Here is a 55,676-nt window from a genome sequence, read left to right as displayed (position 1 = left end):
AGGTGGGCGACGACATGACGGCCCAGGTAGCCGGTACGGCCCAGGACGAGAACGCGCATGTGGGGCTCAGGCCCCCTTGAGCAGCAGGGACCTGCGGCTGGTGAACTCCGCGTTCGCCCGGTCGTAGTCGTCCGGGCGCCCGATGTCCAGCCAGTATCCGTCGAACTCGTAGGCGTGCGGCGGACGTCCGGTGGCGAGGAGATCCAGGACGAGTTCGTCGAAGCCCAGCGGCAGGCCGGGCGTGTAGCCCTCGAGAGTGGAACGGGACAGACCGTAGACGCCCATGGAGACGCGGTAGTCCATGCTCGGCTTCTCGGTGAAGGCGACCACTTCCCCCTTCCGCGTGGTGAGCACGCCGAAGTCGATGTGCACCTTCCGGTGGTAGGTCGCGATGGTCAGCGGGGCACCGGACCGGCTGTGCCGGTTCAGGACGTCGGCGTAGTCCAGGTCGGTCAGGACGTCGCCGTTCATCACCAGGAAGTTCTCGGGCAGTCGCTCGCGCAGCGTGAGCAGGGGACCCATCGTGCCCAGCGGGCTCTCCTCCGTGGCGTAGTCGATGTCCATGCCCCACTGGGAGCCGTCGCCGACGTAGGCCCGGATGATCTCACCGAGGTGGCCGATGGCGATGGTGCAGTGGGTGAAGCCGGCCGCGGCGAGCTGGCGCAGCACGATCTCCAGGATGGCGTGCTGGTCGCCGATGGGGACGAGGGGCTTGGGGAGCGCCGTGGTGTAGGGCCGCAACCGGACGCCCTTGCCTCCTGCCAGTATCACTGCGTGCATGGGCCTTCTCCTTCACATGCTTCGTGTTCCCCGGGGACGTGCCGGACGACGGTCAGATGTTGTAGATGCCGGTCTTGTAGCGGGCCAGGTTGGCCGGGTCGCGGAAGAACGTCACGGTCCGGGCGAGTCCTTCCTCCAGCGTGTGGGCGGGCTGCCAGCCGGTGGCGTCGGCGAGCCGGGAGGCGTCGGCGACCAGCCGCATCACTTCGGAGCCGGCGGGTCGCAGACGCGCGGTGTCCTCGCGTACGTCGAGGGCGGTGTCCATCACCTTGCCGATCAGCGCGACGAGGTCGCCGACCGAGATCTCTCCCCCGGTGCCGGCGTTGAAGGTGCGGCCCACGACCCGGTCGGCGGGCGCGGTGCCGACGGCGAGGAAGGCCCGCGCCGTGTCCCCGACGTAGGTGAAGTCCCGGGTGGGTCGCAGGTCACCGAGGGTGATGGTGCGTTCCCCCGCCGCGACCTGCCCGATGACGGTCGGGATCACCGCGCGCATCGACTGCCGCGGCCCGAAGGTGTTGAACGGCCGCAGCGTCACGACCGGGGTGTCGAAGCTGGCGTGGTAGCTGTCGGCCAGCCGGTCCCCGCCCGCCTTCGAAGCGGCGTACGGGGACTGGGTGTTGATGGGGTGGTCCTCGGTGATCGGCACGGTGCGGGCGGTGCCGTAGGTTTCGCTGGTCGAGGTGTGCACCAGCCGGGGCGTGCCCAGCTGACGTGCGGCCTCCAGCACGTTGAGGGTGCCGGTCACATTGGTGTCCACGTAGCTGTGCGGTGCCCGGTAGGAGTACGGGATCGCGATGAGCGCGGCCAGGTGGTAGGCGCAGTCGGCACCGTCGAGCAGACCGCGCACGGAGCCGGGGTCCCGGACGTCGCCGAGGACGATCTCCACCTGGTCCAGGACGTCCGGCGACAGGGTCTCCAGCCATCCGTAGGAGGAGAAGGAGTTGTACTGGGCCATGGCCCGGACACGGTGCCCGGAGGCGACGAGGGCCTCGGTGAGGTGGGAGCCGATGAATCCTTCGGCCCCGGTGACGGCGGCGAGCGGTGCGGAGGTCAACTCGGTTGTCCTTCCGGTGAGTCGGGCGGCGGTTGCCGTGCGTCGGTGCGGTGGTACCGCGGTGCTGCTCGGTGCGGCGGTTCGAAGTCGTGCTGGTCGTGCCGTGTGCTGCGGCGGTGCGTGGGCCGGTCAGGCGTGTGCGGACGGCCGGCCGAGCAGCCGCAGTGCGCACGCCGACAGACACAGGGCCGCCGCGCCGCAGCACACGGGGAGGACGGCCTGCCCGGGTGGCAGGCGCAGCAGGGTGACCACCGCGGCGCAGCCCGCGGCGGCCAGGCAGATCAGGGCGGAGGGCCAGGCCACGCCGTACGCCTGGAGCAGCAGCGCCGTCCAGAGCGCCGCGGCGAGGAGCAGCAGGGCGGCCGGGTCGGACCCGGTGAGGAGCGCGGCGGGCGTGAGCGGCAGGAGGTAGACGGCCAGACAGAGAGCGAGAAGTCCGGCCGAGCGCAGGAGGAAGGCGGCGGGCGTCGCGGTCGTCCGCAGCGCCGCGACCGACCAGCCCCGGTAGCGGTACAGCAGCCACTCGGCCGGTCCCATGCTCACCGTCAGGGCGATCACGGCGTACGGGTGCCGCAGCCCTTCCAGCAGCACCAGCACCGCCGCCGCCAGGCCGAACAGCCCGTAGGGCAAGGAGGCCGACAGCCGTGGCCGGCGCGCACCGGTGGCGGGCGGCGCGCCCAGCACCTCCCGCAGCGCCCAGCCGGTGACGGCGAGCGTGGCCGCCAGCGCGAGCAGGGGCAGAGCCGCGCGCGGCACGGGGCCGGGCTCGGCCCACGGCAGCACCGCGGCACCGGCGACGAGCGGGGTGAGGGCGGCGAGCAGCAGCCGCTCCCGGGCCAGCACGAGGAGCACCCCTGCGGCGGCGAGGTACACGGACTGCCCGGCGGCGATCGGGACGGCTGCCCCGCCTCCGCTCACCGCGGCGGCGGTCGTGGTGGCCAGGGCCGCGCCGAGGACCCCTCCGCCGAGCAGGGTGCGGCCCGCCTCCCGGCGTCCGGTCGCCAGGCGCAGGTGGGCGCGGTGCCCCAGCGCCTGGCCCCAGGCCCACGAGACGACAGCGGCCGCGACGAGGGCGGGGGCGTGCCGCGCGGCCTGCCACAGCGGTGCGGCGAGCAGGTGGGCGAGACCCGGCAGGGCGAACAGCGCCCCGCGCAGGAGGCAGCGCACGGTGTCGGGACGCCAGGGGTCGGGCGTGGGCGGGGGCTCGGGGTGGACGCGGGGGACGCGCTCGTAGAGGGCGGAGGCGAGGGAGAACAGGTCCGGATGGCCGTACCGGTGCCGGACGACGTCCGCGGAGAGTCCTTCCGACTCCAGCAGCGCGGCCACCTCGTAGGGGTGGACAGCGGGGCCGACGCGGTCGGCCATGGCGGCGGCCAGCCGGTCCACCTCCGCCTGGTCGGGCTCGGGCCCCGGCAGCCGTACGACGAGGGTGGGGTCGTCCGCGGGGCGGTGCGGCGGCAGTCGTGCGGCGCTCGCGGCCAGCCGGAGCGCGAGGGTGTCCTGTTCGGCCCCGCCCGGTTCCAGGGCCATGGGTCCGCTCACAGGGCCACGCTCCTCGTCGCCGTGGGTGCCGGAAGACGCGTGGACCCGTCCTCGGGCGGCACGGCCGCGGCGGCGGCCCCGCCTCGTGGTCGCGCGTGGGCACCGGCGTCGGGCCGTGCCGTGGTCACGGCCGGCTGCCGCCGGGTGCCGGACAGTTCCAGGTAGATGGCACGGAAGGTGTCGACGGTGCGCCGCAGGGTGAACTGTTCGATCACCCGGAGCCGGGCCGCCTCTCCCATGGCCCCGCGCCGTGCGGGGTCACCGAGCAGTTGCAGCGCGGCGGCGGCCATGGCGGCCGGGTCCCGCGGCGGCACGACCAGGCCGGTGTCCCCGACGGCCTCGCGCACTCCGCCGACGTCGGTGGACACCGTGGCCCGGCCGCAGGACATGGCCTCGATCAGGGTGAAGGGGAAGCCCTCGCTGATGCTGGACAGCATCACGACGCTGCCGGCGGCGTAGGCGTCCTTGATGTCGTCGACGCGGCCCTCGAAGGTCACGGCGTCCCCGTGGCCGAGGCCGGCGGCCAGTTCCTCGCAGCGCTCCCGGTAGGCCTCGCCGCCGCGCGGCGTCCCGCCGAAGAGACGCAGCCGTACGTCGGGACGCTCCGCCCTGACCAGGGCGACGGCCCGGATGAGGGTTTCCAGGTCCTTGATCGGGTCGACGCGGCCGGCCCAGCTCAGGGTCGGCCGCTCCGGCTCGGGCCCTGCGGGCGGGAAGGCCTGCGGGTCCACGCCGTTGTAGACGGTGCGGATGGACCCCGGGTCGGCGCCTCCCTGCTCCTCCCACAACCGGTTGTAACGGTTGCCGGGCGTGATCAGGGCGGCCCTGCGGTAGCTCTCCTCGGCCAGCAGCCGGAAGAAGCCCAGGACGACCGCCTTGACCGGCCAGCGGTAGGGGGCGGTGCGGTAACCGAGGTAGCGCTCACGGAGGTAGACGCCGTGCTCGGTGAGCAGCAGGGGGACGCCGTGCCGTTCCAGGGCGGCCAGCCCGGGCAGCGCGGCGACGCCTCCGCTGACCGCGTGGGCGACCCCGTCCTCGGGGAGCGGGGCGGCCAGTGGGCGCAGGGCGTGCTCGAGCAGCCCGGTGGCGGTCACCGCGTCGTGCAGGGTGGGCCGGGCTTCGCGGACCGCCAGGCCCCGGCGGTTCCACACGGCGGTCAGTACGGCGATCGCGCGGTCGCCGCGCAGGAACGGGCTCAGTACGCCGTCGGCGGCGGCCCGCGCCATCGTGTACAGGGCCGGGGCGAAGCCGCTCTCCGCGCACGGGTCGAGCAGTGCCGTCAGGAACTGCTCGTAGGCGCCGGAGAGCCGGTCGCGCCGGCGCCCCCGGGGTGGGCGGCCCTCCGGCGGGGCTCCCCACATCGGGACGGACGTGACCCCCGTGACCTGGGCCGGCAGTTCCCAGGCGAGCGGCTCGCGGCCGGTGCCGGTGACGGCGAGCACGTCGAAGTCGATGTCGGGCATGCCGCGGACCAGTTGGTCGCACCAGACGCTCACACCGCCGTGGCTGTGTGGGTAGGTGCCTTCGGTGAGCAGGGTGACGCGCGCCGTGCGGAGGCGCCGCGCGCCGTGGTGAACGTGCATGGGGTGCTCCACGGCCGGAGTGGGGGGGAGGATCGTGCCGGTCCCGGCCGGAAGCCGACGGCCGGGACGGGGCGGTGCTCGGCTCAGCGGGCGGGTGGGACGTGGTCGCGCACGCCGGAGGGCACCCGGGTGACGGGCGCCGGCGGCGTGGCCGGGAGCGGTCCGTCGCCGGCGGTGCCGGGACCGGCCGCGCGGGACTGCGGCAGTGTGAAGGTCAGCGCCTGGCCCGCCGAGGGTGTCCAGCCGGACGCGCGGCCCGCGTACGCCTCGCCGAACGCCTCGCCCGCGAGGGTGGTGCCGGTGGGCACGGTGACGGTGACGGCCGTGGCGTCCGGCGCCTCGACGACGACCGTGCCGCCGATGCGGTGGGCGGTGACCCGGCCGTCCTCCAGGGCGGCGGTCCAGGCCGCACGGCGCTGGAGCTCGCGTCCGATGTCCTTCATCCGCGGATTGACCACGGGTGTGTTGTCGGCGAACAGGTCCTCGTAGCCGTCGAGGACGCCGTCCAGGACGGGGTAGGCGATGCGGTCCTCGGCGAGGTTGGACTGGTGGATGAAGTGCGGCCTGGGATCGTTGGCGAGGACGTGCCCGAGCGCGATCCGGGTCTCCACGGGGACGATGTGCGCGGTGTATCCGGTCGCGGTGTCCAGCGGAGCCGGCAGGCAGGTCGTGGTGGCCGGGTTGTCCTCGCAGATGCCACTGCCGCCCTGGGCGCGGCTGGTGTAGATCCAGTTGTACTCGTCGACCTGCTCGGCGGCGCGCCCGGCGTTGTAGAAGATGTTCATGGGATAGCGGGAGACGGTGGTGGCCGGACCGACCCGGCGCTGCGCCGGGTCGCGGGAGTTGTCCGAGGCGAGCCAGGCGATGTCGTTGTCGGCGAGCGCGGGCGCCAGGTTCGGGTTGTCGACGGGCTGCTGCGGCAGCACCTTGAGCCCCGAGTGTTCGCCGGTGACCAGCTCGTCGTCGTGCAGGGGCAGTCCGGCGGTCCGCCCCCACACCCGGTTGGTGGCGATCTCGTCGGAGATGGCGGTGCGGGAGACCCACGTGGTGCTGCCGTCGGAGCCGGTGGCGCACCGCCAGGGAACCACCGTGGTGTCCTGTTCGCAGCCGAGGAAGGCGTGCGTGTAGGTGTGGTTGATCCAGCGGAAGCGGGCGCGTTCGGTGATCAGCCGGTCCGCCAGGGCGTCGGCGCCGCCGTTGTCCTCGCGCTGGTCGACGCTGCCGGCCCCGTTGTAGGCGAGGTCGAGGGTGAAGTCCTGTTCGTTCTGCCACGTGGTGGCGTGGTCGACGTCGGCGGGCGTCATGCGGATCGGGTCGGGTGTGCCCTCGCCGTCGGGACAGTCGACGTCGCCCGGCGTGCAGTTCAGCTCCGTGTCCCAGCGGTCGTCGGCGGCGAAGACGTCGTCGACGTGCACGGCGAAGTAGTTGCGGGAGGCGCCCAGATGCGTGCCGCCGGTCATCCAGTCCACGATGCCGCGGGCCAGCAGCCTGAACTGCTGCTGGTACCGGTTGTACACGAAGGTGACGACGAGTTCGCGTCGCCCGTCGTGCCGGTACTCCCCCACCAGCGAGCCCCGGGCGGTTCTCCCCGGGATCGTGGCCTCGACGTACGGGGTGAAGTCCGCGCCGGCCACGGGCGTCGAGAGGTAGGCGTAACTCTCGCCCACGTCCGCCGAGTTGTCCTCGAAGGGCACCGTGCCGTCCAAATAGCCGAAGGGGCCGGACCGGCCGGCGGCGGTCACCTCGGCCCGCGCCCCGTCGATGCTGCCGGCGTAGCCGCCGTACACCGGGTACCGCAGGCCGGCCTCCGGACGCGCGTAGGTGTAGGCGTCGACCTGCGGGATGTCGTAGGTCTGCTCGTAGGAGGCGAGGGCCGCCATCTCGGGTGAGCCGGCCGGGAACGGGTTGTCGTTCGGCAGGACCACCGCCTGGTACCTGGCGCGTGGTCGGCCGTCCACCGTGTCGGCGAGGAACGCGGCGTCGACGGTGGGGCGGTCGGACCGGGTCAGGTCGACCTCCGTGTACGGCGTGCCCGCGGTTCGAAGTTCGGCCGCGATGGCGTCGACGGCCGGGCCGCCGTCGCTCACCACCAGGACGCGCAGATCGACGCGGGGCACGAGGTCGTCGGCGTGGGCGGCCGTGCTCGGCAGGCCGAGGGCGGCGATGAGCGCGCCCGCCGTGAGCGCGGCGGTGCGTGTGATCCGCTTCATGCGGTGAAGTCCCCTCCCGCGGACAGGGGTGGACACCGCCCCGATGGAGCCGACGCACCCCCTTGCGTCGCGCGCCGGCGTCCCCCTCAGAAGCCGGTCGTCGACACATCCGTCGCTTCATATGGTGATGTGCTTGTGTGCAATTTGTGAGTGTGCTGCGAAACCTGACGGAAAGACGCGGGTATCGATCAGGACTCGCGCGGTCCGGAAGTGACCGGTCGACAACGCCGGGTCCCCTGTGAACGGCGGGGCCGTGCGGGACACCGGAGCAGGTCGCGGCCCCGGACGCGGCGCCGACGGGCCCGCTCGGCCCGTCGGCGCGACTGCCGGAGGTCTGGACCTCGTCCCGGGCCGGGAACCGGCACGAATTCGGTCAGCGGCAGTGAGCCGTCCGGTGCGTCAGGCGCAGAGCACCCGGGTCTCGGGCGTGTGGACCGGGCCCCCGCTCGCGCTGGAACTGTCACTGAACTCGGCGTAGTAGTACGAGTAGAAGCCGATGTTGCCGTTGCAGCCGGAGTCGGACGCGATCTGCAGGGTCAGCGTGACGGTCCGGCTCTGCCCGGGCGGGATGGTGGCACCGTAGTTGGCGCCCAGGTCGGCGGGCCCGGTCCCCGAGCAGGAGGTGCTGCCGGCGGCGGTGGCCAGGGTGCAGCCGGTGAAGCTGTACTTCAGGTCGGGACGCTGAGTGGTGAGCCACGTGGGGTCGATCGTCTGGTACACGAACCAGACGTCGTACGTGTGGTTGTTGGTGAGGGTCATCGACAACTGGACCGTTCCACCGGGCGTGGTGGTGGCCGTGTCGGTGGCGAACGTCAGCCCCGCGGGTGCGGGGTCGGCCGCGCTCGCGCCGGGGGCCAGGCCGAACAGGGCGAGGGCGAGGCCGAGAACCGTGGCGAGCCCGAGGCGTCTCAGTGGTGATCGCATGACCCGGGAGGCTAGGCAGACGCCATGTGACCCGTCTCCCCCACGGCGGGCCCCCCGCCCGTCCGCCGACCGAAAGCGCACCCTTCGTGAAGGAGTCGTGGACACCGTGTGATGACCGGCGGTGAGGCGTATCTCCGGGCGTCACGGACGGTCCGGCCCGCCTGCCCGGGGGCCGGCCGCCGCGGTGGTGCCGTACCGCACCGCGCGGAGACTTTGGCGCGTACCCCTGCGGTGGCGGGCCGGGAGGGACGGGCGAGCGGCGGGTCCCCCCGGCCGGAGGAGGGCCGCCCCGGTCGCACCGGACGTCACGGCCCGGGCCCGATGCGCCCGTGCGGCTGCGGCTTCCGGTGCCTCACAGGTCGCCCGGTGCGTCCAGGCCGGTCAGGGCGCCCACGGGGTCCGGGTCGGGGGTCCCGCGGGGCCACCAGTCGTCGTGGTCCGGCTCGGACTCGTACGCGTACCAGAGGTTGTCGCGGCCGAGGCGGAGCTGGACATGGCCCCGGGGGTGGGTGAGCCGGTTGTGCCGGGGGCGGAAGGCGGGGAGGTCGGCGGCGCGGAGGAGGGGACGGGCGCGGTCGAAGCGGCCGGCCGGCGGGTCCCAGGGCTCCTCCAGGACGGCGAGGCCGGCCGGGCCGCCCTGGCGCCAGGCGGCGACCGCGCGCGCCAGCTCGGCGGGGCTGCGGCCGGCGGCCCGGGCGAGGGAGGAGTACAGGGTGCGCGTCGCGGCGGTCAGGCCGGAGCCTGGGCGGGCGGCGGCGAGACGCACCGCGTCCTGCCACAGGGTGAGCCGGCCGACCGGGTCGCGGCCGGTGGTGAGCAGGGCGTGCGCGCGGGCGGCGGCGTCGGTGGCCAGTTGGTCCAGCGCGAACGGGTCCGGCCCGCCGGGGGACGCGGGGTAGACGGGTGGCTGCTCCGGATGGGCGGGCGGGGGCAACGGGGCGGGAAGCGGCGGGAGTTCCCGGCCGCGTCGGGCGACGGCGTCGGCCGCCCGTATGCCGGGCAGGGGCTCGGGCTCCCTCCCCTGGGCGGCACGGGCCGCGCGGGCGGCGCTCAGCCGGGAGAGCGCGTCGATCACCTCCCGCTCACCGCGTCCGCGCAGCAGGAGCAGCACGAACGGGTCGGAGTCGAGCAGCCGGGCGGTCTGGTAGCAGAGGGCCGCGGCGTGCTTGCAGGGGTGACCGGAGTCGGGGCAGCTGCATCGCGGGTCGAGGTCGCCTGAAGCGGGCAGCAGCGGAACGCCGCAGTCGGCGAGGGTCTGGGGCATGTCCCCGTCGAGCAGCGCCGCGATGTGTCCGGGCCGCTCGGCGGCGGCGTCCAGGAACCGCTCCCAGTCGGCGTCCCCGAACGTCCGCAGCCGCACCTGGACGCGGTACGGCCGCGGGCGGCTGCCCCGCACGTACGCGAGGACCAGCCCCGGTGTGACGGTGATGGCGTCGACATGTCCCTGCTCGGCGTAGGCGCGTCCGCGCGCGAGCCGCGCGGGGTCCAGGGCACCGTCCTCCAGCGCGGTGACCCACGCCCTGCCCCACCACGTCCCGGCGAAGCCCTCGCCGCCCGGGGTCCGGGGCGGGAACGCCGGGAAGGTGCGGCGCAGGTCGCCGTCCCGGGCGGGGGCGGCCATGGACCGGGGCGTGGCGGGCACGGGCGGTGCGGTGTCCCGCGGGGTGCGGGACGGGCCTGCGCCGGCGTCCTCCGCGGCCCCGTCCCGGGCCCGGGTGGCCGGCCGGCCACCGGGTGGGCGCGCGTCGTCGCGCGTCGCGGGGGCGCCACCCCGGCCGGGGGCGACGTCGCTCTCCGGGTCGGGTCCGGGCAGGCGGAAGGCGTCCCTGAGCGACTCCCGTACCTCACGGGCACGGGAGTCGGCTGCCCGGTCGCCGTGGGTCGTGCGCGGGACCCGGGGTGACGGGGCGCGCCGTTCAAGGGGCTCGGCGTCCGTCGCGCGGCCGCCGGGAGCCGGGCGCGCCCGCGGCGCCTCCTCACGCGCGGAGCGCAGCGCCTCGCGCGCGATGTCCCCGGGGCGCCGGGGCGCGTGGTGTCCGGCAGCACCACCGGCAGGGGCCTCCGTGTCCCCGGACACCGACGGGCCGGCAGGGGGCGGAGCGTCGCCGTGGGGCCCCTCCTCGGAGGGTGCCCCTCCCTCCGTCGCCGGTGCGCCGGTGTCCTCGCGGTCCGGTTCCGCGGCATCGCCGGGCCCTTCCGTACCGCGCCGGGCCCGCACCGCCTGCCGCAGCGCCTCGCGGGCCGCGTCGCCCGGGCGGTGGCCGGGGCCGGGGCGACCGGTGCCGTCGGGCCGTCCGGGGGCCGGGGCAGCCGGCTGGTCCGGAGCGGGCCGGTGCTCCGGCGTGTCCGTGGCCGCCGGTTCGCGGGTCGTCCGTGCGCGTGCCGCGCGCAGGGCCTCGCGCGCCTCGTCGGACGGGCGGGGGGTCACGCCGGCCTCCGCAGGGACACGAGGGCGGACAGGTCGCGGTCGGACAGTTCCGTGAGTGCCGACTCGCCGGAGCCGAGGATCGCGTCGGCCAGGGCCCGCTTGGACTCCAGCATCTCGGCGATACGGTCCTCGACGGTGCCCTCGGTGACGAGGCGGTGGACCTGGACGGGCTGGGTCTGGCCGATGCGGTACGCGCGGTCGGTGGCCTGCTCCTCGACCGCGGGGTTCCACCAGCGGTCGAAGTGCACGACATGGCCCGCGCGCGTGAGGTTCAGGCCGGTGCCGGCGGCCTTCAGGGACAGGACGAGCACCGGGGTGTGTCCGCTCTGGAAGCGGTCCACCATGCGTTCCCGCTCGGGCACCGGCGTTCCGCCGTGGAGGAGGTCGACGGGGACCGCGCGCTCGGCGAGGTGTGCGGTGATCAGGCGGGCCATCCCCACGTACTGCGTGAACACGAGCGCCGAGCCGTCCTCGGCGAGCAGGGTGTCCAACAGCTCGTCGAGCAGCGCGAGTTTGCCGGAGCGGGCCACGAGCCGGTCGCCTCCGGCGTGCGCGTGCTCCTCCTTCAGATACAGCGCCGGATGGTCGCAGATCTGCTTCAGCGAGGTCAGCAGCTTCAGCACCAGGCCGCGGCGGCCCATGCCCCGCGCGGTCTCGATGGCGGTCATCGACTCGCGCACCACCGCCTCGTACAGCGCGGCCTGTTCGCGGGTGAGCGGCACGGGGTGGTCCGTCTCGGTCTTCGGCGGCAGCTCGGGGACGATGCCGGGGTCGGACTTCCTGCGCCGCAGGAGGAAGGGGCGCACCAGGCGGGCGAGGCGCCCGGCCGCCTCCTCGTCCTCGCCGGTCTCCACCGCGCGTGCGTGCCGCGCCCGGAAGGACTTCAGCGGACCGAGGAGTCCCGGGGTCGTCCAGTCGAGGAGGGCCCACAGCTCGGAGAGGTTGTTCTCCACGGGTGTGCCGGTGAGGGCCACCCGCGCGGGGGCCGGGATCGTGCGCAGTGCCTTCGCCGTCGCGGAGTGGGGGTTCTTGACGTGCTGCGCCTCGTCGGCGACGACCATGCCCCAGCGGTGTGCGGCCAGGGCCGGCGCGGCGGACCGCATGGTGCCGTAGGTGGTGAGGACGAAGCCGCCGTCCGCCTCGTCCAGGGCGCGGTCGGCGCCGTGGAAGCGGCGCACGGGGACGCCGGGCGCGAACCGGGTGATCTCCCGCTGCCAGTTGCCGAGCAGCGAGGCGGGGCAGACCACCAGGGTGGGCTCGCGGCGGGCCCGTTTAAGGTGCAGCGCGATGAGGGTGACGGTCTTGCCGAGGCCCATGTCGTCCGCGAGGCAGCCGCCGAGACCGAGGGAGGTCATGAGGTCGAGCCAGGCCAGGCCCCGGAGCTGGTAGTCGCGCAGGGTGGCGTCCAGACCCGGCGGTGGCGCGGCGGGCCGCACGCCCGCGGTCAGGCGGTCGCGGAGGGCGGCCAGGGCCCCGGCGGGGACCGCCTCGACGGTCTCCCCGTCGATCTCCGCGCTGCCGGTGAGGGCCACGGACAGCGCGTCGACGGGGTCGAGCAGGCCCAGGTCGCGTTTGCGGGCCTTGCGGACGAGGGCGGGGTCGACCAGCACCCACTGGTCGCGCAGCCGGACGACGGGGCGGTGCGCCTCGGCCAGGGCGTCCATCTCGGCCTCGGTGAGCGGGTCGCCGCCGAGGGCGAGCAGCCAGCCGAACCGCAGGAGGTCCTCGCTCTCGAAGAAGCCGCTGCCGTCGGTGGCCGAGCCGGGTGCCGGTCGGACCACCGCCGTGGCGGTCAGGTCCTGGGCGAGGTCGCGGGGCCAGTGCACGGCGACGCCGGCCGCCGCGAGCCGGGTGGCCGCGACGCCGAGCAGGTCGCCCAGCTCGTCCTCGGACAGGGCCAGCACGTCGGGCGCGTCCTGGTCGGAGAGCCGGTCCAGCGGCGGCCAGACGCGCGCCGCGCGGCGCACCGCGAGGGCGGCGTCCACGCGCGCGCGGGGGCCGAAGGCGGTGTCCGCCTCGCCCGCCCACAGGGCGGCCGCGTCGGCCACCAGGGTCGGGTCGGCGAGGCTGTGCACCTGCACGATCGCCGCGCCCGCACCGCGCGCACCGCTCCCGTCCCCGTCGGCGCCAGCACCCCCGTCGAAGAGGTCGTGGGCGGAGAGGTCCAGGCGGAGGGAGACGCGCACCCCGGCGTCCATGCCGGCGGCGACCTCGGCGGCCCAGTCGTGGGCGTCGGGCAGACGCTGGGCCTTGCGGGCGGCGAACGGCGCTCCCGAGGCGTACGGCGCGGCCGGCGTGCGGGGCAGGGTGTCGGCGACCGCGTCCAGGAAGGCGCGCACGAGTGCCTCCGGCCGGGGCAGCCGGATCGGGCCGGGACCGGGCAGCGGGACGGCGTGGCCCTCGTAGGGCAGGGCGGCGGCCACCGCGCGCAGGTGCGCCACGTCGTCCGGTTCGAGCGGGCCCGCGCGCCAGGCGTCGTACCCGGTGGGGGTCAGGCCGGGGAGCAGCCGCCCGCGGGCCGTGAGGCGCAGCGCGTGCAGGGCGGCGGCGCCCCAGCACGCGGTGGCGGGGTGGGCCGCCGGATCGTGCCGGGCGCGGACCAGCAGCGGCAGTGCCTCGTCGACGGGCAGCGAGAGGGCCGGGACCGTCCGCCGCCGTACACCGGTGCCGTGCGGGCGGACGACGGTGAGGTCGGTGGGGAGCGCGGGACCGGAGGCGTCCGGTCCGTGGTCGTGGGGTCCGGGGAGCCCTTCGCCGTCCGGGACGCCCTCGGGGTCGTAGAAGGCGACGCGTCCGTCGCGCGGGAGAGGCGCGGGCAGGAAGACGGCCGCGAGCCCGGCGGGGACGTCGGTGGCGTGCGCGCCGGCCGGTGTGGCCGCGGGCCGCTCGGCCGTCACGGCTCGCTCACTCATACGCCCTGTCACCTTCTCGCCCGCGTGTCGCACCAGTCGTCTTCGACTCTACGGGCGGGGTCCGACAATCGGCCCCGCGGCCGGTGCGGCGCCGGGCCGGAGTCAGGGCACGGTGCGGGAGACGACGTACACCCTCGGGTAGCCCGGCTTGTCGTGGTGGACGACGACGTCGTGCGTGGGCGCCGGGTTCTCCTGCTCGTGGACCAGTCCCGACCAGGTGCCGGGTCCGTCGAACGTCCAGCCGGTGATCTCCCGGTCGCGCCCGCTGATGGTGAGGTCGCCCCGCTTCAGCTCGCTCTCCTGTACGCCCATGCCGGCGAGGAACGCGCTCAGGCCCGCGTCGGTGGTCTCGAACTCGACGTACAGGCGGCTGGTCTTCCAGTTGTTGGTCTCGTACGAGGCCACCCACCAGGCCGGGTGCGGAATGGGCACCTGGTAGATGCGGCGCTGGAGCTTGGACGGCCAGCCCTCGGTGAGGCCGGTCGCGGAGTACTTGGCCTCCTTGTCCTTGCCGCTGGCCCGGCTCTGGTTGGCCGAGATGACCAGGTAGCCGGCGGGGATGCCGATGAGCAGGACGATGATCAGCAGGGTGAGGGCCCTGCGGCGGATCATGTGCCGCCGGTCCTCCGCCGGGCGGGGCTCGTCCGGCACGGCCGGCTGCTGGGGGAACTCGCCGGTCACAGCGACTCCCGGGTGGTGCGGCGGGCCTCCGCGTACCGCTCGTAGCGCTCGTACCGCTCGACCCGGCGCCGCTTGGCCCGGCGGAAGCGGCGGGCGACCAGACGGGCGAGGTCGGCGGCGCCGACCATGCCGGCCTCGGGGCCGAGCTGGGCGCGGACGATGCGGGCCTCGGGCCGGTATCCGCGGCCGGTGAGGTGGCGCCTGAAGGCGTCCCGCGCGGGGCCGATCAGCAGGTCGTCGGCGGCGGAGACGCCGCCGCCGATGACGAAGCAGGAGGGGTCGAGGGCGGCGGCGAGGTTGGCGATGCCGACGCCGAGCCACTGGCCGATGTCCTGGAGCAGTTCGACGCACATGGCGTCGCCTTCACGGGCCAGCTCGGTGATCATCGGGCCGCTGATGTCGGCGATGTTGCCCTTGACGTGCTCGATGATCCCGTACGCGACCGGCGAGTCGGCGGCGGCCATCTCGCGCGCCTCGCGGACCAGCGCGTTGCCGGAGCTGTACTGCTCCCAGCAGCCGCGGTTGCCGCAGGGGCAGCGGTGGCCGCCGGGGACGACCTGCATGTGGCCGAACTCGCCGGCCACTCCGTACTTGCCGCGCTTGACCTGGCCGTCCTCCAGGATCGCGCCGCCGATGCCGGTGCCCAGCGTGATCATCACCAGGTGGTCCTCGCCCCGCCCGGCGCCGAAGCGCCACTCGGCCCAGGCGGCGGAGTTGGCGTCGTTGTCGACCAGGACCGGAACGGCCAGGCGGTCGGCGAGGCGGTCCCGCAGCGGCTCGTTGCGCCAGGACAGGTGGGGGGCGAACAGCACGCGGTTGCGGTCGGCGTCGACCCAGCCGGCCGCGCCGATGCCGACCGCGTGCACGTCGTGCCGGTCGGACAGGTCCAGCACCAGTTCGACGATGGTGTCCTCGACGACCTTCGGGCTCTTGGACTTGTCCGGGGTCTCCGTGCGGAGCCGCTCCAGGATGTTGCCGTCGGCGTCCACGACGCCCGCCATGACCTTGGTGCCGCCGATGTCGATGCCCACCGTCGGGACGCGGGGCGCCGTCAGGTGCGAGCGGCGCTCCCGGGTGCCGACGGTTCTCAGGACCGGGGCGCGGCGGGAGCCGATGGGGGCGGTGAAGTCGCGGTAGGTGCTCATCGAGTGCGATTCTGCCGCACCGGTGCGCCGACCGCGGTAAGGGGCAGGTGGGGGGCGGTACGGCTCACAGCCGGGTGCCGGTGGCTCGTGGTTGCTCGCGCGGTTACCCGCGCCCCTCAGGGCGCTCCACTCGACCACCGTTCGCATTGTCCGGACATTGCGACCAGCGTGGTGCGGGTGGCGCCGCGCGCTCAGGACCGTACGAGGAGCTGGAACTCGAAGGAGTAGCGGGAGGGCCGGTAGGTGTGCGTGCCGAACTCCACCGCGCGTCCGGTGTCGTCGAAGGTGACGCGCTGCATGGTGAGCAGCGGGGCGCCGGTCTGCTCGCCCAGCCGTTCGGCCTCGGCGGCGACGGCGGCCCGGGCGCCGATGGTCTGGCGGGCGCTGTGCAGGGTGATCCCGGCGGCCCGCATCAGCCGGTACAGGCCGGTGGCCTCGAGCTGCCCGGTGTCCAGGTCGAGCAGCCCGGGCGGCAGGTAGTTGCACAGGTACGCCATGGGCTCGCCGTGGGCGAGGCGCAGCCGCTCGATCCGGTGCACCTCGCTGCCCTCGCTCACGCCGAGCGCGGCCGCGACCTCGGCGGACGCGGCGACGACGGTGTTGACCAGCACCTTCGTGGCGGGACGCTGCCCGGCCGACTCCAGGTCGTCGTAGAGGCTGCTGAGCTCCAGCGGGCGCTTGACCTGGCTGTGCACCACCTGGGTACCGACCCCCCGGCGGCGTACGAGCAGGCCCTTGTCGACGAGCGACTGGATGGCCTGGCGGACCGTCGGCCGGGACAGACCGAGCCGGCCGGCGAGCTCGATCTCGTTGCCCAGCAGGGTGCCGGGGGTCAGCACGCCGTTCTCGATGGCGGACTCCAGCTGCTGGGACAGCTGGAAGTACAACGGCACGGGGGAGCCGCGGTCGACGCTCAGCTCCAGTTGTACGGGCGGGTCCACTTCTGGTTTCGGCACGGCCCGAGCGTAGCCCCGAGCGCTGTTGACGGGAAGTCGTGTAGTTCGGTTGTCCGGACATACACATTGACAGGGAGCGGCGCGGGGCCCACTTTGTTTCCATGCGCATCGGGGTCATCGGTACGGGCCGTATCGGCACCATTCACGCCCATACACTCAGCAGGCACCGCGACGTCGGGTCCTTGATCCTCACGGACGTGGATCCCGCGCGGGCCCAGGCCCTCGCACACCGGCTCGGCGAGACGGCGGCACCCGGGGTGGACGAGATCTACACCTGGGGAGTGGACGCCGTGGTGATCACGGCGGCGACGTCCGCCCACGCCGACCTGATCGGCCGGGCGGCACGGGCGGGGCTGCCGGTGTTCTGCGAGAAGCCCGTCGCCCTGGACCTCGCGGGCACGTTACAGGCGATCACGGAGGTCGAGACCGCCGGGACCGTGCTGCAGATGGGCTTCCAGCGCCGGTTCGACGCCGGTTACACGGGCGCGCGGGAGGCGGTGCGCTCGGGCAGGCTCGGACGGCTGCACACGGTACGGGCGATGACCAGCGACGCGGAGCCGCCGCCGGCCGGGTACCTGGCGCAGTCCGGCGGGCTGTACCGGGACACCCTGATCCACGACTTCGACATCCTGCGCTGGGTGACCGGCCGGGAGATCACGGAGGTCTACGCGGCCGGGTCCGACGCCGGTCCCGCGATGTTCCGCGACGCGGGCGACGTCGACACCGGCGCGGCGCTCCTCACCCTCGACGACGGCACCCTCGCCACGCTCACCGCGACCCGGCTGAACGGCGCGGGCTACGACGTCCGCATGGAACTCGCCGGGGAGCGGGACCAGATCGCCGTCGGCCTGGACGACCGTACGCCGATCGCGTCCACCGAGCCGACCGGGCCACCGGCCGCCGACAAGCCGTGGCGGGGGTTCCTGGATCGGTTCGGGCCCGCGTACGAGGCCGAGCTGATCGCCTTCGTCGAGGTGGTGCGGGGCGAGCGGGCCAACCCGTGCGACGGGCGTGAGGCGCTCCAAGCGCTGCTGATCGCGGAGGCGTGCGAGCTGTCCCGGCGGGAGCGCAGGCCGGTCAGGCCGACGGAGCTGCTGAGCGGGTCGGCGGCGGCGCCGGCCTGACGCGGGCGGCGGTCAGGGCGCCTGGACCGGCAGGACGGTGCCCTGGGCGACCGCGCACAGCGTTTCCGCGCCGTCCTCGCCGAGGGTGAGCAGATTGCAGCGGACGACGGCCTGGCGCCGGCCGGCGTGCACCACCTCGGCGCGGGCGCGCAGGGTGCGGCCGGTGGCCGGGCGCAGGTACTGGACGGAGAAGCCGCCGGTGAGGACGTACGGGCCGAGGACGGCACCGGCGGCGAAGGTGAGGGCGTTGTCGGCGGCGTAGGCGAGGACGCCGCCGTGCAGGAAGCCGTTCTGCTGGTGGAGTTCCTCACGGATGTCGACCTCCAGCGTCGCCCCGCCGTCCCCGAAGGAGGTCAGCCGGGCGCCGAGGAGCTTGCTGAAGGGCTGGCTGTCCAGGGTCTGCCGTGCGGTGGCGAGGTCGAGTGCGGGCGACGGTTCCATGGGTCGGGTCTCCTCGGTCGGGCGGGCGGGTGACGGGCGGTCAGGGCCTGTCGGTCTCCTCCAGGAGGCCGGCGTCGTGGGCGAGCAGGGCGATCTGCACACGGTTGTTGAGGTCCAGCTTGGCCAGGATCCGGGAGACGTGGGTCTTCACGGTGGCCACGCTCATGTAGAGCTCCGCGGCGATCTCGGCGTTGGCCAGGCCCCGGCCGACCGCGACGGCGACCTCGCGCTCGCGGTCGCCCAGGCCGGCGAGGCGCGCGCGTGCGCGTGTGCGCCGCGTGCCGGTCGGGGTACCGGCCGCGTGGGCCATGAGCTGCCGGGTGACCGCGGGCGACAGCACCGGGTCACCGGCCGCGACCCTGCGCACCGCGGCGAGGATCTCCGCGGGCGGGGTGTCCTTGAGGACGAACCCGGCGGCGCCCGCGCGCAGCGCCCGCAGCACCTGTTCGTCCGCGTGGAAGGTGGTGAGCACCACGACCTGCGGGGCGTCCTCCCGGCCGCGCAGCGACTCGGTCGCGGTGAGGCCGTCGACCGTCGGCATCCGGATGTCCATGAGGACGACGTCCGGGCGGGTGCGGTCGACGAGCGCCCCGACCTCGCCGCCGTCGGCGGCCTCCCCGACGATCTCGATGTCGTCCGCGCCGCCCATCATGAAGGACAGCCCGGCCCGCACCAGCGGGTCGTCGTCGACGAGGAGCACTCTGATCGCAGTCATGGGCGGTACGTAACCACGGCAGGGCGGGACGGGGACACACGGACGGAGCGGTTCCGCCGGGCCGACGGAGCCCTGCCCCCGCGCCGGTCCCGGTTCACCCCCACGGCAGCCGGGCCCGTACCCGGAAGCCGCCGTCGGAGGCGGGCCCGTGCTCCAGGGTGCCGCCCGCCAGGGTGGCGCGCTCGGTGAGCCCGATCAGGCCCTGTCCGGCGCCCGGCACGTGCGGTATGTCACCCTCCGGCGCGGGATTGCGGACGGTCACGGTGAGGCCCTCCCCCGGTCCGCCGGTGACCGCCACGGTGACCTCCGTGCCGGGGGCGTGCTTGCGGGCGTTGGTCAGGCACTCCTGCGCGATCCGGTAGGCGGTGCGGCCGACGGAGGCGGGGACGGCGGCCGGGTCGCCGACCCGCTGGTCCAGGACCACCTTCGTGCCGGCCTGCCGGGACTCGGCGACCAGGGTCTCGAGGGCCGCGAGCGTCGGCTGCGGCCGGCCCGCGTCGTCGGACTCGCCGGCCCGCAGCACACCGATGATCTCCCGCAGGTCCTGCAGCGCCTCGTGCGCGCTCTCCCGGATCACCCCGGCCGCCCGCGCGACCTCCTCGCGCGGGGCGTCGGGCCGGAACTCCAGCGCGCCGGCGTGCACGCTCAGCAGCGTCAGCCGGTGCGCGAGCACGTCGTGCATCTCCCGCGCGATGGCCTCCCGCGCGAGCCGCTGCGCCTGCTCGGCCCGCAGCCGTGCCTCCGTCTCCGCCCGCCGTGCCCGGTCCCTGAGGCTCAGCATGAGCTGCCGCTTGGACCGCACGAACATGCCCCAGCCGACGACCGCGACCGTCAGCACCAGCAGCAGGACGATCGCCGCGGGATACGGCAGGTCCGGGTCGGGGCGCCACCAGAAGTACAGCGGGACGAGCGCCAGTTGGGTGGCGGCCACCCAGGCCACGTACCGGAACGGCCGGTGCACGGCGAGCGTGAACAGGGCGATCATCGCCACCCCGCCGGAGGTTTCCGAGACGAAGCCGACCGGGACCATGGCGGCGGCCAGTCCGAGCGGCAGGCGCCGGCGCAGCCACACCGCGCCGCAGGCCAGCGCGCCGAGCACCTGGTCGGCGGCGACCAGCGCAGGGGGGATGTCGCGGTTGTCGCTGAGTGTCTCCGCGCCCAGCAGGCCCACCAGGACGGCCAGCAGGAAGCAGGCGAAGTCGACGGCCCAGTCCCGCGCGGTGCGCCGGGGCCGCCGCCCGGAGCGGCTCGCGTCGGGGTCGAGTTCATGGATGAGGGCGGACGGGAAGAACCACCGGCGCCCCGTGAACTCCCAGGCGTTCTGCGCCGCCTTGTCACCAGTCACGGTCGGTCAATCTACGCAGGGGCCGTCCGGGGCACCGCGTCGCGGGACGGATCGTCCACCAAAGTCGCGTCACCGCCTACTTTCGTCGCTCCGCCCGGCCCCGGTCTCCGTCTTCCGTCGGGGCGGTACCGCCCCGCGGACGACGCGGGCGGGTGGTCCGGGGGGCGAGAGTCGGTGGCATGAAGCAGATGCTGGAGGTGCTGGGGTTCCTCGCCGTGGTGCAGGGGATCATGGGTCTGGTGAGCGAGTTCGCGGACTGGGACTGGGGACTCGTCCACAGGTTCGCGGTCTTCGAGGGCTACGAGCTGTACGCGAGCATCGCCCTGCTGGTGCTGGGCGGCGCGCTGTTCGCCGCCGCGGAGAGCCAGAAGGCCGGCTGACCGCCGGCCTTCCTCTCCCGTCCGGCGTCCTCAGTCCCGCTCGCCGGCTCCCCGCACCACCGCGACCGGGCAGTGCGCGTGGTGCAGCAGGGCCTGGCTGACCGACCCCAGCAGCAGTCCGGTGAAACCGCCGCGCCCGCGCGCTCCGACCACGACGAGCTGCGCGGACCGGCTCGCCTCGATCAGCGCCTCGCGGGCGCCGCCGTGCACCGTCCTGTGCTCGACCACCACGTCCGGGTAGCGGTCCTGGTGGCCGGCGAGCGCCTCGGCGAGCAGCCGCTCCTCCTCCTCGGCCAGGGCACCGGGCGGGTTCGCGTACGGCGCCGACTCGCCCTTCGGCGCGGGCAGGGGCGCGTTCCAGGTGGTCCAGGTGTGCAGCGCCAGCAGGGGCGCCTTGCGCAGGGCGGCCTCGGCGAACGCGAACTCCACGGCCTTCTCCCCGGCGGCCGAGCCGTCCACACCCAGCACGACCGGGCCGTCCCCCTGCGGCTCCTCGCGCACCACCAGGACCGGGCAGCGGCCGTGCGCCGCCAGGTGCACCGCCGTCGAACCCACCAGGAGCCCGACGAACCCGCCCATGCCCCGGGACCCGACCACCACCAGCTCGGCGCCGCGCGACTGCGCCTCCAGAACCGTCAGGGGCTCACCGGTCACCACCACGTGGTCGACGGCGACCTCGGGTGCCGCCGCCCGCGCCCGCTCGACGGCCTCGGCCACGAGGCGGTCGACCATGTTGCGCAGACCGCCCTCCGGCGGTCCCATCGGCGACGGCCCCATGGGCACGTGCAGCGCCGGCCAGAGGCACGCGTGCACCACCCGCAGTCCCGCGCCGCGCAACGCCGCCTCGCGCGCGGCGACTTCCACCGCCGCGAGACCTGACGTCGAACCGTCCACGCCCACCACCACGAGACCGCTCACCATGCCTCCACATCCATCTGTTCCGGGGCTGTCACGCCCCAGCATCACACCGCGCCCCGCGGTTGTCTTGGGCCGTTCGGCACCGGTGGGGGCCGAACGGCGTCGTCCGGCGCCCGAAGGTGTCAGGCGTTCTCCGGGAGCGTGTACTCGCCGTACTCGGGGCGGCCCGCGACGTCGTAGGTCTGGATGGACACGCCCGCGGCGGTGATCCGTCCTCCGGTGTGCCGGAAGGCGGTGGGCACCGAGCCCTCCGGGAACAGCCGGCGTCCGGCGCCCAGGACGACCGGGAAGGTCAGCAGGTGGAGGGTGTCCACGAGGTCCAGGGCGAACAGGGACCGGGCGAGGGCGCCGCTGCCGTGCACCTGGAGCTCGCCGTCGGTGCGCTCCTTCAGGGCGGTGACCTCCTTGGCCAGGTCGCCGCGGATCACCGTGGTGCCGGCCCAGCCGGGGTCGCCGAGCGTGCTGGAGGCCACGTACTTCGGCAGCGTGTTCAGCCTGCCGGCGACCGGGTCGGCGGGGTCGGTCACCTTCGGCCAGTACGAGGCGAAGATGTCGTAGGTGCGGCGGCCGAGGAGGAAGGCGCCCACGCGGGAGAAGACCTCGTCGACGAACCGGCCGAAGTCCTCGTCGCCGTAGGGGACGCTCCAGCCTCCCTGGCCGAAGCCGTCCCTGGTGTCCTCCCGGGGGCCGCCGGGGGCCTGGTGGACGCCGTCGAGGGTGACGAACGTGGTGACTACGAGCTTGCCCATGAGGGGTGCCTGCCTTCCGGTGCCGGGGGGGACGTGACGTCATCAGTGCAGACCGCGGTGGGTCCCGCAACTCATCGGTGCCGCGTCAGGACGACGTCCGTTCGCCGCCAGCGGCCGGCCGGCGGGGGCGCTGGGATGGACGCATGACGACACACACATCCGTGAGGACCACGGAGGAGAACCTGCTCGGCAAGGCGGCCCTGATCACCGGCGGCAGCCGCGGGATCGGCGCGGCGACGGCGCTGCGGCTCGCGCGGGAGGGCGCGGACGTCGCGGTGACGTATGTGAACGGCAAGGAGGCGGCCGGGGACCTCGTACGGGCCGTGGAGGGGCTGGGGCGCCGCGCGGTGGCCCTGCGCGCGGACGCCGGTGACCCCGAGGACGCGGCCGGGGCGGTGACCGCCGCCGCGCGGGAGCTGGGCCGGCTCGACGTCCTGGTGAACAACGCGGGCGTCGGCGTGCTCGGCCCGGTGGAGACGCTGTCCCTCGCGGATGTCGACCGGGTGCTCGCGGTGAACGTGCGCGGGGTGTTCCTGGCCTCCCGCGCGGCGGTCGCCGTCATGCCGCGCGGAGGGCGGATCATCACCGTCGGTACGTGCATGACGCAGCGCGTACCGGGGCCCGGGGGGACGCTCTACGCGATGAGCAAGTCGGCGCTGGTGGGGCTGACCAAGGCGCTGGCGCGTGAGCTGGGCGAGCGCGGGATCACGGCGAACATCGTCCATCCGGGGCCGATCGACACGGACATGAACCCGGCGGGCGGGCCGCATGCGGCCGGTCAGACGGCGTTGACGGCGCTGGGGCGGTTCGGGACGGCGGAGGAGGTCGCGGAGACGATCGCCCATCTGGCAGGGGCGGCCTACGTCACCGGCGCGGAGTTCGCGGTGGACGGGGGGCATGCGGCGTGACGTCTGCGGTACGGCGGCCGGGGTGACGGCCGCCGTACCGGGTCTGCTCCACCGGCGATTGCCGGGTGCCGCCGCGGCGGCACCCGGCAATCGGCCTACGCGCGGGGCAGGGTGGCTGATCCCTGGTCCGTCAGTGAGCCGAAGAGGCGGAGGCGGGAGATGCCGCCGTCCGGGTGGATGTCCACGCGGGCGTGGGTGCCGACCGCCGGTTCCGGGAGGACGAAGCGGTGGTTGGTGTCGGGCTGGAGACGGGTCCGGGGCAGGATCTCCTGCCAGTCGCCGGCGTCGCCGTCCCGCACGGACACCGACGCCCAGCCGGCGCTGTTGCCCTTCAGGTACGCCGTGTCGATCTCCAGGGCCCGGATCCGCGCCTGGGCCACCAGCCGGTAGCGGATCCAGTCGTGGCCCTCGTCGCGGCGGCGCCGGGTCTCCCAGCCGTCGTCCATCTTGTGCGAACGTCCGGGCCGGATGGTGTTGTCGGCCGGCGAGTAGAACAGGTCCGACGCGTCCTCGACCCGGCCGCCGTTCTCCAGGGCGACGACGTCGAACGTGCCGAGCGCCGCCAGCCACGCCGGATCCGGGACGACCTCGCCGTGGACGCGCAGGCGGGCGATGCCGCCGTCGGGGTGCTGCTTGAGGCGCAGGTGGGTGAAGCGCTGTCCGGCGGACACCGCGAAGCCGTTGGCCGCGTGGCCGCCGACCGGGGTGCGCGGGACCAGCGTCGTCCACGTCACGTCGTCCGAGAGCAGTTCGGCGGGGGACGGTGAGCCCGCCACCGAGGTGCCCTCGACGGACACGGCCTGCGGGTGGTTGCCGCGGAAGTGGGCGGTGTCCACGACGATGCCGCGGACGATCCCGGGCGCGCCGAGCCGGATCAGCGCCCAGTCGTGGTCCTCGGCCGCCGGCCAGGGGTGCTCGGCGGAGGTGCCGCGCCGGCGCCGGGTCTCCCAGCCGTCCATGATCTTGCCCTTGTGCCCGAAGTGCTCGGGGTCGAACTCGGCGCGCCCGGGCAGCAGGAGGTTCTCCCGCTGGGCGAAGAACTCGTCGTTGGCGGCGATGACCCCGGCGCCGAGCCGGCGGTCGGCGAGGTCGGCGAGGTGGCTGAAGGGGAAGTCGGCGGTGCGGTAGTCCGCGTACGGGTCGCCGCCGCTGTAGGGGTGTGCGTCGCCGGTGAAGTTCTCGATCGCCGTCACGGTGGTCCGGTCCTGCCTTTCGGGAGTCGGTGTCAGTGGGAGCGGGTGAGCAGGAGGCCCTTCGGTTCGGTGAACTCGCCGTCGGCCACGACGCGCCGGCCGCGCAGCCAGGTGGACCTGACGACGCCGTGCAGGGTCTTGCCCGCGTACGCCGTCACGCGGTTGCGGTGCTGGAGCGCCGCCGGGTCGACGGTGAAGGTCTCGTCGGGGGCGAGGACGGCGAAGTCGGCGTCGCGGCCGGGCGCGATGGCGCCCTTGCGCGCGTCGAGACCGGCCAGCCGGGCCGTCCGCTCCGACATCCAGCGGACCACGTCCTCCAGGCCGTGGCCACGCCGGCGGGCCTCGGTCCAGACGGCGGACAGGCTGAGCTGGAGGCCGGAGATGCCGCCCCAGGCGGTCGAGAAGTCGTCCGTCTTGAGGTCGGCGGTGGACGGGGAGTGGTCGGTGACGACGCAGTCGATGGTGCCGTCCGCCAGGGCCTGCCAGAGCAGGTCCTGGTTGGCGGCCTCGCGGATGGGCGGGCAGCACTTGAACTCGCTGGCCCCGTCCGGGACTTCCTCCGCGGTGAGGGTGAGGTAGTGGGGGCAGGTCTCGACGGTGACCCGTACGCCGTCCGCCTTGGCCGCGGCGATCACGGGGAGCGCGTCGCTGGAGGAGAGGTGCAGCACGTGCACCCGCGCGCCCAGCCGTTTCGCCTGCTCGACGAGGTGGGCGACGGCGGTGTCCTCGGCGTCGCGCGGGCGGGAGGCGAGGAAGTCGGCGTATCTCGGGCCGCCGTGCTGCGGGGCGGCGGCGAGGTGGTGCGGGTCCTCGGCGTGCACGATCAGCAGACCGTCGAAGGCGGCGATCTCGGCGAGGGAGCGGGCCAGCCGCTCCTGGTCCAGGTGCGGGAACTCGTCCACGCCGGAGGGCGACAGGAAGGCCTTGAAGCCGAAGACGCCGGCCTCGTGCAGCGGGCGCAGGTCCTTGACGTTGTCCGGCAGGGCGCCGCCCCAGAATCCGACGTCGACGTGCGCCTTGCCCGCGGCCGCGCGCCGCTTGGTGCGCAGGTGGTCGACGGTGGTGGTCGGCGGGAGGGAGTTGAGCGGCATGTCGACCAGGGTGGTGATGCCGCCGGCCGCCGCCGCGCGGGTGGCGGTCCAGAAGCCCTCCCACTCGGTGCGGCCCGGGTCGTTGACGTGCACGTGGGTGTCGACCAGGCCGGGCAGCAGGACGTCGTCCCCGAGGTCCTCCAGGCGGGCGCCCTCGGGCACGGGTGCGTCGTGGGGCAGTACGGCCGTGATCGTGCCGTCGGTGACCACGACGGACGCGGCGCGCGTCGCCTCGGGAGTGATGACGCGCGTGGAGCGCAGCACCAGTTCGGCGTCGGACACCCGGATCCTCCTGACCTTCCACCTGGCGGAATTCAACGTTCTGTTGAAGGAGTCTTCACCTCGGCCCCGGCCCCGTCAAGGGCACGCCTCCCGTGCGGCCGGGCCGACGACCCCGCTCTGGATCTTTCCATAAAGCGGAATTACACTTTCGGAAAGCAAGAACGCAGCTACGCACAAGCGGGCGGTCGAGCGGCCGCCGGGTAGGCTTCTGCCCTCCCCGCCAGCCCCGAAAGGAACGCGCCGTGCCGACGTCAAGCGCCAGCACCACCGACTCCGCCCGGTCCGCCGCCAGTGGCGGCGTGCAGTCCCTCGAGCGCGCCTTCGACCTGCTCGAACGGATGGCGGACGCGGGGGGCGAGGTCGGCCTGAGCGAGTTGTCCGCGAGCAGCGGGCTGCCCCTGCCGACGATCCACCGCCTGATGCGCACCCTGGTCGCCTGCGGTTACGTGCGCCAGCAGCCCAACCGCCGGTACGCGCTCGGCCCGCGCCTGATCCGGCTCGGCGAGTCCGCCTCCCGGCTGCTGGGCACCTGGGCGCGCCCGTATCTGGCCCGGCTGGTGGAGGAGACCGGCGAGACGGCGAACATGGCGCTGCTCGACGGGGACGAGATCGTGTACGTGGCACAGGTGCCGTCCAAGCACTCCATGCGGATGTTCACCGAGGTCGGACGGCGCGTCCTGCCGCACTCCACCGGCGTGGGCAAGGCCCTGCTGTCCGGCTTCCCGCCGGAGGAGGTGCGGGCCCTGCTCGGCCGTACCGGCATGCCCGCCGCGACGGACAGGACCATCACCACCCCGGAGGGCTTCCTCGCCGCCCTGGAGGACGCACGCCGCCAGGGCTACGCGATCGACGACAACGAGCAGGAGATCGGCGTCCGCTGCCTCGCGGTCCCGGTGCCCGACTCGCCGACGGCTGCGGCGATCTCGATCTCGGGGCCCGCGGGCCGGGTCACGGAGGCGGCGACCGAGAGGATCGTCCCGGTGCTCCAGCAGGTCGCGGCGGAACTCTCGGAGGCGCTCACCACGCCGGGCACCGCGCCGACCGCCTGACGAACCGGAGCCGGGTGCGTACGTGCGGGCGTCAACCGCGTGGTGACCGGCCGAACAGGTCGACCGCCTCGCGCAGTTCGCGCACGCCCTGCGCCAGGGCGCTGACCGAGCCGATGGCACCGGCGACCAGCAGCAGGGAGCGGCGCAGCCGGGCAACCTCGGGAGCGTCGGCGGCGGCCAGGCCGGCCAGCGCGGCGAGTTCCTCCTCCGCGATGCCCCGGTCCCGGAACTCCACCGGATGGGCGGCGAGTCGGCGGCGTAACCGGGACACGGCGGAGCGCAGCTCCGTCACCCGTGGGTCCACCTGACCGCCGGACACGCGCCTGTGCTCCACGCTCCGCAACACAGTCCTCCCCCTGACACGTCGTCGTGCGCCGCCCCTTCCGGCCCCGGCCCCCGCCGGTCGGTGCGCGCCAGTAAACGCCACCTCGGGGCCTTCGCGCCAGTCCGCTGCGTCATCGACTTGTTCCGCAGCGTGACATCGTGGCCCTGGGCACCCGTGTCCCGCGCCGCCCCGGCAACGCGCGGCCGGTGCGGTATGCAGGACTCATGACGGACGACGAAGACCGGGTCGTGGGACTGCTGCTGGCGGCCGGCGGCGGACGGCGGCTCGGCGGACGCCCCAAGGCGCTGCTCACGCACCGGGGACGGCCGCTCGTGGAACACGCGGTGGCGGCCCTGCGGGCCGGCGGCTGCGCGCGCGTGCACGTGGTGCTCGGTGCGCGCGCGGACGACGTGCGCGCCCGCGCCTCGCTGCCGGACTGCGCACTCGTCGACAACCCGGCGTGGGAGCGGGGCATGGGCACCTCCCTGCGGGCCGGTCTCGACTCCCTGGCCGGCACGGGCGCGCGGGCCGCGCTGGTGTCCCTGGTCGACCAGCCCGGGATCGGGCCGGAAGCGGTCGCCCGGGTGCTCGGCGCGTACGACTCCCCCGAGTCCCTGGTGTCCGCCGCCTATGCCGGCGTACGCGGCCATCCCGTTCTGTTCGGCGCCGCGCACTGGGCAGGGATCGCCGCGACTGCGACCGGCGACCGGGGGGCACGCGCCTACCTGAGGGAGCACGCGGACCGGGTCGCGCTCGTCGAGTGCGGTGACGTGGCCGAGCCGTACGACATCGACACCGAGGCCGATCTGGCGCACCTCGAATGAGCCGGGGGCGGCAACCGGTGAGCGGGGTGGCACCGGGCGCCACGTTCCCTCGGCCCGGAGAATCTCGACATCAACAAAACATTGAACTTCCACCATGAGGAAACTACTATCCACTGGTCAGAAGCGCCCGACGTCCGTACGGGCGTCCGCAGCCGTACCCGGGCCGACCGGCACCCGGTGCCACGCACGCGAAGGAAGTGACAGCTGATGTCCGCACCAGCGCCGTCCCCGCTGGCCGTCGTCGACGCCGAGCCCCTGCCCCGGCAGGAGGAGGTGCTCACCGAGCCTGCGCTCGCCTTCGTGGCCGCGCTGCACCGGCGGTTCACACCCCGGCGCGACGAACTCCTCGCCCGCCGCGCGGAACGCCGCGCCGAGATCGCCCGCACCTGCACGCTCGACTTCCTCCCGGAGACGGCCGCGATCCGCGCGGACGACTCCTGGAAGGTGGCCCCCGCCCCCGAGGCCCTCGACGACCGCCGCGTCGAGATCACCGGCCCCACCGACCGCAAGATGACCATCAACGCCCTCAACTCCGGCGCGAGGGTCTGGCTCGCGGACTTCGAGGACGCGTCCGCGCCCACCTGGGAAAACGTGGTCACCGGCCAGCTCAACCTGATCGACGCCTACACGCGGAACATCGACTTCACCGACCCGGGCACCGGCAAGTCCTACGCCCTGCGCCCGAACGGGGAACTGGCGACGGTCGTCATGCGCCCGCGCGGCTGGCACCTCGACGAGCGTCACCTCACCGACCCCGACGGCACCCCGGTGCCCGGCGCGCTCGTCGACTTCGGTCTGTACTTCTTCCACAACGCCAAGCGGCTGATCGACCTCGGCAAGGGCCCGTACTTCTACCTCCCCAAGACGGAGTCCCACCTGGAGGCCCGGCTGTGGAACGAGGTGTTCGTCTTCGCGCAGGACTACCTGGGCGTTCCCCGGGGCACCGTGCGCGCCACCGTCCTGATCGAGACGATCACGGCCGCGTACGAGATGGAGGAGATCCTGTACGAGCTGCGCGACCACGCCTCCGGTCTGAACGCCGGCCGCTGGGACTACCTCTTCTCCATCGTCAAGAACTTCCGTGACGGCGGGGCCCGGTTCGTCCTGCCGGACCGCAACGCGGTCACCATGACCGCCCCGTTCATGCGCGCGTACACCGAACTCCTCGTGCGCACCTGCCACAAGCGCGGCGCGCACGCGATCGGCGGCATGGCGGCGTTCATTCCCTCCCGCCGGGACGCGGAGGTCAACAGGACGGCCTTCGAGAAGGTCCGCGCCGACAAGGACCGGGAGGCGAACGACGGCTTCGACGGCTCCTGGGTCGCCCACCCCGACCTGGTCCCGATCGCCATGGAGTCCTTCGACCGGGTGCTCGGCGACAGGCCGAACCAGAAGGACCGCCTCCGCGAGGACGTCGAGGTCCACGCCTCGGACCTCATCGCCATCGACTCCCTGGACGCCAGGCCGACGTACGCCGGCCTGGTCAACGCCGTACAGGTCGGCATCCGCTACATCGAGGCGTGGCTGCGCGGTCTCGGCGCGGTCGCGATCTTCAACCTGATGGAGGACGCGGCCACCGCCGAGATCTCCCGCTCCCAGATCTGGCAGTGGATCAACGCGGAGGTCGTCCTCGACAACGGCGAGCAGGTCACCGCCGAGCTGGCCCGCAAGGTCGCCGCCGGGGAACTGGCGGACATCCGCGCGGAAATCGGTGAGGAGGCCTTCGCGGCGGGCAACTGGCAGCAGGCCCACGACCTGCTGCTGAAGGTCTCCCTCGACGAGGAGTACGTCGACTTCCTCACCCTGCCGGCGTACCAGCAGCTCAAGGGCTGAGCCGGAGCGGGTGTCCCGAGCGGTGCGGGCCGCCCGGGACACCCGCGTCCGCCGTCACCCCAGGTGCACCGACCAGTCCTGCTCCGCCGCCGGTTTGCCGTGCAGGTCCGGAACGCGCTTCAGCCAGTCGGGCCGCCCCTGCCGGGTCCGCGCCGCACGCCGGGCGTTCTCCTCGGCCAGCTGCCGCGCGGTGGGGAAGTCGGTGGGCAGCCAGTCCCGCGACGACCGCACGCGCGCGTGGAGGTACGCCACGTACGCCTCCCGGACCTCGTCGGGCGTGGCGAACCGGGAGTCGCCCGCCAGCCAGTCGTCGGGAACCTCCGCGGCGATGGACCGCAACAGCTCCTCGGTCACCTTAGGCGCCAGCTCGGCGTCCGCCGCGCGGACGTCGGGTCCGTAATGACCGAGGGCGTGGTGCCGGAAGTCGTACGCCTTGGCGGGGTCGGAGCCCTCCCAGCGGTGGTGGAAGACGAGCGCGGCCCCGTGGTCGATCAGCCACAGCCGCGGGGGTGCGACGCCGAGCGTCGGCCAGACCACCAGGTTGGAACTGTGCACGGTCCGGTCCACGTTCACCGTCAGGGCGTCGAGCCAGACGACGCGCCCGGCCTCCAGCGGATCGACGGGAAAGACCTCGGCGATCTCCGGGGTGAAGTCCCGGGCGCCCGGCAGATGGTCCATGCCGAGATTGATCCCGGCGCTGGCGGCGTGCAGGTCCCGCACCTCCTGGTGCGGCTCGCTGTCCGCCACCGCCGGATCGAAGTGCACCAGCACCAGCTCGGGGAACCGCAGCCCGAGCGCCCGCGCCAGCTCCCCCACGATCACCTCGGCGACCAGCGCCTTGCGCCCCTGCGCGGATCCGGTGAACTTCACGACGTAGGTACCGAGGTCGTCGGCCTCGACGACGGCGGGGACGGAGCCGCCGGACCGCAGCGGTGTGACGTAGCGGGCCGCGGTGACCTCTCTCAGCATTGTGCGTGCGCCCCCTGCTCCGGGCCTCGGCATGAAAGGGGCATGGTAACCCGGCACGGCAGCCGGGGAAGAGCGCGCCGGCGGCCCGGGGGCGTCCGGCGGCGGACGGCCGTTCCTGCCCGGATCCGCTGACGGAGCCGGCGCCCGACCGCGCACGTCGCCGCGGACGGACGCGGACGGACGCGGACGCGACCCTGCCCGCCCCGGCAGTATGCTCCCGGCCATGAGCGCAGCAGTCCCGTCCCCGCTCGTGCTGCCGCCGCGGCCCCGCCGTCCCGCCACGGCGCGGACGGATCGGCCAGGACCGGCCGGGGGATCCCGGGCATGCGCGAGCGCTGCCGGCTCCTCGGCGGAGACCTCACCGCCGGGCCGACCGCGGGCGGGGGGTTCGAGGTCACCGCGCGGCTGCCGCTCGCACCGACCGAGTCGCGCCTGTGACCGCACCGACGCCGGCGCCGGCTCTCACCCGCCCGTCAGCGGGCTGGGCAGGGGCAGATAGCGGGCGTCCGCGCCGTCCGCCGCGGTCCAGCGCAGGAGGAGGTTGGTCTTGGCCGGGAGGGTGGGGGCGGTGAGGAGGGCGGGGATCTCGGGCAGGTCGTGGCGGGCCAGTTCGCGGCGGACGGCGGGCCAGGGGTCGAGGCCGGGGTGGCGGTCGGCCAGGGCGGCGGCGATCTCCATCAGGTGGTTGACGACCAGGCAGTACACCAGACGTTCCCAGCCGGCCTCCCGGGACACCGTGGGCGCGGGTGCCCCGCCGGCCGCCCGCGGGAGGAGCTTCACGCCCTCGGCGTCCCGGAACAGTGCCTGGACGGGCATACCGTCACCGTCCACGGCGATCAGCGTGTTCTGCAGGTGGGCCTCCAGGACGACGCCGTGCCCGGCGAAGGCCGTCAGGACCGGGGGCACCACGCGGGACAGGTACGCCTCCCACCACGCGTGAGGGCGGGACGTGCCGGCGAGGGGGTCGCCGGCGAAGCCCTCGGCCAGCGCGGCCGCCAGGCAGCACGTGGCGCCGGGCGCCAGGTGCCCACGCAGTCCGTCGCGCACGACGACGGCCAGCTGCTCGAAGGCGAAGTCCGCGGTGCGGTGGCCTCGGTCGCTCAGCCAGGCCGGGGCCGCCGGGCCGCCGTACCCGGCGAAGGCGGACCGCGCGGCCGTGTCCGTCGCGCGCAGTCTCAGCAGGTCGTGACGCCACAGCCGGCGGATGTCGTTGGTGATGCGCACGTCCAGGCTGAACTTCAGGAACAGGTCGTCGCCGGGGGCGTACACGGTGCGGATCGCCGCGGTGGGCCACACCGGGAAGGCGGTCGTGCCCAGCCGGACCAGGCGGCCGTCGGCGAAGGCGGGGGCGAGGTCGCGGGCCGCGAGGTCCAGTTGCCAGGGGTGGGCGGGCAGCAGACGGTAGCCGGGCGGAGCGGTGCCCAGGCGGTCCAGGGCCGCGGTGTCGCCCTCCTCCACCACCGTGTCCTGGCGCACGCCCAGCAGCGTCAGCGGGAAACGGGCGTACGCCTCGGGGGCGTACGGCAGCCAGGCGGCCGCGGGGCCGCCGCCCCTCGCCTTGGGGGCGGGGTGGTGGGTGTGGCCGGTGAGCAGGGACTGCTCGGAGCGCAGATAGGGGTCCTCGGGCGGTGCGGCCCGCTCGCGGGCGTCGAGCAGGGCGGCCACGGCGTCCCTGCTGTCGAGCATCTCCGCGGGCAGTTCATGGTTGGACAGGCCGGTGCTCCGGCGCAGTTCCTCGGCGACGAGTTTCACCAGCTCCGTGTGGCCCACGCGGTGCCATGCGCCCGCCGTGCGCACCTCGGGGCCGGCGGGGCGGCGGGTGCCGCGCACCCGCAGCAGCCGGTTCACCCCGGGGAGCCGGTACGTCCGGTGGGTGTCGCCGTCCGGTGCGGGTTCCGGGCCGGGCAGGGGCCGGGCCACCTCGCGCAGCAGGCAGTTGAGCAGCGGCACGGCCGCGTACGCGTCGGCACGTCCGGCGAGGGCGGCGCGGTTCGCCGCGTCGCCGTCCGCGGGCGGAGGGGTGAGGTCCACGCGTTCTGGTTCCCTACGGTCTGTGCGGCGGAGACGATCAGTATGTCTGTCGTCGTCCCCCGGACGTTCCACCCCGTGCGTACCCCGAGGAGTCCGCCCGTGCACCGTTCCCCCACCGCCGAGGCCGAGATCGCCGACGAGCTGACCGCCGTACGGCCCGGTCTCGTGCCCGGTTACACGGGCGAGCTGCCCGGTGCCCGCGCGGCCGTGCTGACCCGGCTGTGGCGTGGTCTCGCGCACGAGCCGCTGCCGTGGATCGTCCGGCGGGACGCGGGGGGCGGCGGGCTCACCCTACGGCTGGCGGACGGGCGGCGGCTGCGCGGCCCGCGGGCCGATCCGTACGCGACGGGCGCGTACGTCACGGAGGTGCGGCTGGACGGGACGGCCTACGACGACCCGGTGCGGCTGATGACGGATCTCGCCGTGCCGCACTCGGCCCTCCTCGCCGCCGAACTCGGGCACAGTGCGGCGTCGTTGGCGCTGTCGCGGGCGGGGCGGCGGGTTCACCCGCAGGAGTGGCCGACGCGGGACTGGGAGTGGGAGCAGCGGGTGGTCGACGGGCATCCGTTCCACCCCGGCTGCCGTTCCCGGCCGGGGTTCTCGGTGGCCGAGCAACTGGCCTACGGGCCCGAGCACGGGCCCCTGGTGGAGCTGGTGCTGGTACCGGTGCCGGACGGGGAGTGCCTGGTGACGGGGGTGTGGCCGGCGTGGCTGCGGGAGGCGGGGCGGGTGGTGATCCCGGTGCATCCCTGGCAGGCGGCGCACGTGCTCAAGCGGACGGGCGGGCGGCGGCTCGCGGCGCATCCGCTGATGGCGCTGCGCACGCTGGCGCTGCCGGACGGGCCGCACGTCAAGACGGCGCTGAGCGCGAGGCTGACGTCCTCGGTGCGGGACATCTCGCTCGGGTCGGTCGCCGCGTCCGCCGCGCTGTCGGACTTCGGGGAGGCGGTGGCGGCACGGACGGACGGGCTGCTGCACGTCACCCGCACGCTGGGCGCGGTCGCGGCGGGGTCCCCCGATCTCGCGGCGGTGCTGCGCGAGTCGCCCGAGGAGTACGCCGGGCCCGGGGAGCGGGTCGTCCCGGTGGCGGCGCTGGCGACCACCGGGCCGGCCCGCTCCGGGGAGTGGCTGGGCCGGTTCGCGGGGCTCGCCCTGACCGTCGGGCTGCGGCTGCTGGAGATGGGGGTGGCGCTGGAGGCGCACGGCCAGAACCTGCTGGTGGTGCTGTCGCCGGACGGGGATCCGGTGCGGCTGGTGTATCGCGATCTGGCCGATCTGCGGGTCGGGCCGGCCCGGCTGGCCCGGCACGGCGTGCCGCTGCCCGAGCTGCCCGCCCGCATGGTCACGGACGACGAACGCACGCTGCGCCGCAAGCTGTTCGGCTCCCTCGTCGCGGGCGCGCTGGCGGGTACGGCGGGTTCCGGCCCCGTCCTGCGCGCGGCTCTGGAGAGTGCCGTACGGGATCTGCCGCGCACCCCGGACGTGGCCGCGCTGCTGCACGAACCGCTGCCCGCGAAGGCCCTGACGCTGATGCGGCTGTCACCGCGGACGGCCGGGGACCAGTGGGCCGAGCTGCCCAACCCTCTTCACGCCTGACGCGGCGTTCCTATCGGACGACCGCCGGTGCGTCGGCGGGGGCGCGGAGCAGCGCCTCCGGCAGGTATCCGGATCGCACGCGCAGGTCCCAGCCGTGCACCTGGACGGCCAGGGCGGCCAGGGCGATGGTCCTGTGGGGCAGCAGGCTGCGGGGCGGCGCGTCGGCGGGTGTGCTCTCCCGGTGCCGGACCAGGCGGTCCGCCAGGGCCCGTTCGAAGGCCGGCTGGTTGTCCTCCAGAAGCACACGCAGCAGGCGCTGATCGGGCGTCAGCGCGCCGAGCCCGCCGAGTAGCAGCGCCCCGTCGAGTCGCTCGTCGACCTCCGGCATGCACAGCGGCACCGCCGGCCAGTCCCGGGGCAGGTGACCACTCGCCCGGGCCAGGTAACAGGCGAGGGTCTCCATCTCCGCCAGTTCGCCGGGGTCCGACACGGAGCGCAGTTTCGAGTGCGGCAGCCCGTCGCGGATCGCGGAGGCGTGGTCACTGCGCAGCATCAGCCCGATGACGCGGCCCTGTTCCCACATCAGGCCGCTGATCAGGCACAACGCGAAGGCGTCGAGCCAGTCCCCCGCGGTGGCCGCGTGCTCGACGACGGCCTCGAAGTCGGTGTCCTCGCTGCTGATGCTCTCCCCGATCAGCGGAAACCGGATCTCCTGGTCGCCGCCCGGAAAGCATCCGAGGTCCAGGCGTCCCAGGGCGCACTCCGCCGCGGTGTCCAGGACGACGGACGGTGCGGCGCCGAGGTGGGGGTCCGCCACGCTGCGGGCGGCCACGTGGTCGAGGAGGTCGTCGCGCATGGCCTGCAACCGCGCGTCGGAGTAGCAGTCGTACTGCAGCGTGTGCCAGTGGCCGAAGGTGCGTCGCTCGATGTCCGTCAGGGCCTGCTCGGCACTCCGCCCACCGATCTCGTGCCGGGCCACATGCATGATGGTCATAAGAGTCATCCTGGCAGCCGCCACCGACACGGGGGTGCCGGACCTGACGTGGCGCCGGCAGCCCGGCTCCCTAAGGTTTTTTGTCACCGGACCCCCTGGTCAATAGGATCCGCCGATGATCAGAAGAAAACGGCCGGTGGCAGGCGTCTGCGCCCTGCTCGCCGCACTGACGGCCGGGCTCGTCCTCCCGGCCGGGGCGGCCGCCGATGAACCCACGGGCCAGGACGCGCCCAAGGTCAACCTGCTCCTCGACGTGAGCGGCTCCATGCGGGCCAAGGACATCGACGGCCAGTCCCGGATGGCGGCGGCGAAGCAGGCGTTCAACGAGGTGCTGGACGCCACTCCGGAGGAGGTCGAGCTCGGCATCCGCACCCTGGGCGCGAACTACGCCGGCGACGACCGCAAGGAGGGCTGCAAGGACACCGCGCAGCTCTACCCGGTCGGCCCGCTGGACCGCACCGAGGCCAAGACGGCGGTCGCCACGCTCGTCCCGACCGGCTGGACCCCGATCGGCCCCGCCCTGCTGAAGGCGGCCGACGACCTCGAGGGCGGCGACGGCTCCAAGCGCATCGTACTGATCAGTGACGGCGAGGACACCTGCGCGCCGCTCGACCCGTGCGAGGTGGCCCGGGAGATCGCGGCCAAGGGCATCGGCCTGACCATCGACACCCTGGGCCTGGTGCCGAACGCCAAGCTCAGCCGGCAGCTCAGCTGCATCGCCGAGGCGACCGGCGGTACCTACACCTCCGTCGAGCACCAGGACGAACTCACCGACCGCGTCAACGAGTTGGTGGACCGTGCGGCCGAACCGGTGGTGACGCCGGTGGCCACGCAGGGCGCCGGCACGTGCGCGAAGGCCCCGACGCTGCGGTCCGGTCTCTACACCGACCGCGAGGAGTTCGGGCAGCAGCGCTGGTACCGCGTGGAGGTTCTGCCGGGGCAGGAGCTGCGCGCCTCGGTGAGCGTGGCGGCGGACCGGGCCGTGCGCCCGGACCACGGCGTGCTGCTGCGGGCCGTCACGGTGCACGGCCGGGAGATCGTGCGCGGCGAGGCCGCGGGCACCGGCCGCACCGATGTCCTCTCCACCGGTCTGCGCTACCCGAAGCCCGAGCGGGACGACGACGACAGCGGCAAGCCGGCCGCCGAGGTCGTGTGCCTGGCGGTCACCCACTCCTTCTCGGCGGACTCCGGGGTGAAGACCACACCCGGCCTTCCGCTGGAGCTGACCGTCGACGTCGTGGACGGTCCGGACGGGGCGGACGACGTGGCCTCCTTCGGTCTGGGCCGGGGCTGGTGGCTGCTCGGCGCGCTGATACTCACCGGCTTCGTCGCCGGCCTTCTCTGGGGCTGGCTGTCCCGCTGGCGGTTCGCTGTCTGGAGGACCCACTGATGCGCGCCATACGTGTACTGGGCGTCGCCCTGCTGACCCTCGGACTGGCCGCCGCCCCCGCCGCGGCCGACGGCTCGCCGTCCCCGGAGGCGTCCGGGGACGGTGGGGGACCCACCCGCGCGGGCACCTCGTTCCGCACCGCGACGGAGGTCGAGCAGGGGCAGACCGCCACCGCGCGCGCCTCCACGGGCGACTACCTGTACTGGTCGTTCCCGGCCGACGCCGGGCAGCGCCCCACCGTGAGGGCGACGGTGAAGCTGCCCGAGAGCCACGCGGCCGAGACCTGGCAGATCGACGTGTACGACGGTCTGCGCCGCCGCCAGGCCTGCCAGTACGGCGCGCAGACCCGCACGGCCGGGGCGGACGCGGCCTCCGTGGAACTGGAGTGCGTGCTGCGCACCGTCCGTGCCTGGTCGGAGCCGTGGGCCGACGACCCGCTGCCGGGCACGTACTACGTCCGCCTCACGGCGCTGCGGCTGTCCACGGCCGACCTGGGCCAGCCGGTGGAGGCCGAACTGCGGGTCGGGTCCAGGGACATGGGCGGCGCGGCGGCGGTGGACGGCGCGCTGTCCGAGCCGCTGGTACCGGGCATCGCCACACGTTCCGGGCCGGACGGTGAGGACGACGACCCGGCCGTGCTGGCCGGCCTGGAGCCCGAGGACGGCTGGACCTCCGGCTGGTGGTCCGACCGCTGGATCTGGACCGCGGTGGGCGGCGCGCTTGCCGCCCTGGCGGGCGTCGCCGGCTACCGCCTGACCCGCGGCTCCGGCCGCCCGCCCGGGGTACCGCCGACCGCGTGACGCACTCCCGGAAGGCCCGCCGCGCGCGGGCCTTCCGTCGTTCCGCTCACGCCTCCCGCAGGGCCTCGGCGAGGGTGCCGTCGCCCTTCACCTCGACCCGTCCCGCGCGGATCGCGTCGGTCAGGGGCAGTTCGCCGCGGCTGATGGCCGTGCAGGTGGCGGTGTCCAGGGAGAGAAGGGCGTCGGGCTCCGCCGGGGCGGGGCCGTCGCCGTAGACGGGGCCGGTCCCCGCACCGGCGTGCAGATGGAACCGCCCCTCCTCCAGGTGGACTTCGACCAGGCCCGTCCCGCCGTCCAGGGCACGCAGCAGAGGCAGGGCGAACCAGTGGGCCCGTACCGCGTCCGTGGGGCGCCGCTCGCCCAGTTCGGTCTCCCCCCAGGCGCCGAGGGCCTGGAGAACGGGCAGCAACGCACCGCCCCGCGGGGTGAGTTCGTAGACGTAGGCCGCGCCGGGCGGGGGGAGCCTGCGGCGGGTGGTGAGGCCGTCGCGCTCCATGTCCCTCAGCCGTGAGGCCAGTACGTCCGTGCTCACGCCCGGCAGGTCCGCGTGCAGGTCGGTGTAGCGCCGCGGTCCGGCGAGGAGTTCCCGGACGATCAGCAAGGTCCAGCGGTCGCCGACGGTGTCGAGCGCGCGGGCTGCGGAGCAGTACTGGTCGTAGCTTCGGCGTGGTGACATGCGACGCAGTCTAGACATGTTGTTGGACTTTCCAAGCTCCTACTTGGTAAAACCAAGCAACACCAGAATCCGGAGGGGCGCATGGAGTTCCGGCAGTCGAGCAAGCTCAGCGAGGTCTGTTACGAGATCCGCGGTCCGGTGATCGAGCACGCCAACGCGCTGGAGGAGGCGGGGCACAGCGTGCTGCGCCTGAACACCGGCAATCCGGCCCTGTTCGGGTTCGAGGCGCCGGAGGAGATCCTCCAGGACATGATCCGGATGCTCCCCCGGGCGCACGGCTACACCGACTCGCGCGGCATCCTCTCCGCCCGCCGCGCGGTCGCCCAGCGCTACCAGACCCTCGGCCTCGAGGTCGACGTGGACGACGTCTTCCTCGGCAACGGCGTGTCCGAGCTGGTGTCGATGGCCGTACAGGCGCTGCTGGAGGACGGCGACGAGATCCTGATCCCCGCCCCCGACTTCCCCCTGTGGACGGCGGTGACCAACCTCGCCGGAGGCAAGGCCGTGCACTACCTGTGCGACGAGCAGGCCGACTGGTACCCGGACCTGGACGACATGGCCGCGAAGATCACGGACCGCACGAAGGCCGTGGTCATCATCAACCCCAACAACCCCACGGGCGCGGTGTACCCGAAGGAGGTCGTCGAGGGCATCCTCGACCTCGCCCGCCGGCACGGACTGATGGTGTTCGCCGACGAGATCTACGACCAGATCCTCTACGACGGCGCCGTGCACCACTCGGCCGCCGCGCTCGCCCCCGACCTGGTCGTCCTCACCTTCTGCGGCCTGTCCAAGACCTACCGCGTGGCGGGCTTCCGCTCCGGCTGGCTGGTCGTCACCGGCCCGAAGCAGCACGCGAGGGACTACCTCGAGGGCCTGACCATGCTGGCGTCCATGCGGCTGTGCGCCAACGCGCCCGCGCAGTACGCCATCCAGGCCGCGCTGGGCGGCCGGCAGTCCATCCGCGAGCTGACCGCGCCGGGCGGACGCCTGCGCGAACAGCGGGACACGGCCTGGGAGAAGCTGAACGAGATCCCCGGCGTGAGCTGCGTGAAGCCGAAGGGGGCGCTGTACGCGTTCCCGCGCATCGATCCCAAGGTGCACCGCATCCACGACGACGAGAAGTTCGTCCTCGACCTGCTGCTCCGGGAGAAGATCCAGGTCGTCCAGGGAACCGGCTTCAACTGGCCCTCCCCCGACCACTTCCGCATCCTCACCCTCCCCCACGCGGACGTCCTGGAGACGGCGATCGGCCGGATCGGCCGGTTCCTCGGCGGGTACCGGCAGTAGGCGGGGCCGCTCACCCCAGGACGACCTCGCACCACACCGTCTTGGTGTACACGTCCCCCGCGGTCGTTCCCCAGTGGGACGCCAGCGCCTCGACGAGGAGGAGGCCGCGACCGGACTCCGTGTCGGGTCCGGCGGGGGTCAGCGTGCCGGGTGTCGGTGGGCGCCGCTCCGGCCGGGCGTCCGTGAGCTCGATGCGGAGCGTGGCGTCCTGCGGGTGGAGCGTCAGGCGGAGCCGGAAGTCGCGGCCGCGCACGTGCCCGTGCACCGCCGCGTTCGCGGCCAGTTCGCCCACCAGCAGGGACGCCGTGCGATTCGCCTCGCTGTCGTACGGCCAGCCCCATGAGGCGAGCTGCTCGGCCGACAGGTGCCGGGCGAGGCGTGCGCCCCGGGCGGTGGCCGAGAGCCGGATGGTGAAGTGACGTGCGGGGCCGGTGTGTTCGGCGGTCGGGGCAATGTCGACGTTCATGTCACTCAGCGTCGTCGGCGGACTCCGCCCTGAACAGCCACGACGCCGGTACGCACGGCCACGGTACGGGAGCTGTCCGGCTCTGTCCGGGCCGCGACGCGTGACCCCGCGCACCGGTGGCGGGTTGAGCACGGGCGGCACTGGGAGGTGTGGGGACGTGAGTGTGGAACCTTACGGCGCGGACGAGGAGTCGGCGGCCGTTCTGCGGACCGTCGGGCGGGTCATCAAGATGTGCAGGGAGCGGGAGGGCATGACCCAGGCCGGTCTCGGAACGGCCATCGGATACAGCGAGGAGCAGGTGTCGTCCGTGGAGCGCGGGCGCAGGGCCCCGATGGAGGAGTTCCTCGACGCGGCGGACCGCGTACTCGAAGCGGGCGGCCTGATCTCGGGCCTGAAAAAGGATGTGACCAACGCCCGGTTCCCGAAGAAGGTGCGGGACCACGCGAAGTTGGAGGCAGAGGCTTTCGAGCTGTGCGCCTACGCCAACTCCGTCGTGCACGGCCTGCTCCAGACCGAGGAGTACGCCAGAGCCCTCTACGGCATGCGGCGGCCTCCCTTCTCCGAAGATCAGGTGAGCGAGCTCGTCGAGGGACGCCTGGCACGCCAGAAGATCTTCAACGGGCAGCCCGCACCGGTCTTCAATTTCGTCCAGGAAGAGGTCACACTGCGCCGCCCGCTCGGGGGCAGAATGGTCATGCGCAAGCAGCTCGAACACCTGTTGGAGGTCGGTCGGCGGCGGAACGTGGAGATCCAGGTGATGCCCACCGACCGTGAGGATCACGCCGGTATCGACGGATCGTTCCAACTCCTGCGACTCAAGGAGGGAGTTACGGTGGCTCACAACGAAGTGCAGCTCACGAGTCGGCTGATCTCGCACGTCAAGGAGATCCAGATCTGCGAGGTCCGTTACGGCGTCATCCGGGCCCAGGCCCTCACCCCTCGTGAGTCGCTCGCCTTCATCGAGAAAGTGTTGGGAGAGACATGATGACCAGCCCCTCCACGGAGCACGGTTCCGCACTGGAGTGGTTCAGGAGCAGCTACAGCACCGCCGACGGCCCCGAGTGCGTAGAGGTCGCCGTCGCCCCCCGAACCATCCACGTCCGGGACTCCAAGCACATACACGGCCCCCGCCTGACCTTCGCCCCCGAGCAGTGGGCCGCGTTCCTCCCGTACGCCTCCGGACGCCGATGACCCGACCGCTCACCGCCGCGCAGCGCCGCATCGTCGACGCCGCCGATCCCGGCACCGGGCGGCTGACGGGTACGCCGGCACAGCTCGCCGCGCTGGTGAAGCGCGGGCTCGCCTTCCGGCATCCGAGACCGCCGCACGATCACTTCCTCACCCCGGCGGGTCACCGGACACGGGAGGCGGAGCCCGAACCCGGGCCGGTGGAGCGGCCGGCCGCGGCCGGCGGGTTCGCGGCGCGGGCGGGCGGCGAGGAATCACCTCCCGGAGACGGCGCCGCCCGGCTCCGGGAGGTGCGGAGCGCCTGGCAGGGCATGCTGGAGCTGCGCCGGATGACCAATCCCGACGGTGCGACGGACCGGCCCTGCGGATGGGAACGCTCGCACCTGGTGCGGGCCGCCGCGCTCGCCCTGGAGGCCGCCGGACACCGCCCGGCGGGTGCGGACCCGGAAGAGGGCGGCTACCGGGTACGGGAGACTCCGCAGCCGGAGGCGGTCGCCGTGTACGAGCCGGACGGCGAGGCGCTGCGGGCCTGCGCGGTCACTCTGGAGCGGGCCGGCTGGCAGGCCGGGGAGTACACGGAGCCGAGGACGCGGGCGCGCTATCTCCTGGCCTCCCCGCGCCGGGTCTGAGCGGCATGCCAAGATCGGTGGGTCGGGCAGCCAGCCGAACAGGCGTGAAAGGGACAGACGCAGTGAGCGAGCCGTTCTCCGTCCGGGTGACCGTGCGCGGATACGAGACCGACGTACAGGGCCACCTCAACCAGGCCGTGTACCTCAACTACGCGGAGCACGCGCGCTGGTCGCTGCTCCAGGCGGCGGGGATCACCCAGTCCCGCCTGATAGCGCAGGGCGTGGGACCGGTCGCCCTGGAGACCACCATCCGCTACAAGCGGGAACTGCTCGCCGGTGACGAGGCCGACGTGAGCTGCGCCTTCGTCTGGAGCGGCGGCAAGATCTTCACCATCGAGCAGACGATCACCAGGGCCGACGGCACGGTGGCGGCCGAGCTCACCGGCGTCGGCGGGCTGATGGACCTGAAGCAGCGCAAGCTCCTGCCGCGTCCGCAGGACGTCTTCCGGGACCTGGCGAAGGACCCCGGCCTGTTCGGACTGTAGCCGGGGTTTCACGCGCTGAAAGTTTCCGCCGCCGGGTTCCCAAGTTTCCAGGCCATCCGCTCCTACAGTGGACCAGACCACCAGAGAGGAACGAAGGCTCTTTACAGGCCTGGAATCTACGTGCGTAACTAATGACGCGCGCACGTCAAAAAGCACGGATCTGCCCAGGTGGCAGCGGCCGACGTCACCTCCTTCGCTCATCCCCACGTGTGTCAGGAGGCAGTCCCCCATGTTCTCTCTCCCCAGACCCTTCATCGGCCCCCGCAGACGGATCGCCACGGCGCTCGGCGTCCTCGGCGCCGCCCTCTCGCTGACGGCGACCGCCGCCGGCGGCGCGACCGCCGCACCCCAGCCCGACCGGGACCGCGTCAACGTCAAGCCCGGCGAGGCGTACATGGGTGTGGGCACCCGCATCCACGAGGGCGTTCCCGCCGGTGAGCCGTCGATGGGCGTCATGGCCCCGACCGACGGCGTCCAGGGCATCGACGTCTCGCACTGGCAGGGCGCCATCAACTGGACCTCGGTACGCAACTCCGGGATCCAGTTCGCCTGGATGAAGGCGACCGAGGGCACCACGTACAAGGACCCGAGCTTCAACACGAACTACCCCGCCGCCTACCGCGCCGGCGTGATCCGCGGGGCGTACCACTTCGCGCGTCCCAACGTCTCCAGCGGCGCCACCCAGGCGAACTACTTCGTCAACAACGGCGGCGGCTGGTCGCGCGACAACCTGACCCTGCCGGGCGTCCTGGACATCGAGCACAACCCGTACGGGGCGATGTGCTACGGCCTGTCCACCACGCAGATGCGCACCTGGATCAACGACTTCTACGCCACCTACAAGTCGCGCACCGGCCGTGACGTGGTCATCTACACGACGGCGGGCTGGTGGAACACCTGCACCGGCAACTGGACCGGCATGTACAGCAAGAGCCCGCTGTGGGTGGCGCACTGGACCACCGCGTCGTCCCCGACCATCCCCAGCGGATTCCCCACCTGGACGGTGTGGCAGTACACCAGCACCGGTTCGGTCAGCGGTGTCTCCGGCAACGTGGACCGCAACCAGTTCAACGGCTCCCGCGACCGGCTCCTGGCGCTCGCCAACAACACGTGACCGTGTAGTCCCCGGCACGTGAGCGATCACGCGGTGGAGCCGGCGGCCGTCGGTCGCCGGCTCCGCCCGCTCCCCCACCCCCTCCCTCCACGAGGAGTGATCGTGCATCCCGAGAACGCCCTCCGGCGCCGCCTCCTGCTCTCCGGCGCGGCCGGTCTGGCCGCCGCCGCGGCCCTGCCGGGCACCGCGCACGCGCGGGACGCCGAGGTCATCGAGCCGGACATCGACAGCACCGCGGACTGGGACGCCCGGTCCCCGCAGGGGAACATCAGCGTCCTGCAGTACCGGCCGAGCAGGATCGTCATCCACCACACGGTGAGCACCAACACCTCGGACTTCTCCCGCGCCCAGGCGCACGCCCACGCCCACTGGGTCCAGGACCTGCACCTGGACAAGAACGGCTGGGCCGACACCGGCTACCACTTCCTGGTCAGCCGGGGCGGCTGGATCACCGAGGGCCGGCACGGCAGCCTCCAGGCCCTCACCGGCGGGCGGACCTTCGTGCTCGGCTCCCACACCTCCGGGCAGAACAACCAGGCCATCGGCATCGCGTGCGAGGGCGCCTACCACGCGGGCGCGGTGCCGCCCGGCGCCCAGTGGGAGGTCCTGGTGACCCTGTGCGCGTACGTGTGCACGCGGTACGGCATCCCCTCCGCACAGCTCTACGGCCACAAGGACTACGGCGACACCCTCTGCCCGGGCGTGTACCACGACATGCTCCCCCGCCTGCGCCAGGAAGTGGCGGCGGCCCGGGCGTCCTAGCGGGTGTGCGGCGCGCGACGCCGGCCGGCGGTCAGGCCGAGGCGCCCTGCTCGCGGTGTGCGGCGTCCAGGCGGGTGCGGAGGGTGGCGGCGAAGTCTTCGGCGCGGACCAGCTGGACGCGCAGTTCCTCGATCTTGCGGCGGGCGTCCTGTTCGTAGGTCCGCACCCGCTCCAGGAGTGCCTCGCGCTCGGCGCCGTCGGCCGTCCCGGCACGGTCGAGGCGGTCGGTGGCGTCGAGGAGGTCCCGCATCTGCTCCAGGGTGAAGCCCAGCGGCTTCATGCGGCGGATGACCATGAGCCGCTGCACATCGGACTCCGTGTAGAGGCGGAATCCGCCCTGGGAGCGGGCGGAGGGGATGACCAGGCCGGTCTCCTCATAGTGCCGGATGGTGCGCAGGGACAGCTCCGTCCGCGCGGCGACCTCGCCGATCTGCATGTGCTTGCCGTCCACGCCGTCCCCGGCCCTTCTCCTCGTGGCGGGCCGCGTCCCGTGCGACCCTGCCGGCCCCTACTCTAACGTTAGGGTAGAGTTATCGGTGGTGAGGGCGGCCCGGCTGCCCCGCTGCTGCCGTTCCGGGGCCGATGTCGCCCCCGGCGAGGATCCGATGTCTGCGGGAGAGAGCGTGCGCGAGCCCATGACGCCCATCGCCGCCGCCTGCCCGCCGTGACCCTTCGCACCCGGATGTGAGCCGCCCGGCCGCCCGTGCGCGCCGCCCCGCCTCGCGTCCCCCCTCTCGACTTCCGGCCCGCTCCGTGGGCCGCCCGCGTGGTGCCGGCCCGGCCCTCGCTCGTCCTTCCCGCACGCCCCCGGCCTGACGTAGGGGTGTGCCCGAGCACGACAGGTACGCATCCTCTTGTCTTCTGCTGCAGTGACTCCCGCCGTGCGGCTGCGCGGTCTCAAGCCGGACTGGCTGAACAACCCGAAGGTCTGGCGCACGGAGGTTCTGGCCGGCCTGGTCGTCGCCCTCGCGCTGATTCCCGAGGCGATCTCGTTCTCGATCATCGCCGGTGTCGACCCCGCGATCGGCCTGTTCGCCTCGTTCACCATGGCCGTGGTCATCTCGGTCGTCGGCGGCCGACGGGCGATGATCTCCGCCGCCACCGGCGCCGTCGCCCTCGTGATCGCCCCGCTGAACCAGGAGTACGGCCTGGGATACCTGGTCGCCGCCGTCATCCTCGCCGGTGTCATGCAGGTCGTGCTCGGCGCACTCGGGGTGGCGAAGCTGATGCGCTTCGTGCCGCGCTCGGTGATGGTCGGCTTCGTCAACGCCCTGGCGATCCTGATCTTCATGGCCCAGGTGCCCGAGATGCACGACGTGCCGTGGCCGGTGTACCCGCTGATCATCGGCGGTCTCGCGCTGATGGTGTTCTTCCCGAGGGTAACCACCGTCATCCCGGCCCCGCTCGTGTCGATCGTCATCCTCACCGTCATCACGGTCGCGGCCGGCATCGCGGTGCCGACCGTGGGCGACAAGGGGGCCCTGCCGTCCTCCCTGCCGGTACCCGGCCTGCCGGACGTGCCGTTCACCCTGGACACCCTGACGACGATCGCCCCGTACGCGTTCGCGATGGCGCTGGTCGGCCTGATGGAGTCCCTGATGACCGCCAAGCTGGTCGACGACATCACCGACACCCACTCCTCCAAGACCCGCGAGTCCATCGGCCAGGGCGTCGCCAACATCGTCACCGGGTTCTTCGGCGGCATGGGCGGCTGCGCCATGATCGGCCAGACGATGATCAACGTGAAGGTGTCCGGCGCCCGGACCCGCCTGTCCACCTTCCTCGCCGGCTCCTTCCTCATGGTGCTGTGCATCGTGTTCGGCCCGGTCGTCTCCGACATCCCCATGGCCGCCCTGGTCGCCGTCATGGTCATGGTCTCCTTCGCGACCTTCGACTGGCACTCCGTCGCACCCGTGACCCTCAAGCGGATGCCCGCCGGTGAGATCGCCGTCATGGCCGTCACCGTGACCGCGGTGGTCACCACCCACAACCTCGCCATCGGCGTCGTCATCGGCACGGTCACCGCCATGGTCGTCTTCGCCAAGCGGGTCGCCCACCTCGCCCACGTCACCGCCGTCACCGACCCCGACGGCAGCACGGTCGTCTACCGGGTCACCGGCGAGCTGTTCTTCGCCTCCTCCAACGACCTCGTCGGCCAGTTCGACTACGCCGGCGACCCGGCAAGGGTCGTCATCGACCTCTCCGCCGCCCACATCTGGGACGCCTCATCCGTCGCCGCCCTCGACGCGATCGAGACGAAGTACGAGCAGCGCGGCAAGACGGTGGAGATCACCGGCCTGAACAACCCCAGCGCCGACCTCCACGGCAAGCTCACCGGCGAACTCGCCGGCAGCCACTGACCCCGCGCCGCACGGACACAGCGGAGGACCCCGGCCCAACAGGCCGGGGTCCTCCCGTTCCGTCAGCTGCCCTGGAGGACGGTCCGCAAGCGGTCGGCGAAGGCCTCCGGGGAGTCGACGAAGCCGGTGTGGTCACCGGGGAACGCCGTCGGTTCCGTGTCCAGTGCCTGCGCGAGTGCGCGGGAGGTGCGGTCACACAGCTGACCGGCGGAGTCCTCACCGATGCCGACCACGATGCGGCACGGCGCGGAGCGCAACCGGGTGATGTCGGGCGACCAGTACGTGGTGGCACGCAACTCGTGCGCGAACCAGCGACGTTCGTCCGCCACCTGCCGTGCGTCGCGGTCCCCGCCGAACATCTGCTCCACCACTGGCTCCGGGACGGCGATGCCCGCCTGGGCGAAGAACCGCGTCCACGCCCCGATCACGTCGCCACTGAGATAGGCGGCGACCATCTGCTCGGTTCCGGCGCGCAGCGGCGCATGGTCCTCCAGCAGTCCGATCAGGGGAGGCTCGTGGGCAACGACCGTGCGCACCTGCTCGGGGTGCTGCTGGGTGAGCGCCAGGGCACTGACCGCTCCGCCGCTGGAGCCCACCACCACCGCCGGACCCGCGTCGATGTGGGTGATCAGCCGGGACAGATCCGCGGCCCGCAGCTGCGGCGTCGAGTCCTGCTCCGGGTCGTCGAGCCGGCTCCGGTTGATGCCACGCGGATCGGTGGTGAGCACCGTGTGATCCGCGGCGAGCAGGTCTGCCAGCGGAGCGAAGGCACCCGCGTCCATGGGCGCGCCGACCAGCACGAGGAGCGGGCCCTTCCCGCGCACCTCATAGTGCAGGCGGGCACCGAGGACCTCCAGGCTGCGGGCGGGGGCGGGGCCAGGCGTGTGGGTGAGCATGCGTCCTCCGGGAGGCGTCGTCGGCTGTCGACAGCTCATGACTTCGCGGCGTACGCGAACTCATCGGTCCTGGAGAAAGCAGCCGGTGAGGCGCCCTCCGCAGTCAGCCCAGCCGGCTCCCGCACGGGACCGGCTCCGGGGCGCGCGTCCACGCGTGCCCCGGAGACGGTCGCCGCGGGCCCCGGGAAACGGGGTCCGCGGTCTCCGGCCGGGAGCCGTCCCTCCCGGCCGGAGACATCGGTGGGGCTCAGCCCCGCGCGGCGATCCGGGCCAGCCGCCGCGCCTCGGCGCGGGTGGAGCGGGCGATCGCGTCCTCGTCCGCGGTGAGCAGCCGGCCGTCCTCGACGATCTGCCGGCCGTTCACGAACGACGCGGTGACCGGGGCCGCCGCACCGAGGACGAGCGCGGCCACCGGGTCGGCGATGGAGGCGTGGGCGAGGGTGTCCATCCGCCACAGCACCACGTCGGCGAGCTTGCCCGGCTCCAGGGAGCCGATCTCGCCGGCCCGGCCGAGGACCCGGGCACCGCCGTGGGTGCCGAGGCGCAGCGCCTGCCGGGCGTTCAGGGCGGCCTCGCGGTGGGCGCCGAGGCGGTTGACGAGCAGGGCGTTGCGCAGTTCGGTGTGCAGTTCGCCGGACTCGTTGGAGGCGGTGCCGTCCACGCCGAGGCCGACCGGGACGCCGGCCGCGAGCATGTCGGGGACGCGGGCGATACCGGCCGCGAGCCGGGCGTTGGAGGACGGGCAGTGGGCGACGCCGGTCCCCGTACGGGCGAAGGCGGCGATGTCGGAGTCGTTCATGTGGACGCAGTGCGCCATCCACACGTCCTCGCCGAGCCAGCCGGTGGACTCGAAGTAGTCGGTCGGGCCCATGCCGAACAGTTCGTGGCAGAACTTCTCCTCCTCCACGGTCTCCGAACCGTGGGTGTGCAGGCGCACACCGAGCCGGCGGGCCGACTCTGCTCCCTGCCGCAGGAGTTCGGTGGAGACGGAGAAGGGCGAGCAGGGAGCGACGGCGATCTGCGTCATGGCGTCGAAGGAGGCGTCGTGGTAGCGGCGCACCGTCTCCTCGGTGGCGGCGAGCGCGTCGTCGAGGGTCTCCACGGCGAAGTCCGGGGGCAGTCCGCCGTCCTTCTCGCTGCGGTCCATGGAGCCGCGGGCGAGGGTGAAGCGGACGCCCATGTCCTGGGCGGCGCTGATGATGGCGCCGGACAGGTCGCCGGAGTCCCGCGGGAAGACGTAGTGGTGGTCCATGGCGGTGGTGACGCCGCCGCGGGCCATCATCGCCAGCGAGCCCTGGGCCGCCGCCCGCACCATCGGCTCGTCGATGCGGGCCCAGGTCGGGTAGAGGGCGACGAGCCAGTCGAACAGGTTGTGGTCGGTGGCCAGGCCCCGGGTGATCCACTGGTAGAAGTGGTGGTGGGTGTTGACCAGGCCGGGAGTCGCCAGATGCCCGCTCGCGTCGATCCGGCGTACGACGTTCTCCAGGCCTTCGGGGGCCGTGCCCGCGCCGAGCGACTCGATGCGGTTGCCGGCGAGGACGAGGTACCCGGAGGCGTACTCGGTGTCCTTCGCGTCGACGGTCGCGATCGCGCAGTTCTCGATGACGATGCGCCGGTCTGCTGCCATGGTGCGTCCTTTTCGCGTACGGGGAGAGGGCACGGCAGGACCCAGGGGGTTCGAGTGCCGTGGCCGGGACGGGGGCCCGTGCGGTTCGCGTGTCCTCCCCGCGTTCCCCGGCCACGGGTGCCGAAATGTGGTGCGGTCAGAGGTTGGTGAGGTCCACCGGTATCCGCGCCTCGCAGCCGTCCCGCAGCACGGTGCCCTCGATCAGGCCGTAGGGGCGGTCGGCGGCGAAGTACACCGCTCCGTCGGCGCTGTCGTTCTTCAGCCCGAACGGCTCCAGGTCCACCAGGAAGTGGTGGCTGTTGGGGAGGGAGAAGCGGATCTCGTCTATCTCGCCGCGGTGTTCGATGACCCGCGCGCCCATCTGGTACAGCGTCTGCTGCAGCGAGAGGGAGTAGGTCTCGGCGAAGGCCTGGAGCATGTGCCTTCTGACCTGCTCGTAGGAGGTGTCCCAGTCGGGCATCGGCTGCTCGTCGCCGGTCCAGTTGAACCGCCAGCGGCCGGAGACCGAGGTGGCGAGGATACGGTCGTAGGCCTCCTTGAGCGTCGTGTACGTGTCCTTGAGGTAGCCCCAGAACTCGGAGTCGGTGGAGTTCAGCACCGTGAGGTCCTTCAGGCCCGAGACGACCTCCCAGGTGTCACCGTCGTAGGTGATCTGTGCCAGCCGGGTCTCCTGGCCCTTGCGGACGAAGGAGTGCTCGGCCTCGCCGGAGACCTCGATGCGCTCCCAGGCGTACTCCTCGATGCGGACGCGCGCCCGGCGGATGGGCTCCTGCGAGGTGACGAAGTGCCGGGCGAGGTGGATGCCGAACTGTTCGGCCGATTCGATGCCGTGCTCCTTGGCGAAGGCGAACACGGTGTTCTTGGTGGTGTCGGTCGGCAGGACGTTCGCGTTCGATCCGGAGTAGTGGACCTCCTCCATGTCGCCGGACAGGGCGACGGAGACGTTCAGGTCCTTGATGTGGTGGGTGGCGCCGTCCCGCGTGATCTTTACGACTCGGTTCTCGGCCTTGCCGTACTGGTTCTGTCCCAGGATCGTGGGCATGGTGTGCTAGCTCCCTCGGTAAACGGAGTAGCCGAACGGGTTGAGCAGCAGCGGCACGTGGTAGTGCTCGCCCGGTACGACGGCGAAGGTGATCGCCACCTCGGGGAAGAACACTCCGGCGCCGCCGTCCCGGTTCGCGGGGGCGTCCTGCTGCGCATCGGCTTGCCTCTTCGCGTCTTTCTCCTCGAAGTACGGCTCCACGGCGAAGTCGAGCCGTACGTGGGTGGTTCCCTCCGGCAGGGCCGGCAGGTCCTTGCACCGCCCGTCCGCGTCGGTCGCGCCGCCGCCGAGCGCCTGCCAGTCGGCCCGGCGGCCGGGGCGGGCGGAGAGGTGGACGGCGACGCCCTCGGCGGGGCGGCCGGCGCTGGTGTCCAGGATGTGCGTGGACACGGAGGCGGTGGTGTCGGTGCTCATGTGCGTCAGTCCCCTTCGACGTCGGCGAGACGGGCCAGCCGGATGCGGTTGATCTTCCCCAGTTCGGTGCGGACGATCTCGCGCTCCCGCTCCGGCGCGTTGCCGAGGCGTTCCCTGACGGCGTCGCGCATCTGCTCGCCGGTCCGGCCGGTGGCGCAGATGAGGAACACGTGGCCGAACTTCTCCTGGTAGGCCAGGTTCAGTTCGAGCATCTCGGCCTTGAGCGCGTCCGGGGCGCCGGTCATCCCGCTCTGCTCCCGCGCGGAGGCCGGGTCGCCGGGCCTGGGGCGGCCGATCGGCGGGTGCCCCGCCATCGCCTCGTCCAGGTCCGTCGCGGTCAGCTCCGCCGTGGCGGCGTCACTGGCGGCGTACAGGGCGTCGGCGGTGGCGTAGGGGCGGCCGGCGAGCAGGCGCCGGGCCCAGGTGGTGGAGGCGCAGGCCTCGTGGAGTGCGGCGAGCGCCGCGTGCTCGTCCAGGGCGTTGAAACGGGCCAGGCCCGGGGGCGTGGGTGTCGACGTCACGGGAGCCTCCGTGGCCGCGAACGGCCTAGTGCTGCGAACGGGCGTGCCGACAGTGAACGCCGCCACGGACCCTACGTCAACAGTTTGTTGAAAATTTGGGCGACCGAAGGGGAGCACCCGTCACGCGGAGCGTCAGGCGCCCTTATCGCGGTTCAGGTAGTTGTAGACGGTGAAGCGGCTGACCCCGAGCGCGCTCGCCACGGTCTCCACCCCGTGCCGCACGGCGAAGGCGCCGCGCGCCTCCAGACCGCGTACGATCTCTTGCTTCGCCCTGCGGTCCAGGTCCGCGAGCGGCATGCCCTTCCGGCGCTCCAGGGCCGCGAGGATGTGGTCGAGGGAGTCGGCGAGCTGCGGCAGGCGTACGGCGACGGCGGCCGCGCCCTCCCAGGAGAGCACGACGTCGTCGGCCCCCGCCTCGTCCGGCGGGACCATCTCGCCGCCCATGGCGTCGACCAGCGGCTTCACCGCCGCGATGAAGGCGTCCTCGCCGGCACCGGTCACCGGTCGCCCCCCTCGACCACGTTGATCTGGAGCGAGACACGGGTGGCGCCGGCCGTCAGGGTGCGGCGCAGCAGCGCGTCCACGGCGGCGAGCACCGCTTCGGCGCCGCCCTCGGCGGTGTTGCCGAACGGGCCGACGTCCACCGCGTCGAGCTCGGCCGCCTCGACGACCTCCCGCGCGACCACGGCGTGCGCGGGCGCCTCGTCGAGGTCGAAGGGCTCGGTCGTGAACTCCACTCTCAATCGCACGAGGCCCAACCTAGCCGCTGCGGGACGGCGGCGGGAGCCACGTCCGCCGCCGGTCGCGGCCCCCGCCCGGGACGGTGCCCGCGCCGGGGTTCGGCCCGCTTCCTCTTGACAGCCGCCACCCGCCCTGGGCAACCTTCCAACAGACAGAAAATAACTTCCACTATACGGAATTAGAGGGAGGAGTGTGCCGATGGGATTCGCGGAGCAGCGCTTCAGCGTCAACCTGTCGATCCTCTTCACGGAACTCCCGCTCCTCGAGCGCCCCGCGGCCGCCGCCTCGGCCGGCTTCACCGCGGTCGAGCTGTGGTGGCCCTGGCCGGGCTCCCCCACCCCCCGGCGGTCCGAGCTGGACGCGCTGCGGAGAGCGGTCCAGGACGCGGGCGTACGGCTCACGGGCCTGAACCTCTACGCCGGGCGGCTGCCCGGCCCCGACCGCGGCGCCCTGTCCGTCCCCGGCGAGGAGTCGGAGCGGTTCCGCGCCAACGTCGACGTGGCCGCCGGTTTCGCCGAGTCCCTCGGCTGTACGGCCCTGAACGCGCTGTACGGCAACCGGGTCGACGGCGTGGACCCGGCCGAGCAGGACGCGCTCGCGCTGGAGAACCTGTCCCTCGCGGCCCGGGCCGCCGGCCGGATCGGCGCGGTCCTGCTGATCGAGGCGCTGAACGCGCCCGAGTCGCCGCTGTACCCGCTGGTGTCGGCGCCGGCCGCGGTGGACGTCGTCGACCGGGTCAACGCGGCCACGGGACGGGACAACGCCCGGTTCCTGATGGACCTGTACCACCTGGCGATGAACGGCGAGGACCTGCCGTCGGTGATCGACCGCTACGCCGGGCGGACCGGCCACGTGCAGATCGCCGACAGCCCCGGGCGCGGCGCCCCGGGCACCGGCTCGCTCCCGCTGGAGGACCTGCTGGACCGGCTGCGCGAGGCCGGCTACGACGGCCGGGTCGGCCTGGAGTACAAGCCCGGCGACCGGCCGAGCGACCGGGCCTTCGACTGGCTGCCCCGCGAGGCCCGCTGACCACCCTTCCTTCACCGAGAGGCACCCATGAGCACTCTTCCCAAGGTTTCCTGGATCGGGCTCGGCATCATGGGCTCCCCCATGTCCGAGAATCTGATCAAGGCGGGCTACGACGTCACCGGCTACACCCTCGAGCGGGAGAAGCTGGACCGGCTGGCCGCCGCCGGCGGCACCCCGGCCTCCTCGGTCGCCGAAGCGGTCCGGGACGCGGACGTGATCGTCACGATGGTTCCCGCATCCCCGCAGGTCGAGGCCATCGCGTACGGCCCCGACGGCATCCTGGAGAACGCGCGGACCGGCGCGCTGCTGATCGACATGTCCTCGATCACCCCGCAGACCTCGGTCGACCTGGCGGCCGCCGCGAAGGACAAGGGCATCCGGGTGCTGGACGCCCCGGTGTCCGGCGGTGAGGCGGGCGCCGTCGAGGCGGTGCTGTCCGTCATGGCCGGCGGCGAGCAGGCCGACTTCGACGAGGCGAAGCCGCTCTTGGAGGTGCTGGGGAAGACGATCGTGCTGTGCGGCCCGCACGGCTCCGGACAGACCGTCAAGGCGGCCAACCAGCTGATCGTCGCCGTGAACATCCAGGCGTGCGCCGAGGCCGTGGTCTTCCTGGAGAAGTCCGGCGTGGACCTGACGGCGGCGCTCGACGTCCTGAACGGCGGACTGGCCGGCTCGACCGTGCTGACCCGCAAGAAGGACAACTTCCTGAACCGTGACTTCGAGCCGGGCTTCCGGATCGATCTGCACCACAAGGACATGGGCATCGTCCTCGACGCCGCCCGCACCGTCGGGGCGGCCCTGCCCGCCGGCGCCGTGGTGGCCCAGCTCGTGGCGGCCCTGCGCGCCCAGGGCGACGGCGGCCTCGACCACTCCGCGCTGCTGCGCGCGGTCGAGCGGCTGTCCGGCGCGCGGATCTGACGCCCTCCGGATCTCCGGGCGGCGCCGCCGTCGACACCTGTTCTGTCGCGCCCAAGGCGGCTGCGCCGCCCGGATCCCACCCTGCCCATCCGTTCGACAAGGGCACCGCGGCGGTGTGCGAGCCAGTGCGGTGGTGAAGGCCGCGGGACTCCTCCTTCGACCTGGGGGAGGGGCCCGGGAGCCGTCGCCGCCGCCGCGGTCCCCGGCGCCTGCTCCTCCTCCGGGGCGCCCGGACGCGGAAGGTCCCGCGTCCGGGCGCCCCGCGGCGTGCGGGGGTGCGGATCCGTCCGGCGCGCAGCAGCCTGGGGGCATGGCACATCCAACGGAGCATCCGCACATCGTGGTGCACTCCCCGGCCCTGGACGGGTCCCGGCGGGTCACCTCGGGCGACGAGACGCTGGGCATCGCCACGCACGTCGACGACGTGGGCGAGATCCTGCGGCTGGCCGACCTGTACGTCACCGACGTCGAGGAGACCGACCTCATCGAGTGGGAGGGCGGCGGCCCCGACGACTGGCCGGGACTGTCGGAGCACCACGAGCCGTGAGCGCCGGTACGGCATCGGCCGTAGCCCGGCTACGGAACCCTCAAATGAAGCTCTGAAGGCGGCCCCGGGGGGCTTCGGCCGGCCCCGGGCGTGGGCACACTGCCGGCACACGGGGCCCGCCGGCACGGGGGCGGCGGGCCCCGGCCCGGGGAGGGGTGCCATGCCATGAGCGGCAGCACGGGCGTCCGGGGGACGCCGCACGAGATCGCCCTGCTGGCCGACGGCCCGCGCGCCGCGGTCGTCGTCGCCGTCGTCGCCCTGCATCTGCGGGGGGCCGTCGAGGCGGGCGCGCCCGGCACGATCCGGGCGGTCGACGGGGAGGCGGGGCGCGCCCTGCCCCCGCTGCCGCCGCCCGGGCCGTTCCTGGAGCAAGGGGAGCCCGTCCCGGCGGGCATGCGGGCGCTGTACCTGGAGAGCGCGGTGTACCACTGCCTGGAGGAACCCTCCGGCCTACGGGAGCTGCTGCGGCACCCGGACGTCCGCTGGGCGGTGGCCGGGGTACGGGTCGGGCTCGCGGAGGCGGGGATGCTGCGGTACCCGGTGCTGCTCGGGCCGACCACGGCGGCCCGCCGGCGGTTGAGGGTGCTGCGCACGGCGTTTCCGCTGCCGGCGAGCCGGCGCGGCCTGCCGGACGACGACAAGCTCCTCGCCGTCGCCCTGCACGGCGAGGCCGCCCTGCGGGTCCTCGTACCGCGCTTCGCCCTCCGGGCGGGGCTGACCGAGCGGGTGAGCCTGAGGGACAAGCGCCTGCTCCGCCACTCGCCGCGCGGCAGCACCTACGGCGGCAGCGGCGGTCATCTCTACTGCGGGGGCGGTGGCGGAGGCGGGGGCGGCTCGGACTGAGCCCTCCCCCGCGGGGGGCGTGGGCGGTCAGGTGGCCAGGGGGATCACCGACGTCGGGGCGTGTCCCGGCTCCGTCGCGAGGTCCTCGAACTCGACGACGGCGCCGATGTCGTTGGTCGTCGACATGGAGATGTCGGTGACGCGTTCCAGGATCGCCTCGACGACGACCGGCACCCGGAACTCGGCCGCCAGCTTCTTGGCCTGCTCCAGCGCGGTGCCCAGTTCGTTCGGGTCGGTGACCCGGATCGCCCTGCAGCCCAGGCCCTCGGCGACCTTGACGTGGTCGACGCCGTAGACGCCCAGCTCCGGGGTGTTGATGTTCTCGAACTCCAGCTTGACCTGGAAGTCGATGTCGAACGCCCGCTGCGCCTGCCGGATCAGCCCCAGGTAGGCGTTGTTGACCAGGACATGGACGTACGGGATCCGGTGCTGCGCCCCGACCGCCAGTTCCTCGATCATGAACTGGAAGTCGTAGTCGCCTGACAGGGCGACGACCTGCGCCTGCGGGTCGGCCTTCGCCACCCCGAGCGCGGCGGGGACGGTCCAGCCGAGCGGTCCCGCCTGGCCGCAGTTGATCCAGTGCCGCGGCCGGTACACGTGCAGCATCTGCGCGCCCGCGATCTGGGACAGGCCGATGGTGGAGACGTACCGCGTCCCGGGTCCGAAGGCCCTGTTCATCTCTTCGTAGACGCGCTGCGGCTTGATGGGGACGTCGTCGAAGTGCGTACGGCGCTGGAGCGTGGCGCGCCTGTGCCGCGCGGCGGCCGCCCAGGCGGAGCGGTCGGGCAGCCCGCCCCCGGCCTTCAGTTCCCCGGCCGCCTCGACGAACAGCTCCAGCGCGGCACGCGCGTCGGAGGCGATGCCGTAGTCCGGGGCGAAGATCCTGCCGATCTGCGTGGGTTCGATGTCGACGTGGACGAAGGTGCGGCCGGCCGTGTAGACGTCGAGCCTCCCGGTGTGGCGGTTGGCCCACCGGTTGCCGATGCCGAGGACGAAGTCGGACTCCAGGAACGTCG

General features: G+C 73.5%; 55 protein-coding genes and 1 pseudogene (2 of these 56 running past the window's edge). 22 read left to right on the top strand and 34 right to left on the bottom strand.

The genetic code is table 11. From position 1 onward, the window contains the following. The 12 genes from F1615_RS02525 to F1615_RS02470 all read right to left on the bottom strand — a co-directional run. Positions 1-59: the start of an NAD-dependent epimerase/dehydratase family protein gene (locus F1615_RS02525; protein ID WP_149547169.1), read on the bottom strand. Its footprint begins 865 nt before the window's first position; 59 of the gene's 924 nt are visible here — the first part of the coding sequence; the start codon lies at positions 57-59; the stop codon falls past the left edge of the window. A gap of 7 nt (positions 60-66) precedes the next feature. Then, positions 67-780 (bottom strand): sugar phosphate nucleotidyltransferase, encoded by a 714-nt coding sequence (locus F1615_RS02520; protein WP_149547168.1) that lies wholly within the window; start codon positions 778-780, stop codon positions 67-69. A gap of 52 nt (positions 781-832) precedes the next feature. Then, positions 833-1,834 carry a GDP-mannose 4,6-dehydratase gene (locus tag F1615_RS02515; RefSeq protein ID WP_149547167.1) on the bottom strand — a complete coding sequence of 334 codons (1,002 nt, stop codon included), beginning with the start codon at positions 1,832-1,834 and terminating at the stop codon, positions 833-835. A 129-nt stretch (positions 1,835-1,963) separates the two neighbouring features. Continuing rightward, positions 1,964-3,376, bottom strand: a complete 1,413-nt coding sequence (locus F1615_RS02510) for a hypothetical protein (RefSeq protein WP_149547166.1) — start codon at positions 3,374-3,376, stop codon at positions 1,964-1,966. After that, positions 3,373-4,959, bottom strand: coding sequence for a GT4 family glycosyltransferase PelF (pelF, locus tag F1615_RS02505; protein WP_149547165.1), 1,587 nt, complete (start codon positions 4,957-4,959; stop codon positions 3,373-3,375). Before pelF ends, F1615_RS02510 begins: the two co-directional genes overlap by 4 nt. Positions 4,960-5,042: 83 nt before the next feature. After that, a complete protein-coding gene (locus F1615_RS02500; RefSeq protein WP_149547164.1) occupies positions 5,043-7,169 on the bottom strand; it encodes a hypothetical protein in 2,127 nt (708 codons plus the stop codon). 399 nt (positions 7,170-7,568) lie between these two features. After that, a complete protein-coding gene (locus F1615_RS02495) occupies positions 7,569-8,093 on the bottom strand; it encodes a hypothetical protein (RefSeq protein WP_149547163.1) in 525 nt (174 codons plus the stop codon). A 352-nt stretch (positions 8,094-8,445) separates the two neighbouring features. After that, the gene (locus tag F1615_RS02490) at positions 8,446-10,521 is read right to left on the bottom strand and encodes an SWIM zinc finger family protein (RefSeq protein ID WP_149547162.1); all 2,076 of its coding nucleotides are present in this window, start codon (positions 10,519-10,521) and stop codon (positions 8,446-8,448) included. Beyond that, positions 10,518-13,433, bottom strand: a complete 2,916-nt coding sequence (locus F1615_RS02485) for a DEAD/DEAH box helicase (RefSeq protein WP_167533629.1) — start codon at positions 13,431-13,433, stop codon at positions 10,518-10,520. Before F1615_RS02485 ends, F1615_RS02490 begins: the two co-directional genes overlap by 4 nt. A gap of 102 nt (positions 13,434-13,535) precedes the next feature. Beyond that, the gene (locus tag F1615_RS02480) at positions 13,536-14,114 is read right to left on the bottom strand and encodes a sugar kinase (RefSeq protein ID WP_149547161.1); all 579 of its coding nucleotides are present in this window, start codon (positions 14,112-14,114) and stop codon (positions 13,536-13,538) included. Next, entirely contained in the window at positions 14,111-15,259 is a 1,149-nt protein-coding gene (locus F1615_RS02475) for an ROK family glucokinase (protein WP_149547160.1), read from the bottom strand. The genes F1615_RS02480 and F1615_RS02475 overlap by 4 nt, the downstream gene beginning before the upstream one ends. 191 nt (positions 15,260-15,450) lie before the next feature. Next, the gene (locus tag F1615_RS02470; RefSeq protein WP_149547244.1) at positions 15,451-16,200 is read right to left on the bottom strand and encodes a GntR family transcriptional regulator; all 750 of its coding nucleotides are present in this window, start codon (positions 16,198-16,200) and stop codon (positions 15,451-15,453) included. Positions 16,201-16,316: 116 nt separating this feature from the next. Here F1615_RS02470 and F1615_RS02465 point away from each other — a divergent pair, with 116 nt between their 5' ends. After that, positions 16,317-17,339: a Gfo/Idh/MocA family protein gene (locus tag F1615_RS02465; RefSeq protein WP_149547159.1), complete on the top strand. Its 1,023-nt coding sequence runs from the start codon at positions 16,317-16,319 to the stop codon at positions 17,337-17,339. Positions 17,340-17,351: 12 nt separating this feature from the next. Here the strand turns inward: F1615_RS02465 and F1615_RS02460 are convergent, their stop codons facing one another. From F1615_RS02460 to F1615_RS02450, 3 genes are all read right to left on the bottom strand, one after another. Beyond that, positions 17,352-17,780: a PaaI family thioesterase gene (locus tag F1615_RS02460; protein WP_149547158.1), complete on the bottom strand. Its 429-nt coding sequence runs from the start codon at positions 17,778-17,780 to the stop codon at positions 17,352-17,354. Between the two features lie 40 nt (positions 17,781-17,820). Next, entirely contained in the window at positions 17,821-18,495 is a 675-nt protein-coding gene (locus F1615_RS02455; RefSeq protein WP_149547157.1) for a response regulator transcription factor, read from the bottom strand. Between the two features lie 94 nt (positions 18,496-18,589). Then, on the bottom strand, positions 18,590-19,840 hold the full coding sequence (locus F1615_RS02450) for a sensor histidine kinase (protein WP_149547156.1): 1,251 nt from the start codon (positions 19,838-19,840) through the stop codon (positions 18,590-18,592). A 179-nt stretch (positions 19,841-20,019) separates the two neighbouring features. Here F1615_RS02450 and F1615_RS02445 point away from each other — a divergent pair, with 179 nt between their 5' ends. Next, positions 20,020-20,220, top strand: coding sequence for a hypothetical protein (locus tag F1615_RS02445; protein ID WP_149547155.1), 201 nt, complete (start codon positions 20,020-20,022; stop codon positions 20,218-20,220). A 30-nt stretch (positions 20,221-20,250) separates the two neighbouring features. On the opposite strand, the gene F1615_RS02440 is transcribed toward F1615_RS02445, so the two are convergent. Both F1615_RS02440 and F1615_RS02435 read right to left on the bottom strand, forming a co-directional pair. Further along, positions 20,251-21,141 carry a universal stress protein gene (locus F1615_RS02440; protein ID WP_167533628.1) on the bottom strand — a complete coding sequence of 297 codons (891 nt, stop codon included), beginning with the start codon at positions 21,139-21,141 and terminating at the stop codon, positions 20,251-20,253. Between the two features lie 119 nt (positions 21,142-21,260). After that, entirely contained in the window at positions 21,261-21,887 is a 627-nt protein-coding gene (locus tag F1615_RS02435; protein WP_149547154.1) for a dihydrofolate reductase family protein, read from the bottom strand. A 143-nt stretch (positions 21,888-22,030) separates the two neighbouring features. On the opposite strand from F1615_RS02435, the gene F1615_RS02430 reads away from it, so the two are divergent. Next, the gene (locus tag F1615_RS02430; protein WP_208818229.1) at positions 22,031-22,795 is read left to right on the top strand and encodes an SDR family oxidoreductase; all 765 of its coding nucleotides are present in this window, start codon (positions 22,031-22,033) and stop codon (positions 22,793-22,795) included. A gap of 95 nt (positions 22,796-22,890) precedes the next feature. Here the strand turns inward: F1615_RS02430 and alc are convergent, their stop codons facing one another. After that, on the bottom strand, positions 22,891-23,988 hold the full coding sequence (gene alc, locus F1615_RS02425; protein ID WP_149547153.1) for an allantoicase: 1,098 nt from the start codon (positions 23,986-23,988) through the stop codon (positions 22,891-22,893). Positions 23,989-24,020: 32 nt separating this feature from the next. Beyond that, the gene (allB, locus tag F1615_RS02420) at positions 24,021-25,361 is read right to left on the bottom strand and encodes an allantoinase AllB (RefSeq protein WP_149547152.1); all 1,341 of its coding nucleotides are present in this window, start codon (positions 25,359-25,361) and stop codon (positions 24,021-24,023) included. A 242-nt stretch (positions 25,362-25,603) separates the two neighbouring features. Here allB and allR point away from each other — a divergent pair, with 242 nt between their 5' ends. Next, a complete protein-coding gene (gene allR, locus F1615_RS02415) occupies positions 25,604-26,410 on the top strand; it encodes an allantoin degradation transcriptional regulator AllR (protein ID WP_149547151.1) in 807 nt (268 codons plus the stop codon). A gap of 31 nt (positions 26,411-26,441) precedes the next feature. Here the strand turns inward: allR and F1615_RS02410 are convergent, their stop codons facing one another. Beyond that, on the bottom strand, positions 26,442-26,756 hold the full coding sequence (locus tag F1615_RS02410) for a DUF5955 family protein (protein ID WP_149547150.1): 315 nt from the start codon (positions 26,754-26,756) through the stop codon (positions 26,442-26,444). A gap of 203 nt (positions 26,757-26,959) precedes the next feature. Between F1615_RS02410 and F1615_RS02405 the strand changes: the two genes are divergently transcribed. Together F1615_RS02405 and aceB are read left to right on the top strand one after the other, a co-directional pair. After that, the gene (locus tag F1615_RS02405; protein WP_149547149.1) at positions 26,960-27,559 is read left to right on the top strand and encodes a nucleotidyltransferase family protein; all 600 of its coding nucleotides are present in this window, start codon (positions 26,960-26,962) and stop codon (positions 27,557-27,559) included. A 207-nt stretch (positions 27,560-27,766) separates the two neighbouring features. Next, complete coding sequence (aceB, locus tag F1615_RS02400) at positions 27,767-29,392, top strand: malate synthase A (protein ID WP_149547148.1); 1,626 nt, start codon at positions 27,767-27,769, stop codon at positions 29,390-29,392. A 54-nt stretch (positions 29,393-29,446) separates the two neighbouring features. Here aceB and F1615_RS02395 read toward each other — a convergent pair whose 3' ends face one another. Further along, positions 29,447-30,361, bottom strand: a complete 915-nt coding sequence (locus F1615_RS02395; protein WP_149547147.1) for a HipA family kinase — start codon at positions 30,359-30,361, stop codon at positions 29,447-29,449. 261 nt (positions 30,362-30,622) lie between these two features. Here F1615_RS02395 and F1615_RS02390 point away from each other — a divergent pair. After that, a pseudogene (locus F1615_RS02390) lies at positions 30,623-30,799 on the top strand (sensor histidine kinase); the annotation flags it as partial. A gap of 24 nt (positions 30,800-30,823) precedes the next feature. Here the strand turns inward: F1615_RS02390 and F1615_RS02385 are convergent. Further along, the gene (locus F1615_RS02385) at positions 30,824-32,392 is read right to left on the bottom strand and encodes an IucA/IucC family protein (protein ID WP_149547146.1); all 1,569 of its coding nucleotides are present in this window, start codon (positions 32,390-32,392) and stop codon (positions 30,824-30,826) included. A gap of 99 nt (positions 32,393-32,491) precedes the next feature. Here F1615_RS02385 and F1615_RS02380 point away from each other — a divergent pair, with 99 nt between their 5' ends. Beyond that, positions 32,492-33,988: an IucA/IucC family protein gene (locus F1615_RS02380; RefSeq protein WP_149547145.1), complete on the top strand. Its 1,497-nt coding sequence runs from the start codon at positions 32,492-32,494 to the stop codon at positions 33,986-33,988. Between the two features lie 10 nt (positions 33,989-33,998). Here F1615_RS02380 and F1615_RS02375 read toward each other — a convergent pair whose 3' ends face one another. Next, positions 33,999-34,922: an immunity 49 family protein gene (locus tag F1615_RS02375; RefSeq protein ID WP_244328611.1), complete on the bottom strand. Its 924-nt coding sequence runs from the start codon at positions 34,920-34,922 to the stop codon at positions 33,999-34,001. A 115-nt stretch (positions 34,923-35,037) separates the two neighbouring features. Between F1615_RS02375 and F1615_RS02370 the strand changes: the two genes are divergently transcribed. Together F1615_RS02370 and F1615_RS02365 are read left to right on the top strand one after the other, a co-directional pair. Further along, the gene (locus F1615_RS02370) at positions 35,038-36,312 is read left to right on the top strand and encodes a VWA domain-containing protein (RefSeq protein ID WP_149547144.1); all 1,275 of its coding nucleotides are present in this window, start codon (positions 35,038-35,040) and stop codon (positions 36,310-36,312) included. Continuing rightward, on the top strand, positions 36,312-37,112 hold the full coding sequence (locus tag F1615_RS02365) for a hypothetical protein (protein WP_149547143.1): 801 nt from the start codon (positions 36,312-36,314) through the stop codon (positions 37,110-37,112). Before F1615_RS02370 ends, F1615_RS02365 begins: the two co-directional genes overlap by 1 nt. 46 nt (positions 37,113-37,158) lie before the next feature. Here the strand turns inward: F1615_RS02365 and F1615_RS02360 are convergent, their stop codons facing one another. Next, a complete protein-coding gene (locus F1615_RS02360) occupies positions 37,159-37,788 on the bottom strand; it encodes a winged helix-turn-helix transcriptional regulator (protein ID WP_149547142.1) in 630 nt (209 codons plus the stop codon). Positions 37,789-37,869: 81 nt separating this feature from the next. Between F1615_RS02360 and F1615_RS02355 the strand changes: the two genes are divergently transcribed. After that, positions 37,870-39,078 carry a pyridoxal phosphate-dependent aminotransferase gene (locus F1615_RS02355; RefSeq protein ID WP_149547141.1) on the top strand — a complete coding sequence of 403 codons (1,209 nt, stop codon included), beginning with the start codon at positions 37,870-37,872 and terminating at the stop codon, positions 39,076-39,078. 10 nt (positions 39,079-39,088) lie between these two features. Here the strand turns inward: F1615_RS02355 and F1615_RS02350 are convergent, their stop codons facing one another. Then, a complete protein-coding gene (locus F1615_RS02350; RefSeq protein WP_149547140.1) occupies positions 39,089-39,544 on the bottom strand; it encodes an ATP-binding protein in 456 nt (151 codons plus the stop codon). Positions 39,545-39,701: 157 nt separating this feature from the next. On the opposite strand from F1615_RS02350, the gene F1615_RS02345 reads away from it, so the two are divergent. The 6 genes from F1615_RS02345 to F1615_RS02320 all read left to right on the top strand — a co-directional run bounded on the left by F1615_RS02345 (position 39,702) and on the right by F1615_RS02320 (position 43,722). Then, positions 39,702-40,529: a helix-turn-helix domain-containing protein gene (locus F1615_RS02345; RefSeq protein ID WP_149547139.1), complete on the top strand. Its 828-nt coding sequence runs from the start codon at positions 39,702-39,704 to the stop codon at positions 40,527-40,529. Then, entirely contained in the window at positions 40,529-40,735 is a 207-nt protein-coding gene (locus F1615_RS02340; protein WP_149547240.1) for a DUF397 domain-containing protein, read from the top strand. The genes F1615_RS02345 and F1615_RS02340 overlap by 1 nt, the downstream gene beginning before the upstream one ends. After that, entirely contained in the window at positions 40,732-41,361 is a 630-nt protein-coding gene (locus tag F1615_RS02335; RefSeq protein ID WP_149547138.1) for a hypothetical protein, read from the top strand. The genes F1615_RS02340 and F1615_RS02335 overlap by 4 nt, the downstream gene beginning before the upstream one ends. A 62-nt stretch (positions 41,362-41,423) precedes the next feature. Beyond that, positions 41,424-41,846 (top strand): acyl-CoA thioesterase, encoded by a 423-nt coding sequence (locus tag F1615_RS02330; protein ID WP_149547137.1) that lies wholly within the window; start codon positions 41,424-41,426, stop codon positions 41,844-41,846. Positions 41,847-42,075: 229 nt separating this feature from the next. After that, entirely contained in the window at positions 42,076-42,960 is an 885-nt protein-coding gene (locus F1615_RS02325; protein ID WP_149547136.1) for a lysozyme, read from the top strand. Between the two features lie 102 nt (positions 42,961-43,062). Next, complete coding sequence (locus F1615_RS02320; RefSeq protein WP_149547135.1) at positions 43,063-43,722, top strand: peptidoglycan recognition protein family protein; 660 nt, start codon at positions 43,063-43,065, stop codon at positions 43,720-43,722. 31 nt (positions 43,723-43,753) lie between these two features. Here the strand turns inward: F1615_RS02320 and F1615_RS02315 are convergent, their stop codons facing one another. Next, complete coding sequence (locus F1615_RS02315) at positions 43,754-44,173, bottom strand: MerR family transcriptional regulator (RefSeq protein ID WP_208818228.1); 420 nt, start codon at positions 44,171-44,173, stop codon at positions 43,754-43,756. A gap of 403 nt (positions 44,174-44,576) precedes the next feature. On the opposite strand from F1615_RS02315, the gene F1615_RS02310 reads away from it, so the two are divergent. Beyond that, positions 44,577-46,082 carry a SulP family inorganic anion transporter gene (locus F1615_RS02310; RefSeq protein ID WP_149547134.1) on the top strand — a complete coding sequence of 502 codons (1,506 nt, stop codon included), beginning with the start codon at positions 44,577-44,579 and terminating at the stop codon, positions 46,080-46,082. A gap of 62 nt (positions 46,083-46,144) precedes the next feature. Here F1615_RS02310 and F1615_RS02305 read toward each other — a convergent pair whose 3' ends face one another. The 7 genes from F1615_RS02305 to F1615_RS02275 all read right to left on the bottom strand — a co-directional run bounded on the left by F1615_RS02305 (position 46,145) and on the right by F1615_RS02275 (position 51,331). After that, complete coding sequence (locus tag F1615_RS02305; protein WP_149547133.1) at positions 46,145-46,978, bottom strand: alpha/beta fold hydrolase; 834 nt, start codon at positions 46,976-46,978, stop codon at positions 46,145-46,147. A 247-nt stretch (positions 46,979-47,225) separates the two neighbouring features. Continuing rightward, a complete protein-coding gene (locus tag F1615_RS02300) occupies positions 47,226-48,605 on the bottom strand; it encodes an 8-oxoguanine deaminase (RefSeq protein WP_149547132.1) in 1,380 nt (459 codons plus the stop codon). A 136-nt stretch (positions 48,606-48,741) separates the two neighbouring features. Beyond that, positions 48,742-49,647, bottom strand: a complete 906-nt coding sequence (gene pucL / locus F1615_RS02295) for a factor-independent urate hydroxylase (RefSeq protein ID WP_149547131.1) — start codon at positions 49,645-49,647, stop codon at positions 48,742-48,744. 6 nt (positions 49,648-49,653) lie between these two features. Continuing rightward, the gene (uraH, locus tag F1615_RS02290) at positions 49,654-50,061 is read right to left on the bottom strand and encodes a hydroxyisourate hydrolase (protein ID WP_149547130.1); all 408 of its coding nucleotides are present in this window, start codon (positions 50,059-50,061) and stop codon (positions 49,654-49,656) included. A 5-nt stretch (positions 50,062-50,066) separates the two neighbouring features. Further along, positions 50,067-50,582 (bottom strand): 2-oxo-4-hydroxy-4-carboxy-5-ureidoimidazoline decarboxylase, encoded by a 516-nt coding sequence (gene uraD, locus F1615_RS02285; protein WP_149547129.1) that lies wholly within the window; start codon positions 50,580-50,582, stop codon positions 50,067-50,069. A 132-nt stretch (positions 50,583-50,714) separates the two neighbouring features. Further along, the gene (locus F1615_RS02280) at positions 50,715-51,083 is read right to left on the bottom strand and encodes a helix-turn-helix domain-containing protein (protein ID WP_149547128.1); all 369 of its coding nucleotides are present in this window, start codon (positions 51,081-51,083) and stop codon (positions 50,715-50,717) included. Continuing rightward, positions 51,080-51,331 (bottom strand): hypothetical protein, encoded by a 252-nt coding sequence (locus tag F1615_RS02275; protein WP_149547127.1) that lies wholly within the window; start codon positions 51,329-51,331, stop codon positions 51,080-51,082. The genes F1615_RS02280 and F1615_RS02275 overlap by 4 nt, the downstream gene beginning before the upstream one ends. Before the next feature lie 190 nt (positions 51,332-51,521). Here F1615_RS02275 and F1615_RS02270 point away from each other — a divergent pair, with 190 nt between their 5' ends. From F1615_RS02270 to F1615_RS02255, 4 genes are all read left to right on the top strand, one after another. Continuing rightward, positions 51,522-52,352 (top strand): TIM barrel protein, encoded by an 831-nt coding sequence (locus F1615_RS02270; RefSeq protein ID WP_149547126.1) that lies wholly within the window; start codon positions 51,522-51,524, stop codon positions 52,350-52,352. A 27-nt stretch (positions 52,353-52,379) separates the two neighbouring features. Then, positions 52,380-53,270, top strand: a complete 891-nt coding sequence (locus tag F1615_RS02265) for a 2-hydroxy-3-oxopropionate reductase (RefSeq protein ID WP_149547125.1) — start codon at positions 52,380-52,382, stop codon at positions 53,268-53,270. Between the two features lie 310 nt (positions 53,271-53,580). Then, positions 53,581-53,817, top strand: a complete 237-nt coding sequence (locus F1615_RS02260) for a hypothetical protein (RefSeq protein ID WP_149547124.1) — start codon at positions 53,581-53,583, stop codon at positions 53,815-53,817. A gap of 165 nt (positions 53,818-53,982) precedes the next feature. Beyond that, positions 53,983-54,660: a TIGR04222 domain-containing membrane protein gene (locus F1615_RS02255; RefSeq protein WP_149547123.1), complete on the top strand. Its 678-nt coding sequence runs from the start codon at positions 53,983-53,985 to the stop codon at positions 54,658-54,660. A gap of 27 nt (positions 54,661-54,687) precedes the next feature. Here the strand turns inward: F1615_RS02255 and gcl are convergent, their stop codons facing one another. Further along, positions 54,688-55,676, bottom strand: the 3' portion of a protein-coding gene (gene gcl / locus F1615_RS02250) for a glyoxylate carboligase (RefSeq protein WP_149547122.1). It continues 796 nt past the right edge of the window; the window shows 989 of its 1,785 coding nt (coding positions 797-1,785); the start codon falls outside the window, past its right edge; its stop codon occupies positions 54,688-54,690.

Source organism: Streptomyces marokkonensis, assembly GCF_008312835.1.
Classification (GTDB): Bacteria; Actinomycetota; Actinomycetes; order Streptomycetales; family Streptomycetaceae; genus Streptomyces; species Streptomyces marokkonensis_A.
The sequence above is the reverse complement of the archived record's forward strand: the minus strand, read 5'-3'. Positions and strand labels throughout refer to the sequence as shown.

What these genes read in the sequence shown, in the direction of transcription:
- F1615_RS02520 (WP_149547168.1), bottom strand. Translation starts at nt 780, where the DNA reads ATGCACGCAGTGATACTGGCAGGAGGCAAGGGCGTCCGGTTGCGGCCC.
- pelF (WP_149547165.1), bottom strand. Translation starts at nt 4,959, where the DNA reads ATGCACGTTCACCACGGCGCGCGGCGCCTCCGCACGGCGCGCGTCACC.
- F1615_RS02500 (WP_149547164.1), bottom strand. Translation starts at nt 7,169, where the DNA reads ATGAAGCGGATCACACGCACCGCCGCGCTCACGGCGGGCGCGCTCATC.
- F1615_RS02495 (WP_149547163.1), bottom strand. Translation starts at nt 8,093, where the DNA reads ATGCGATCACCACTGAGACGCCTCGGGCTCGCCACGGTTCTCGGCCTC.
- F1615_RS02485 (WP_167533629.1), bottom strand. Translation starts at nt 13,433, where the DNA reads ATGAGTGAGCGAGCCGTGACGGCCGAGCGGCCCGCGGCCACACCGGCC.
- F1615_RS02475 (WP_149547160.1), bottom strand. Translation starts at nt 15,259, where the DNA reads ATGAGCACCTACCGCGACTTCACCGCCCCCATCGGCTCCCGCCGCGCC.
- F1615_RS02465 (WP_149547159.1), top strand. Translation starts at nt 16,317, where the DNA reads ATGCGCATCGGGGTCATCGGTACGGGCCGTATCGGCACCATTCACGCC.
- F1615_RS02460 (WP_149547158.1), bottom strand. Translation starts at nt 17,780, where the DNA reads ATGGAACCGTCGCCCGCACTCGACCTCGCCACCGCACGGCAGACCCTG.
- F1615_RS02455 (WP_149547157.1), bottom strand. Translation starts at nt 18,495, where the DNA reads ATGACTGCGATCAGAGTGCTCCTCGTCGACGACGACCCGCTGGTGCGG.
- F1615_RS02445 (WP_149547155.1), top strand. Translation starts at nt 20,020, where the DNA reads ATGAAGCAGATGCTGGAGGTGCTGGGGTTCCTCGCCGTGGTGCAGGGG.
- F1615_RS02440 (WP_167533628.1), bottom strand. Translation starts at nt 21,141, where the DNA reads ATGGTGAGCGGTCTCGTGGTGGTGGGCGTGGACGGTTCGACGTCAGGT.
- F1615_RS02435 (WP_149547154.1), bottom strand. Translation starts at nt 21,887, where the DNA reads ATGGGCAAGCTCGTAGTCACCACGTTCGTCACCCTCGACGGCGTCCAC.
- F1615_RS02430 (WP_208818229.1), top strand. Translation starts at nt 22,031, where the DNA reads ATGACGACACACACATCCGTGAGGACCACGGAGGAGAACCTGCTCGGC.
- F1615_RS02405 (WP_149547149.1), top strand. Translation starts at nt 26,960, where the DNA reads ATGACGGACGACGAAGACCGGGTCGTGGGACTGCTGCTGGCGGCCGGC.
- aceB (WP_149547148.1), top strand. Translation starts at nt 27,767, where the DNA reads ATGTCCGCACCAGCGCCGTCCCCGCTGGCCGTCGTCGACGCCGAGCCC.
- F1615_RS02395 (WP_149547147.1), bottom strand. Translation starts at nt 30,361, where the DNA reads ATGCTGAGAGAGGTCACCGCGGCCCGCTACGTCACACCGCTGCGGTCC.
- F1615_RS02375 (WP_244328611.1), bottom strand. Translation starts at nt 34,922, where the DNA reads ATGACCATCATGCATGTGGCCCGGCACGAGATCGGTGGGCGGAGTGCC.
- F1615_RS02370 (WP_149547144.1), top strand. Translation starts at nt 35,038, where the DNA reads ATGATCAGAAGAAAACGGCCGGTGGCAGGCGTCTGCGCCCTGCTCGCC.
- F1615_RS02365 (WP_149547143.1), top strand. Translation starts at nt 36,312, where the DNA reads ATGCGCGCCATACGTGTACTGGGCGTCGCCCTGCTGACCCTCGGACTG.
- F1615_RS02360 (WP_149547142.1), bottom strand. Translation starts at nt 37,788, where the DNA reads ATGTCACCACGCCGAAGCTACGACCAGTACTGCTCCGCAGCCCGCGCG.
- F1615_RS02355 (WP_149547141.1), top strand. Translation starts at nt 37,870, where the DNA reads ATGGAGTTCCGGCAGTCGAGCAAGCTCAGCGAGGTCTGTTACGAGATC.
- F1615_RS02350 (WP_149547140.1), bottom strand. Translation starts at nt 39,544, where the DNA reads ATGAACGTCGACATTGCCCCGACCGCCGAACACACCGGCCCCGCACGT.
- F1615_RS02340 (WP_149547240.1), top strand. Translation starts at nt 40,529, where the DNA reads ATGACCAGCCCCTCCACGGAGCACGGTTCCGCACTGGAGTGGTTCAGG.
- F1615_RS02335 (WP_149547138.1), top strand. Translation starts at nt 40,732, where the DNA reads ATGACCCGACCGCTCACCGCCGCGCAGCGCCGCATCGTCGACGCCGCC.
- F1615_RS02325 (WP_149547136.1), top strand. Translation starts at nt 42,076, where the DNA reads ATGTTCTCTCTCCCCAGACCCTTCATCGGCCCCCGCAGACGGATCGCC.
- F1615_RS02305 (WP_149547133.1), bottom strand. Translation starts at nt 46,978, where the DNA reads ATGCTCACCCACACGCCTGGCCCCGCCCCCGCCCGCAGCCTGGAGGTC.
- F1615_RS02300 (WP_149547132.1), bottom strand. Translation starts at nt 48,605, where the DNA reads ATGGCAGCAGACCGGCGCATCGTCATCGAGAACTGCGCGATCGCGACC.
- pucL (WP_149547131.1), bottom strand. Translation starts at nt 49,647, where the DNA reads ATGCCCACGATCCTGGGACAGAACCAGTACGGCAAGGCCGAGAACCGA.
- uraH (WP_149547130.1), bottom strand. Translation starts at nt 50,061, where the DNA reads ATGAGCACCGACACCACCGCCTCCGTGTCCACGCACATCCTGGACACC.
- F1615_RS02270 (WP_149547126.1), top strand. Translation starts at nt 51,522, where the DNA reads ATGGGATTCGCGGAGCAGCGCTTCAGCGTCAACCTGTCGATCCTCTTC.
- F1615_RS02265 (WP_149547125.1), top strand. Translation starts at nt 52,380, where the DNA reads ATGAGCACTCTTCCCAAGGTTTCCTGGATCGGGCTCGGCATCATGGGC.
- F1615_RS02260 (WP_149547124.1), top strand. Translation starts at nt 53,581, where the DNA reads ATGGCACATCCAACGGAGCATCCGCACATCGTGGTGCACTCCCCGGCC.
- F1615_RS02255 (WP_149547123.1), top strand. Translation starts at nt 53,983, where the DNA reads ATGAGCGGCAGCACGGGCGTCCGGGGGACGCCGCACGAGATCGCCCTG.